This is a genomic window from Limnohabitans sp. TEGF002 (genome assembly GCF_055395845.1).
In genome coordinates this window covers 2,350,458-2,405,046 of sequence record NZ_AP029224.1, presented here as the reverse complement: position 1 = coordinate 2,405,046, position 54,589 = coordinate 2,350,458, and the positions used below count along the sequence as shown (strand labels likewise).

Here is a 54,589-nt window from a genome sequence, read left to right as displayed (position 1 = left end):
ATGGCTCGCTCCACCGGCAAGATGCCGGTGATGACCGGTTTGCCGTTGACCAAGCCTTCGTTCAAAAAGCGCACGGCGGTGGCAAATTCGGCGTGAAAACGGAAGGTGCCGCGCAGGTCCACTTCTTTGGCCACCACTTGTGTCATGGGCAGGCTGATGTCGCCGCCCATGCCCACGGTGATCAGCACGCCACGCGGCACGATGGTGTCCAGGCCCACGCGCAAAGCGGCTTCGCTGCCCGAGGCTTCAAACACGGCATCGAATTGGCCTTTATCCACTTTGTATTTGTCCAGGGCTTCCGGCTGGGTTTTGAGGTTGATGGTTTCGTCTGCGCCCATCTCTTTGGCGCACTTCAGCGGCAAATCGGCGATGTCAGCGGCCACGATGCGCGCTGCACCGGCCCGACGCAAAGCACCAATCAGCAGTGAACCAATGGGGCCGCAACCAGTGACCAAGACCTGTTTGCCCAGCACGCTGCCAGCGCGCTGAATCGCGTGCAAGCCCACCGACAGGGGCTCAGCCAGCGCGGCTTCGGACAGGCTCAGGTGGTCAGCAATCGGATGGGCTTGGTAGCCCTCGATGATGATTTGTTCGGAAAACGCGCCCTGGATGTGGGGGAAGGGCATGGCGCTGCCGTAAAAGCGCATGTTCAAGCAATGGTTGTGTTGCCCCGCTTGGCAAAAGCGGCAGTGGCCGCAAGGGCGTGAAGGCGATATGGCGATGCGCTGGCCTTTGGCGATGCCGCTGGCTTGGCTGCCCAAACCCTCCACCACGCCCGAGACTTCGTGCCCCAGCGCAATGGGTTGCTTGATGCGCACGGTGCCAAAACCACCGTGCTGGTAGTAATGCAGGTCCGAGCCGCAAATGCCGCCATAGGCCACATTCACGCGCAGTTGGTGTTCACCCAAAGTGGGCAGTTCGGTGTTTTCAATGCGCAGGTCTTTGGCCGAGTGGCAGACAACGGATTTCATGGCAGGTCTCTTGGGTTGAATGAAGGAAGAATCTTAGAGTGTCGCGGTCACGCCGCCGTCGACATACAAGATATGGCCGTTCACAAAGCGTGAGGCGTCGCTGGCCAAAAAGACCGCTGCGCCGCCCAGGTCTTGCACATCGCCCCAGCGGCGGCTGGGTGTGCGGCCCACCAGCCAACTGCTGAAGGCCGGGTCGTCCACCAGCTTCTGGTTGAGTTCGGTTTTGAAGTAGCCCGGTCCAATGCCATTGACGTTGATGCCAAACTGGCCCCAGTCAATCGCCATGCCTTTGGTCAGCATCTTCACAGCGCCTTTGGTGGCGGTGTAGGGCGCAATGCCGGGGCGGCCCAGTTCGCTTTGCACCGAGCAGATGTTGATGATCTTGCCGCTTCCCCTTGGGATCATTTTTTTGGCCACCGCTTGGCCCACAAAGTACACGCTGTCCAGGTTGGTCTTCATGATCGTGTGCCAGTCGCTGTCCTGGTACTCGTGCAGCGGGCCACGGATTTGCATGCCCGCGTTGTTGACCAAAATATCGATCGGGCCGTCGGCCTCGATCTGGTCCACTGCCGCACGCACACTCTCGGCCTCGGTCACGTCAAAGACTGAGGTGCTGACCGACAAGCCCTGGGCTTGCAGTGCAAGAGCTGCCGCCTCCACTTTGCTGGCGGTGCGGCCATTCAAAATGACATGGGCGCCCGCTTGCGCCAAGGCCTCGGCCAAAGCCAGGCCAATGCCAGCAGACGAACCGGTGATCAGGGCACGGCGGCCCTTGAGTTGAAAAGTGTCGAGAGCATTCATCGCATCAGCATCCATTTGAGAGGAACCATCACCAAACTCGGGAAGGCGATCAGCGCCCCCATGACGACCACTTGGGAAGTCAGGAAAGGCATGACCCCGCGGATGACATCGTGCATCGGGATGCGACCCACCCCGCACACCACGTTGAGCACCGTGCCCACGGGCGGGGTGAGCAAACCGATGGCGTTGTTGATGATGAACAGCACGCCAAAGTAGACCGGGTCAATGCCAGCTTCGCGCACCAAAGGCATCAGCACCGGCGTCAAGATCAGCACCGTGGGTGCAAAGTCCAGCGCCGTGCCCACGATCATGACCAGCAGCATCAGCATGACCATCAACAATGTTTGGTTGTCGATGAAGGGGCGCAAAATTTCAACGATCTGCGCTGGGATGTTGGCCACGGTGATCAACCACGCCGACACCAGCGCGGCGGCGACGAGGAACATTACCACCGAAGACGTTTTGGCGGCCGCCAAAATGATGCCGTACAAGTCTTTGAACTTGATTTCTCGGTAAATGAACAAGCCCACGAACAGCGAATACACCACGGCCACCACGGCCGCTTCGGTGGGGGTGAAGATGCCCATCTTCATACCACCGATGATGGTGATGGCCAGAAGGTAAGACCAGAACGCGTTGATGGTGACGGTGATGCGTTCTTTGAAAGGCACCTTGGCAGCGACCACCACATTGTCTTTGCGCGCCACGATCCACCAGGTCACGATCAAGGCAAAACCCATCAACAGGCCTGGAAAAATACCCGCCATGAAGAGTTTGGAGATGGACACACCGCCGATCACACCAAACAAGATGAAGCCAATCGAAGGTGGAATGACCGGCGCGATGATGCCGCCCGCCGCGATCAAGCCAGCCGAGCGGTCCATGCGGTAACCGGCATCGCGCATCATGGGCATGAGCACGGCAGCCAAAGCTGCAGTGTCGGCCACGGCCGAGCCCGACAGGCTGGCCATCACGATGGCGGCAAACACCGCAACATAGCCCAGGCCACCCCGGAAGTGGCCCACCCAGACCATGGCTGAGTTGACAATGCGCCGGCTCATGCCGCCCGCGTTCATCAACTCACCGGCCAGCATGAAAAAGGGCACGGCCATCAGCGGAAAGTTGTCGGCCCCGTTGATCAGGTTTTGCGACACGATTTGCGTGTCGAAGTTGTCCAGGTGCAGCATCAAAGCCACACCTGAGACGATGAGGGAAAAGGCCAGCGGCATGCCAAGCGCCATGGCAGCCAGCAGCGACACGATGAAAACAAGCACGGTCATTTGGCGGCCTCCTGCGTGTGCGCGGTCACGACTTCTTCGGAGTCTTGCACCTGGATCAAATCGGATTCATTGAAATTGCCTTTGGCCAGCTGAACCAGCTTGCCCATGATCATCAGGCCCATCGCCACGCTGGTGATGTAGCCCACGCCGTACACCCAACTCATGGGAATTTCGGTCACGGCGGAGCGCGTGGTGGCATTGATGCTGTGCTGTTTGAGCGTGCCGTAAAACATCAGGGCACAGCAGCCGAGCATCAGCACATTGGAGATGGCGAAAGCTGCTTTTTTACCCGTCAGGCTGAGCTTGCGCACCACAGAGTCCAAGCCCAAGTGGCCGTTCTCGCGCATGGTGACAATCGCGCCCAGGAAGGTGATCCAGATGAACAAAAACCGCGACAACTCCTCCGAGCTGATGATGCCGTCATTGAAGCCGTAGCGCAGCACCACGTTGCCAAACACCATGATGACCATGGCCGACAGCATGATGACCAGCGTGAACTCCGCCAGCTTGAAGAAAAGGTCGTTGATTTTTTTCATACGTCATTCACAAAAAAGCCCCCTCCGTAGAGGGGGCGTGATGTCTCTCAAACCATCACTTGGTGTCTTCGATCGCCTTGAGCAAAGCGGTGCCGCTCTTCTCGCCGAAGGTCTTGGCAATTTCAGCCGACACGATCTTTTGGAAGGGGGCCATGTCCACGTTCTCGATCACTTGCATGCCCGACTTCTTGAGCTCTGCAATCACTTTCCCTGCGTTGGATGCGTTCAAGCCACGCTGGTAAGTGGCGGCTTCACGTGCGGCATCCACCACCACTTTTTGGTAGTTGGCTGGCAGGCTGTCAAACTTGGCTTTGTTCATGGCCACCACCAGCGGTGAGTAAACGTGGTTGCTCACTGTGAGGTGCTTTTGCACTTCGTAGAACTTGGACGACCAGGTCACGTTGATGGGGTGCTCTTGCGCGTCAAAGGTGCCGGTTTCCAAAGCGGTGTACAGCTCGGCAATCGGCATGGGCGATGGGTTCATGCCCAGCAGCTTGAACGCTTGGATGTGGTACGGGTTGGGTGTGGAGCGGATCTTCAAGCCCTTCAGGTCTTCGGGCTTGTTGACGGGGCGTTTGTTGTTGGTGAAAGCACGCCAGCCGTTTTCCCAGTAAGCCAGACCTTTGAGGCCGTGCGGGGCCAATTCGTTGAGCACGCCCGTGCCCACGGCGCCATCCAGCACGGTGTAGGCGTGTTGCGCGTTGCGGAACACAAAGGGCAGTTCCATTGCTGCGGTGTTAGGCACGATGCCGTTGAAGTTGGAAGCACCACTGGACACGATGTCGATCGTGCCGCCGCGTGTGCCGTTGATCATGGCCGCGTCATTGCCCAGCTGGTTGGCTGGGAACACGGTGATTTCGACATCGCCGTTGGTGCGTTGCTTGACCAGTTCGGCCAGCTTGAGGGCTGCGGCATGTTGTCCATCGGTGGCGTTGACCGCGTGGCCCATTTTCAGGTTGAACTTGGCGGCGTAAGCGCTGGAGCCGACGGCAGCGACGAGGCAGGCGAGAAGGATGCGGGAAAGTTTCATGGTTTTGTCTCCTGGTTAAAAGAACGGTCGAAAAAAATCAATCGGTGGGCAGCGCGTATTCGTCAGCGCTGAAGACGGTGTGAAACACAGTGCCATCGAACATGGCGATCAAATCTTTGGACACTTCGCGGCTTTCCATGCGCACGGCCGATGCCAGTGCGATCTCGATCGACTCACGACTGGGGTAACGCACCGACAGCACCATGCCGAAGTGCGGGTCGGCCACGTCGCTCTCAACTTGACGCAACACGCGCACTTCTTGGGCGCCCGGAAAACGTGTCCACAAAGGCACCAGCTTTTCGCGGATGTAGCGGTTGAAGGCGTCTTCCATACCGGGTTTGACGTTGCCTTGGAAAAATGCACAGCGGATGAACATGAAGGGCTTTCTAAAAATCAGAGGGCTGGATGCAAGCGGGTGTGCAAGGCGTTGAGCGCTTGCTCGACCATGTCCTGCACGGGTTCGGTGATGGGCAGTCGAATCACGTCGGGCTCATCGGCCTGGGGTTTTTCAAGGGTGCGGAATTGACTGTCCAGCAAGCCGGGTTGCATGTAATGGCCTACGCGTTGGTGCATGCGCTTTTGAATCAAGTCGAAATCGCCATCCAGGAAGACAAAACACACATCACCCGCTTGTTCACGGATGCGGTCGCGGTAAACGCGCTTGAGCGCCGAGCAGGCTACGACGCGGCCTTGCGCATGAGGTTGAGACAAGTAATTGCCGATGCGTTCCAGCCAGGGCCAACGGTCGTCATCCTGCAATGCAATACCTGCACGCATTTTGGCCACGCTCTCAGGCAGGTGCAGGTCATCGCCGTCGACCATGTCGAGACCCAGGCGCTCGCTCAAGGCGGCAGCCATGGTCGACTTGCCACAACCGGACACGCCCATGACGATCAGACGCAATGGCAGGTGATTCATGGCTTCAGACAGCGTCTCACTTCACCAGGCCTGAGCACTCGGGCACAGGCGTGAGCAAGGGCTGGCCGGAAATACCGGCTTGCATATTGGCAAAAGCCAGATCGGCCATGGCTTGACGCGTTTCGGTGGTGGCGCTGGCCATGTGCGGGGTCAGCACCACATTGCGCATGCCCCACAGGGCTTCGGGCACGTTCGGCTCGTTTGCAAATACATCAAGACCTGCGCCTGCGATGGTGCCGTTTTGCAGGGCTGCAATCAGGGCCTGTTCATCGACCACGCTGCCACGCGCCACGTTGATCAAAAAGCCTCGTGGTCCCAGCGCCTTGAGCACCTCGGCGTTGATGAGGTGCTTGGTGCCAGCACCACCAGGCGTGATGGCCACCAAAAAGTCCACATTCGCTGCCAGATCGGCGGCGGTTGGGTAAAACTTGAAACCGGAATCGGGCTTGGCTGTCCGTGCCGTGTAAGCGATCGACATGCCGAAGGCGCTGGCGCGTGTGGCGATGGCTTTGCCAATGCGGCCTAAGCCCACGATGCCTAGCCGCGCACCTGAGACCTTGCGGCCCAATGTCATGGGGCCGTTGGGCCATTGGCCTGCACGCACAAACTGGTCTGCTTGTGGAATGGCGCGGCCCACCGAAAGCACCAGACCCATGGCCAGATCAGCCACATCATCGGTCAGGACATCCGGAGTGTGGGTGACAGGGATGCCGTGTTCCATGACGGCAGGTACATCCACGCCGTCATAGCCCACGCCAAACACCGCGACCACTTTGGCGTTGGGCAGTTGTTCGATCAGGCTGCGCGGCACGCTAGCCTCACCCGTTCCGGCCACACCCAAAATTCGGGGGGCGAGGGCTGCAAAAGCAGCCGGGTCTGTCACATGCGTACGATCGTGCACGGTGTACAGCGATTCCAGAGCTTTTTGGAAGAAGGGGTGGAGTTTGGCCACGGCCAGCACATCGGGTTTAGACACTTCTCAACTCCTGCTCTTCACTCTCGGACAGCGCTGTCCGAGAGAAATAAAAAAAATGAACCTCTGGCAGTGGACCTATGACTTAGCTTGTCATGGAAAATATTCTTTGGACAAGATAGGTCATCAAAAACCTGTGGGATAGCGCTATCCTATAGACCTTGTGGCCCATCACCTCTACGGACAAACCCTTGTCAATCCATCTTGCCCAGAACAAAAAACACCGCGCCTCCGGGCGCGTCACCCTGAGCGATGTGGCCCGCGCTGCCGGTGTCAGCCCCAGCACTGTTTCGCGTGCATTGCGTGGTGAACGTGCCGTGGACCCGGCCCTGATCGAGCGCGTCACGTCCGTGTCGGACATGCTCGGCTACGTGCCCGATCCGGCGGCCAGGGCGCTCGCCTCGCAGCGCAGTGACCATGTGGGCATCCTGATTCCACTGTTGTCCAATGCCCTGTTTGTGGACCTGCTTGATGCCGCACAAACCAGTTTTCGCGCCGCCGGTTACCAAACCCTGATGGGCGTGACGCACTACAACCCCAGCGAAGAAGAGCAATTGCTGCGCGAGCAGTTGCTGCACCGCCCGGCCGGTTTGCTGGTCACCGGGCTGGACCACAACCCGGCCACCCGCCAGCTGATGGCCCGCAGCCAAGTGCCCTGCGTTCACCTGATGGATTTGCCCGCCAGCGACGGCGAAGCCTTGTACTGTGTGGGCTTTCGTCAAACCGATGCAGGCTCCGCCATGACGCGTCACCTTCTGGCCAGTGGTCGCCGCCGCATCGCCTTTGCCGCAGCGCAGCTTGATCCCCGTGTGATGCAACGCTTGTATGGTTGGCGTCACGCCCTGCAAGAGGTTGGTGCCTTCGACCCCACGTTGGAATTTCTCAACCCCGCACCCTCATCGCTGGCTTTGGGGGGGGTGATGTTTGAGCAAATCATGCAGCAGCGCCCAGCCGTGGACGCCATCTTTTTTTGCAACGACGACCTGGCCCAAGGCGCTTTGATGGCGGCGCTTCGCATGGGTGTCTCGGTGCCGCAGCAGGTCGCCATTGCAGGGTTCAACGACCTGACGGGCTCTGACCAGATGTTGCCGCCTCTGACCACCGTGCGAACACCGCGCGCGCGCATTGGCCAGGCGGCCGCCGACATGCTGCTGAGTCTCATGCGTGGTGAGGAGCCCGAGCAGCCTCAACTTGACCTGGGCTTCGAGATCGTGCAGCGGCAAAGCAGCTGAGGCGCTGTTAACCAGGGCTGCCTGGCCCATGCAGCACATGGATCAAGGGCTCGCCCCGGCTCAAACGGCCGATGTTCTCGGCCAGCGTCTCTTGGCGGCGGCGCACCGTGCCCGCTGTCCAGCCCGACATGTGGGGCGTCATCAGCACATTGTCCAGCGCCGCAAAATCGAACTTTGACGGTGCGCATTCGCTTTGTGTGGGGGTGGGGTATTGGTACCAAGTGTCGATCACGGCACCCCCAATCTGACGCGATTTCAGGGCCTCGTAAAGTGCGGTTTCATCGATCACCGCACCCCGGCCCACGTTGAGCAGCACCGCATCGGGCCGCATGGCGGCCAGGGCTGCCGCGTCCACCAGTCCTTGGGTGTTGTCGGTCAACGGCAGGCTGACCACCACCGCGTCGGCGCTGGCCATGAAGGTGTGCAAGTCGTCGAGTGTCCAGCTATGGTCCACCAAGGGGTGTTGGATGGGGCTGCGGTTGGCCACATGCACCCGCATGCCAAAGGCCTTGGCGCGATGGGCTGTGGCCTGCGCGATGTGCCCAAAGCCCAGCAGGCCCAAGGTTTGCGCGCCCATTTCGGTGCGCAGTGCGGCCGGGCGACCCGCCCAAAACGTCCAGCGGCCTTGGCGCAAATCCTGGTCTGCGCGGGCCAGTGGCACATGGCGCATCAGCAAAGCCGCCATCACGTATTCGGCAATCGCATTTTCGTGTCCAAAGCAATTGGCCAGTGTGCAGTGCGCGGGCAGCAAGGCGGTTGAGATGGCGTCGGTGCCCGCAGCCGGGGCGTGAAACAGCCGCGCCTTCAAGGGTTGGGGCATGGCGCGGTTGAGCTGGATGCCGATCACCACGTCCGCGTTTTCATACAGCGCTTGTTCGCCCGGCTGGTCCAGGCCATCAGTCAGGTCGCTGATGCGGTGCTGGGGCCCGATCAATGCTTCAAAACCTGGGCGGAAATTGGCCGCATTTTGGCCATGGAAAACGATGTTCAAAGGGGCAGTGTTCATGGCTTCTTGAAGGATCAAAGTGTGTTGAATCAGGCGTTCGTTGCTGAGCTTGTGGGGTCACGACAGAGGGTTTTTCGTTCAGTCTATGCCATGGGCGTTGGGCTGCCTTGTTGGCTCAACGACAATCGAGCCTTCATTTTGATGAAAGAACACCCCCATGAATCAGCTGAAAAAAGTCATTCTCTTCACCGACACCGATGGCCGTGCACGTTTTCGCGATGAATGGGTGCCCTTGGCCGAAGGCACGCCCCAAAGCCAGTTGTCGCCACTGATGGCGGCCAGCGCGTGCCAGTTGCGCCAAAGCCCGGTGGGCTTTCGCAGCACATTCCACTGCACCGGCAACCCACAGTGGTTGTTTGTGCTGGGTGGGCAAATGGAGATTTTTTTGCAAGACGGCAGCTCGCGCATTTTTGGGCCCGGCGAGTTTTTCTACTCGGCCGACACTTTGCCCGAGGGGGCCACATTCGATGCCACGGTACATGGCCACTGGAGTCGTCAGGTGGGGCCCGACCCACTGGTGACCTTGTTCGTGCGCGACTGAGACTCGCGCAGACAAAAAAAGAGCCCGCATCTGCGGGCTCTTTGTATTTTGGGGTGTTTGTGGATCAGCGACCGAAGCCACGACCACCACCACCGTTTCCACCGCGGTTACCACCGCCGTAGCCGCCACCACCGCCGCCGCCGCCATGGCGGCGACCGCCGCTGGCCAAGCTGTCGATGCTGGTGCGGGTTGGGTCAGGTTGGCCGCTGGTGCGCACGGGTTTGCGGTTGGGCAAGTCCAGACGCGCAAACTGAGTGGTTTTCAGTGGATCAATGTGGCGTGGCAATTCGTCGCCATCGTGACGGCGGCGGTCTTGTCCACCTTGCCCACCTTGTGGGCCGCGACCTGGGCCTCGGCCTTCAGGGCGTGGGCCACGTGGCGCGGGACGGCCTTGGCCGTCACCACGGTTGTCAAAGCGCGGATCGCCGCGTTGCTCTTGTCCTCGACCACCGTCACGACCACCTTCACGGCGACCATCGCCTTGGCCTTCAAAGCGGGGCGCGCCCTGTGGTCCATTTCGGCGTGATGGCGGAGGGCTGTTGCGCGAGGGACGGGGCTGGCCCTGACCTTCGGCGCGGGGTTGGCGTTGACCGCCACCACCACCGACGGCCACTTTGTTGTCGCGGATGCGTTGCATCATGTCTTGGCGTGCGGCCTTGGCGGCTGCGGCCATCACATCACGGCTTGGCGGCTTGCCTGCGCCGCCCCACAAGGTCTGGCGACCCATGGCGATAGGCTCGGCAATTTCGCCTGGCTCGGGGCCAAAACCTTCGAGCAATTGCACTGGAATCTCTTGCTTGGTGAAGCGCTCGATGTCCATCATGAAGCCTTCTTCGTCCAGACAGACCAGGCTCACCGCCTCGCCGCTGGCACCCGCACGGCCGGTGCGGCCAATGCGGTGCACGTAGTCTTCCGACACGTTCGGGATTTCAAAGTTCACGACGTGTGGCAAGTCTTCGATGTCGATGCCGCGTGCCGCAATGTCGGTGGCCACCAAGGCGCGGATCTCGCCACTCTTGAAACCGGCCAAAGCCTGGGTCCGGGCGGTCTGGCTCTTGTTGCCGTGCAGGGCCATGGCTTTCACGCCATTTTTGGTCAGGAAGTCGGCCACGTTGTTGGCACCGAACTTGGTGCGTGTGAACACCAGCACCTGGCTCCAGTCGTGCTTTTGAATGATGTGCAACAGCACGTCTTTTTTCTTGCTGCGGCCCACAGGGTGGATCACTTGTGTGATGCGCTGCACCGTGGTGTTGCTCGGAGTGACCTGGATGCTCTGGGGGTTCTTGAGAAGGTTGCCCGCCAACTCGCGGATCTCGTCGCTGAAGGTGGCCGAGAACAGCAGGCTTTGCTTGTCTTTGGGCACCAGGGCCAGCACTTTTTTCACGTCGTGGATGAAGCCCATGTCCAACATGCGGTCGGCTTCGTCGAGCACCAAAATTTCAACCGTCGACAGGTCCAGGAAACCCTGACCTTGCAGGTCGAGCAAACGACCGGGTGTAGCCACCAGAATGTCCACGCCTTTTTTGACCTTGCTGATCTGCGGGTTCATGCCCACACCACCAAAAATCACGGTGGAGTCGAGCTGCAGGTATTTGCCGTAGTCGCGCACCGACTCTTCGACCTGGGCAGCCAGCTCGCGGGTAGGGGTGAGGACCAAAGCGCGGATGGCTTTGCCGCCAAAGCGGTTTTTGCCCGGCTCACTCAGGCTCAGCTTGTGCAGCATGGGCAAGGTGAATGCGGCGGTTTTGCCGGTGCCGGTTTGTGCACCGGCCAACAAGTCTTGCCCGGCCAAAACGGCGGGAATGGCTTGGGCCTGAATGGGCGTGGGGTTCTCGTAGCCGAGCTCGCGCACAGCTTGCATGATGGCCGGAACCAAATTCAATTCTTCAAAGTTCATTTTTACAGAGCGCCATGTCCGGCGCGGGTATCGGCTCATTCAACTGCTGTTGGCAGTTACCAGTGTTGGCCGATAGGTCTTAGGGTGGGCATGGAAACCGCAGGCGCTTGTTTTGAGCGTTGCCTGGGTCAGGCCCCAGCAGAAGTGCTGATGTTGCGGCAACTGGAGGCTGCAACGGTATGCATTGTCGCACAAAGCAGAAAAAGCCCTGTGGATGTCCCTCACAGCTCAGCCCATGGGTTCAAACCCCAATGGCCTCCTCGGCCATGCGCCACTAGACTGCACCGCATCTACAAACCGCTCACAAGCATGACCATGAAACCATTTTCTGACCGCCGATCCTTTCTTCAAACTGCCGCTGTGGCCGCCACCGCCGTGGCCACCAGTGGCCCGTTGGTCCATGCCTGGGCGCAAACCAAGTGGCCTGCCAAACCCATTCGGATCATTGTGGCTTTCCCACCCGGCGGCTTGACCGACGCCTTGGCCCGCAGCTATGGCGAACACCTGTCTGGCAAGCTGGGTGTGCCCGTGGTCATCGACAACAAGCCCGGTGCAGGCGCCATCATCGGCATCGACGCGGCGGCCAAATCGCCCGCCGATGGCTACACCCTGGTCATGAGCACCTCGGGCACCTTTTGGCAAAACCGCATCTTGTATTCCAAGCTGCCCTACAACCTCGACAAAGACCTGACCCCCGTCACCGTGTTCCCCTCCGGCCCGCTGGTGGTGGGCATCAACGACAAGATCCCGGCCAACAACATGGCCGAATTTGTGGCTTGGGCCAAAAAGAACCCAACTTCCATGGGCACCTATGCCCCGGGCTCTTACCCGCATATGGTGGCCGACCAGACCAACCGCGTGCACGGTACCCAAATCCAGTCGGTGCATTACCGCGGCGAAGCACCCATGTGGCTGGATGTGGCGTCTGGCCAATCGCAAATTGCCGTGGGCAGCTATCTGGCCTTCAATGCGGTCGCCAGCCGTGGCGTGCGCGCCATTGGCGTGACGGGCAGCTACCGCTCGCCCAAACTGCCCAACGTGCCCACCCTCATGGAACAAGGTGACACTGCCAAGCTCGTGACTTTGGAAGGTGGCTTGCCCCTGGTGGCCCCCGCCGGAACGCCCGAGGCGGTGCTGAAGCTGCTGGCCGACGAAGCCGTGGCGTGGTCCAACACCGACAAAGCCGCCAAGCTGCGCGAGACCTTCGCCATCCCCAACAAGCCGAAAAATCTGGCCGGTACCCGCAAAGACTGGGAATCTGAAGTGCCCGTCTGGATCAAACTGGCGGTGGACTTGGGCATCAAGCTCGACTGACACGGAGGCCTTGGCGCTTCTTTGGTCTTGTCGGAGGGGCTTGAAGTCGCGGTTTAATCACGCCTTATGAACAAGATCGATCAGATGAGTTTTTTCGGCTTTGAGGCGGAAGCAGCAGCGACTGCACCCCCCAAGGCGACCAAAACACGCCCAGCCAAAGTGTCATCGCCTGTGGCGACAACGCCTGATGGGGTGCAAGCGGTTGCAGCGCCGCTTGTCGCTATGAACCTTTCAGTCCCCTCCGACGCCGAAGCCATGGCCCAAACCCTGTCGCAGCACCCTGACTTTCGTGTGTTGCGCCGTTTGGTGCCGCACAGCGATTACGGGCCAGTGAACGGGCAGGCGACCCGGCGCGTGATCGTGCTGGACACTGAAACCACCGGGCTCGACAGCAAGAACGAAAAAGTGATCGAGCTGGCCATGCTGTCGGTGTTGGTGGACGTGGCCTCGGGTTTGCCTGTGGGGCCCGTGACCATTTACGAGTCGTTCGAAGACCCGGGTAAGCCGATTCCGGCGCAGATCACCGAGATCACGGGCATTGACGACAGCATGGTGCAGGGCTTGCGCATCGACGACGCCGCCGTGACGGCGCTGGTGCAGCAGACCGATTTGATCGTGGCGCACAACGCCGGGTTTGACCGCCCGTTTGTCGAGGCGCGCTTTCCGGTGTTTGCAGGCAAAGCCTGGGCGTGTTCCTTCATGGGCATTGACTGGAAAAAAGAGGGCAGCGGCTCGGCCAAGCTGGAGTTTTTGGCTTCTGAACGCGGCTGGTTTTACGACGCGCACCGTGCCCAGGTGGACTGCCATGCGCTGTTGCAGGTGCTGGCTTCGCCGCTGGCCGACGGGCAAACGGGTTTGTCGCGCCTCTTGGCGGGGGCAGACCAGACGCGCTACAAGCTGCGCGCCACAGGGGCACCCTTTGAGGCCAAGGACAAGCTCAAGTCACGGGGCTACCGTTGGGACGGCGAAGGCCGGGTTTGGTGGTGCAGTGTGGGGTCTGACGACCTGCTGGACGCCGAATGCACTTGGTTGCGAGACGAGGTGTATGGCTGCCGCAGCGCTCGGGTGATGCTGGAAGCCCTCGACAGCTTGGTTCAGTATTCCAGCCGTTCGGGCTTGCAGACGGAGCGGCAGCTTTAGGAGTCCTGCACGCGGGGCGAATGCTGGTGGTCTGCGAACGGTCCACCGCGACGAGGGCGTCGCTCCCACATAGACAGTCTGGTACTGGGATCGCCCCATCTGTTTAACGCTGCATCACGGCAAGCTGGGATAATGCGCAGTTATTGGTATTTTTTCAGGCGGGTATAAATGGCTCAATACGTATTTTCGATGAACCGGGTTGGCAAGATCGTGCCGCCCAAACGTCACATTCTCAAAGACATTTCGCTGTCTTTCTTCCCTGGCGCCAAGATCGGCGTGCTGGGCACCAACGGCTCGGGCAAGTCCACTTTGCTCAAGATCATGGCGGGCATCGACAAGGAAATCGAAGGCGAAGCCATTCCCATGGCGGGCCTGAAGATCGGGTATCTGCCCCAAGAGCCGGTGATGGACCCAGAGCAGACCGTGCGTGAAGCGGTTGAAAGCGGCATGGGCGAGGTCAAGGCCGCACAAGCCCGCCTGGAAGAGGTGTACGCCGCCTACGCCGAAGAAGACGCCGACTTTGACGCTCTGGCCGCCGAGCAGGCCCAACTCGAAGCCATCATTTCGACCGCGGGTGACGCGTCTGAGCACCAACTCGAAATCGCCGCCGACGCGCTGCGCCTGCCCGCCTGGGACGCCATCATTGGCAAACTGTCGGGTGGTGAAAAGCGCCGTGTGGCGCTGTGCCGCCTGTTGTTGTCGCGCCCCGACATGCTGTTGCTCGACGAGCCGACCAACCACTTGGACGCTGAAAGCGTGGACTGGCTCGAGCTGTTCTTGCAGCGTTTCTCGGGCACTGTGGTGGCCATCACCCACGACCGTTACTTCCTTGACAATGCCGCCGAGTGGATTTTGGAACTCGACCGGGGCTCCGGCATTCCTTACAAAGGCAATTACTCCAGCTGGCTGGAGCAAAAAGACGCCCGTTTGGCCACCGAGCAGCGCACCGAAGACGCCCGCTCCAAAGCCATGAAGAAAGAATTGGAGTGGGCGCGAGCCAACCCCAAAGGCCGCCAAGCCAAGAGCAAGGCGCGTTTGGCCCGCTTCGAAGAGCTGTCCGATCACGAATACCAAAAACGCAACGAAACCCAGGAGATCTTCATCCCTGTGGCCGAGCGTCTGGGTAACGAGGTGTTCGAATTCAAAAACGTCAGCAAGTCCTTTGGCGACCGTTTGCTGATCGATAACCTGAGCTTCAAGGTGCCTGCGGGTGCCATCGTGGGCATCATCGGCCCCAACGGCGCGGGTAAATCGACCCTGTTCAAGCTGATCGCGGGCAAAGAGCAACCTGACAGCGGTGAAGTCACCATCGGCCAAACCGTGCGCATGGCCTTTGTGGACCAGAACCGTGACGACCTGGACAACAACAAAACCGTTTGGGAAGACGTCTCGGGCGGTCTGGACATCATCAACGTGGGCAAGTTCCAGATGGCCAGCCGCGCGTATTGCGGGCGCTTCAACTTCAACGGTGGCGACCAGCAAAAGAAGGTTGGCATGCTGTCGGGTGGTGAGCGCGGCCGTTTGCACCTGGCCAAAACCCTGATCGAAGGCGGCAACGTGTTGCTGTTGGACGAGCCCTCCAACGACTTGGACGTGGAAACCTTGCGCGCTTTGGAAGACGCGCTGCTGGAATTCGCGGGCTCCATCATGGTGATCAGCCACGACCGCTGGTTCCTGGACCGCATTGCGACGCACATCCTGGCCGCCGAAGGCGACAGCCAGTGGGTGTTCTTTGACGGCAACTACCAAGAGTACGAAGCCGACAAGAAACGCCGTCTGGGCGAAGAGGGTGCCAAGCCCAAGCGCGTGCGCTTCAAGGCTTTGAAGTAATCAGCTGCTTTGCACAAAACAACGGGCCCTTCGGGGCCCGTTGTTGTTGGTGTCTGCTGAGAAGCCTTGTGTTTTTTGGGAGGCCGCCCCTGCGGCCGAATGCGCGCCCAGGCAGAACCAAGATTCGCGAGCAGGGGCTCGCTCCCAAGCTATGAGCCTCTTTCCTTTTACGGGATGGTCAGCTTGGCCCGCGCCTTGTCTGCCCACAGTTGCAAACTGGCCATCAGGTCTTTTTGGCTGAACGAGCAGCTTTCTTCGCTGAACAGCGCGCTGGCCTCGATGCGGTCAAGCAGGTTGCCCAGCACTTCCCCAAACTTGTCGGGCAAGGGCAAGCTGGCGGCACTGCTACGCCATTGGCGGATCATGTCGCTTTGTGCCAGTTGGCCTTGGGTGCATGCCGTCAGCGCTTCGGTCATGCGGTCGAGTGTGTCAAGGGCGGTGCTCATGGGCCATGTGTCTCCTGCCAAGTCTGTTCGCCATCGCGTGTGTGTTTTCGAGGTCACAATCATGCCCCATGAAAGCCAAACCTCTCAAACCCATGCGCCTGGAAGACATTCTGTTTTGCCAGGGTTTTGGCATCCGCCGCGTGTGCGCGGGCCTGGTCCAGCAGGGCCATGTGCAAGTCGACGGCCAAACCGTCACCGATGCCGGCGAGTTTTTTGATTTGGAGGGCCTGCAGTTCAGGGTGCAAGGCACCGATTGGCCCTTCAAGGACAAAGCCTACGTGCTCCTCAACAAGCCCACAGGCACCGAGTGCTCGCAAAAACCCTCCACCTGGCCAAGCATCTACACCCTGCTGCCCGCGCCTTTGCGCCAGCGCCCACAAAAAGCGGCGGTGCAGGGCGTGCAGGCGGTGGGGCGACTCGACCAAGACACCACAGGTTTGTTGTTGCTGACCGATGACGGCCAGTTCATCCACAAGATGAGCTCGCCCAAGCACCATGTGCCCAAGGTGTACGAGGTGACCACCAAGCACCCGATCACGCCAGAGATGGTGAACAAGTTGCTCACGGGGGTGGTGCTCGACGACGACCCCAAGCCCGTAAAAGCCGCCGCTTGCGAGGCGGTGGGTGAGTTGCACCTGAAGCTGACACTGACAGAGGGCAAATACCACCAAGTCAAGCGCATGCTGGCGGCGGTGGGCAACCGGGTGGAGGGGCTGCACCGCTCGCAAATTGGCGGTTTGGTTTTGGGGGATTTGGCCCCAGGTCAGTGGCGCTGGTTGACCGACGACGACCTGGCTTTGCTCAAGCCCTAAAGTTGCTGGATGAAGGCCTGAACAGCCCGAGCCACGGCCTCTGGTTGGTCGCGGTGGGGTGAGTGGCCGCAATCGGGCAGTTTGAGCAGCTGTGCATGGGGCACGACGCGAGCCATGTCGTCGATCTGGGCCATGGTGCCGTAGGGGTCGCCTTCGCCTTGGATGGCCAGCAAGGGTGCGCGGATGCCGCCCAGTTCGGGGCGGATATCGAAGTCGTGGAAGCCGGGGCTGAGCCAGACATCATTCCACTGCCAAAACGCGCAGTCCACATTCGCGTGATAGGGGGCAAGGCGCTGGCGCAGGGGTCCGTGTTCATAGGCTTGCCGAGCCGCCAGGATGGCCTGAAGCGAGATGTCTTCGACCATCACATGCGGTGCCATGACCACGCAACCAGCCACCTCAAAACGGCTGGCATGGATCAGGGCGATGGTGCCGCCATCCGAGTGGCCCAGCAAAACAGGGCGCTGGATGTTGAGCGCCTCCAGCAAGGCGGGCAAAACTTCCAAGGCTTCGCGGTGCATGTAGTCGGGCTGCAGACGGCCGTGGCGCACGCCCTCTCTTTCGCCCGAAGGGCCGCGCACATCGACCACCGGATCGGACCGGCCATAGCCTTGGCGCGAATAGACCAAGCCCGCGCAGCCTAGGCGCTGGCACAGGCTTGCTGGCCAGTCGCGCCACATGGAGACGCTGCCCAAGCCTTCGTGCAGAAAAACGAGGGTGTGCGGGGGGCTGATTTTCTCTTCAGGCTGCCAGTGCGCGACTTCCAATGTTAGTTTTTCCAAAGAGATGGTCGTTGTCATGGGTTGGGGCATCTTGGGTCCTGAATCGGCGTTTACACTCGGATGTGATTTTGAAAGTGTTTTGTGATTGATTTGCGTTGGGTGTCTCGAATTTTTGTGAGCGCGGTTGGGGCTCTTTTGTTTGGCGGCATGACCGCTCAGGCCCAATCCCCGGTTTTTGTCCTCAATTCCCTGGATGGCAATGTCAGTGTGATCGATCCTGTCACCTGGAAAGAAAAAAAGCGCATCCCTACGGGCAAAGAGCCCCATCACCTGTACCTCACACCCGATGAAAAGTCGGTCATCGTGGCCAACGCCATGAGTGACTCGCTGACTTTCATCGACCCTCGCACCGCCGAGGTTCAGCGCACTGTAACCGGCATTCTGGACCCGTATCACCTCCGGTTCTCCCCAGACATGAAATGGTTGGTGATCGCCGCCAACCGCCTAGATCACGTGGATATCTACCGCTGGGATGGGCAAAACCCGACCTTGGCCAAGCGCATCTCAACCGGTAAGACGCCCAGCCACCTGTGGATCGACAGCCAGAGCAAGACCGCTTGGGTTTCGATGCAGGACAGCGACGAGATCGTGGCGATTGACTTGGGAAAGCAAACCCTCAAATCTCGCACGCCGGTTGGCCCCATGCCAGCGGATGTTTTCGGCACGCCGGATGACAAATTCTTGCTGGTCGGATTGACCGGTGGAGACGGGGTCGAGGTGTACGACATCGCCAACGGCCAAGCCAAACTCGTCAAAAAAATCACCACCGGTAAGGGGGCGCATGCGTTTCGGGCACTGGGCGACAAACGCCATGTGCTGGTCAGCAACCGCGTGACCAACACCATCAGTCAGATCGACTACACCCAGATGACCGTAGTGGCTGACTTTCCAGGCCCCGCGGGTCCAGACTGCATGGACATCACGGCCGATGGCAAAACCATTCTGGTGGCCTCGCGCTGGGCCAGGAAACTGACGGTGATCGACATCGCCACGCGCAAAGTGGTGCGGCAGGTACGGGTTGGTAAATCACCCCACGGGGTGTGGACACTGGACCATGCGCCACGCTTTTGAGTGGTGCCGTAAGTTCCTGGCCTGCGCCTTTGGGGTGTGCAGTTTTACCGTTGTCGCGGCCACATGTGACAAGCCCGTTTATTTGACCTTTGACACCGGCCATATGGGCGTGGCCCCATTGATCGCTGAAGTCTTGCAGCGACAACAGGTGCCAGTCACTTTTTTTGCGGCGCATGAAAAAACCCGAGAGGGCGATGGCACTTTGGGCCAGCATTGGGCCCCTTGGTGGCGGGCACGGGCCGCAGAGGGCCACGCCTTCGCCTCGCACACTTGGGACCACGCTTATTGGCGCGCCGACCTGCAAGAGGGCAACGCCTGGCAATTCCGAATCCGCCCCAGCGCAGGCGAGCGGGCAGGCCAAACCTTCACCTGGACCGCTGCACAGTATTGCGACAACTTGCGCCAAGCTGCCCAGCGTTTGCAGACCTTGACCGGACAAGCACCCCTGCCCCTGTTCAGGGCGCCGGGCGGTAAAACCTCTGCCCGCTTGATCGACGCCGCTCGGCAATGCGGCTTTGCCCATGTGGGCTGGTCCGATGCTGGTTTTTTGGGCGATGAGCTGTCCAGCACAACCCACCCCAACGCCCAATTGCTTGCAAAGGCGCTGAAAAACATCCGCGCTGGCGACATCCTGATGGCGCATTTGGGCATCTGGTCGCGCCAAGATCCGTGGGCCCCGGCCGTGCTGGAGCCACTGATCATGGGCCTGAAGGCGCGGGGCCTGTGTTTCGCCACTTTGCGTGAGCACCCGGCTTACCGGGACTGGGTGCGACAGCGCCCCTTGACCCTGTCGGTTTTGTCCGATTCACAACAATAAAGCCATGGACTTTTTGATCGACCTGTTTGACCGCTGTCAGCAGACGCTTTTCGAGGCGGTCGTGCAGCCCATCGCCTTTGCTTTGGGACAGGGCCATCTGCTGGACAAGGCTTATGAAGGCACAGGCTGGGTGGTGGTGGGCCTTTTGCAATTGCTCGTGATGGGGGTCGTGATCGGCCCCATGCAGCGGCGCTGGCCTGCGGAGCCGATGCGCGACCGACAGGCAGTGTGGGTCGATGTGGTGTACACCCTGATCCACCGCTTGGGCTTGTTCAAGCTGGGCATGTTTTTCACGCTCGACTACGCTTTTGAGCAAGGCCTGGGTGTGCTGCGGGTCTGGGGCTTGCCCACGTTGCACTTGGATGGTTTGTGGCCTGGGGTGACCGATCTGGCCCTGGTCAGTTTCGTGCTCTATTTGGTCGTCTTTGATTTTGTCCACTACTGGATTCACCGGGCTCAACACCAATCCAACACCTGGTGGGCCTTGCATGCCTTGCACCATTCACAGCGGCAGATGACCATGTGGAGTGACAACCGCAACCATTTGCTGGACGACATGCTCACCAGCCTGATCTTGTCGGCCGTGGCCGTGCTGATTGGGGTGGGGCCGGGGCAGTTTGTGGCGCTGGTGGCGATCAGCCAGCTGAGCGAAAACTTCCAGCATGCCAATGTGCGCATCTGGTTTGGTCGCGTGGGTGAGCGCCTGTGGGTCAGCCCCCGTTTTCACCGCAGGCACCACAGCATTGGCATTGGCCACGAGTCCCAATCGCAGGGCCGCACCGTGCTGGGCGGCTGCAACTTCGGGGTGTTGTTGCCTTGGTGGGACATGTTGTTTGGCACCGCCGACTTTCAGCTGCGTTACGACCCGACAGGTGTGCGCGACCAGGTGGAGCAGGGCCGCGACTACGGCGCAAGCTTTTGGGCCCAACAGCGGCAGGGCTTGGGGCGGCTGCTGGGCCGCAGCTGAGTCTGCGCACCTGGCCTTGGCCTGGCGGTGTTGCCGCATTCAACTGTTAAGCTTTGATCCATGAAACTCTTGATCGATTCCTTTTGGCGCGCGGCGATGTATTGCCTGTACCCCCGGGTGATCGGCTTGTCGTTTTTACCGCTGGTGCTGATCGTGGCCCTGTCCTGGTTGTTGGGTTATCTGTATTGGGACATCGCCGTTTCCTGGGTGCGGGCTTGGCTGGACGCCTCCAGCTGGCTGACTGTCGTTTGGCGCTGGCTCGAAGGCATCGGCTTGCCTGACCTGAAAACGGTGGTCGCGCCTTTGCTCGTGATTTTCTCGGTCACCCCTTTGGTGGTGGTGGCGTCCTTGTTGGCGGTTTCGTTCTTGATGACGCCTTCGCTGACCCGTCTGGTGGCCGATCGGCGCTTCGCAGGCTTGCAGCGCAAGCAAGGTGGCAGCCTGACGCGGAGCCTGTGGTGGACTTTTTTATCCTTGCTGCTGGCGCTGGGCGCCTTGTTGCTGACCTTGCCCATGTGGCTGGTGCCGCCCTTGGCCATGGTGCTGCCCGCACTGATTTGGGGGTGGCTCACCTACCGCGTCATGGCCTTTGATGTGTTGGCCGAGTTCGCCAGCGCCGAAGAGCGCCACAGTCTTATGGCCCGCCACCGCATGAGCTTTTTGAGCATGGGCGTGGTCACGGGTCTCATGGGCGCTGCACCCAGCCTGGTGTGGGCCTCTGGTGCCGTGTTTGCCGCCGCCTTTGTGATTTTGGTGCCCGTGGCCATCTGGATTTACACCCTGGTATTTGCGTTTTCTTCGCTGTGGTTTGCCCACTTTGCGCTGGCGGCTTTGCAGGCACTGCGCCATGAACCGCATCGCGCAACCGTCGATGATGTCCAGCCCTCTGTGCCTGCTTCTCCCCATGCCATGGCCCGGCTGAGCGCAGGCCCTGAAGACAAAGCCGACAGCGTCACCGATGTCGAGCCGCGCTCCAGCCATTGAACCCCATTCCTTTTCCTTCTTGACCACCATGACCCCCACCTTTGGCCTGATCATCATTGGCGACGAAATCATGTCCGGCAAACGCCAGGACAAGCACATGCCCAAAGTCATCGAATTGATGAACGAGCGCGGCCTGAATCTGGGCTGGGCCGAGTACGTGGGCGATTCGCCCGAGCGCATCACCGCCACGTTGAAGCGCGCTTTCGCCTCGGCCGACGTGGTGTTCAGCTGCGGCGGCATTGGGGCCACACCAGACGACCACACCCGCCAATGTGCGGGCAAAGCGCTGGGTGTGCCGCTGGCCTTGCACCCCGAAGCCAAGCGCTTGATTCAAGAGCGCATGCAGGACACCGCCAAAGAGCAGGGCGTGGCTTACGAGCCGGAGCGTCCGGACAACGTCCACCGCCTGAACATGGGCGTGTTCCCCGAAGGGTCGGCCATCATCTGCAACCCGTACAACAAGATTCCCGGCTTCAGCTGCACAGGCCCGGGGGGCGGCACGGTGCACTTTGTGCCTGGCTTCCCAGTCATGGCTTGGCCGATGATCGAATCGGTGCTGGACAGCCACTACAGCGCCCATTTCCGGCGCAACGCGTACATCGAAAAGTCGGTGATCGTTCTCGGTGCGATGGAAGCCACCCTGACCCCCTTGATGGAATCCATCGAAGCCGCGCACCCTGGCGTCAAGGTGTTCAGTTTGCCCAGCGTCGACCATCCGCAGTGGGGCCGACACATTGAGCTGGGCGTCAAAGGCGAACCGTCAGATGCCGAAAAGGCCTACCTGGACCTGCGACAGGGCCTGACCGCCTTTCCATTGGAATACGGCCCCGAATTGGTGCGTTGATTGAATATTCACTTTTATGGTGCAAATTGCACCATAAAAGTGCATTTGACGCCTGCTGAAGTCAGTTCGGACGCGGCGCTCTGGGCTTGAAAGGCGGTTTGTGGCCGTGTTGCAAGGCGCCCAAGCCCGTCGGTCGCTCTTTTTTATCCGGCGCAAATGCCGAATCGGTCACCCACAAGGCACAATCTAGGGTTGTTCGTGAGCGGTTTTTGGCCTCGAGTTGGCACAGAAACTGCAAGACCTGTGAGCAAGCTTTTTAACCCCTTTCCATTCAGGAGAATTTGATGGCCAAGACCGTCGCAGACGTGATGAAGATGGTGAAAGAGAACGAAGTCAAGTTCGTTGACTTCCGTTTCACCGATACCCGTGGCAAATGGCAGCACATCACTGCGCCCGTGTCGCAGTTTGACGAAAGCAAGTTCGAAGACGGTCAAGCGTTTGACGGTTCTTCCATTGCTGGCTGGAAAGGCATTGAAGCTTCGGACATGTTGTTGATCCCCGATGCCAACAGCGCCATCATCGACCCCTTCTTCGAAGAAGTCACACTGGTTCTGATCTGCGACGTGATCGAGCCCACAGACGGCAAGGCCTACGAGCGTGACCCACGTTCGATCGCCAAGCGCGCTGAGACTTACCTCAAGCAATCGGGCCTGGGCGACACCGCCTACTTCGGTCCCGAGCCAGAATTCTTCTTGTTCGACGAAGTGCGTTGGAGCACCGAGCCAAACAACACTTTCTACGCCATCGACGAAGCTGAAGCCCCATGGAACAGCGGCACCAAGATGGACGGCGGCAACAAAGGCCACCGTAACCGCGTCAAGGGTGGCTACTTCCCAGTGCCTCCAGTCGACAGCACACACGACATGCGCAGCGAAATGTCGCTGATCCTCGAATCCGTGGGCATCCCGGTCGAAGTGCACCACCACGAAGTGGCGGGCGCTGGTCAGTGCGAAATCGGCACCAAGTTCTCCACATTGGTTGAGCGCGCTGACTGGACACTGCTGCAAAAGTACGTGATCCACAACGTGGCCAACGCTTACGGCAAAACCGCTACTTTCATGCCCAAGCCTTACGCTGGCGACAACGGTTCCGGCATGCACGTTCACCAGTCCATCTGGAAAGACGGCAAGAACCTGTTTGCAGGCAATGGCTACGCTGGTTTGTCTGAATTCGCTTTGTTCTACATCGGCGGCATCATCAAGCACGCCCGTGCCCTGAACGCGATCACCAACCCCGGCACCAACAGCTACAAGCGTTTGGTTCCTCACTACGAAGCCCCGGTCAAGTTGGCCTACTCGGCCAAGAACCGCTCCGCTTCGATCCGTATCCCCAACGTCGCCAGCGACAAGGGCCGCCGCGTGGAAGCCCGCTTCCCCGATCCATTGTGCAACCCTTACCTGGGCTTCGCAGCCTTGTTGATGGCGGGCTTGGACGGTATCGAAAACAAGATCCACCCCGGCGAAGCAGCAACCAAAGACCTGTACCACCTGCCTCCAGAAGAAGACAAGTTGGTCCCCACCGTTTGCTCCAGCTTGGACCAAGCTTTGGACGCACTGAACGCCGACCGCGCTTTCTTGACCAAGGGTGGCGTGTTCACCGACTCGTGGATCGACGCTTACATCGAATTGAAGATGCAAGAAGTCAACCGCAGCCGCGTCGAAGTGTCGCCTGTCGAATACGACATGTACTACTCGCTGTAAGCGGACATGTACGGCATTGCACCTCCCCGTGCAATCACCATCAAGGACGGCCTCGGCCGTCCTTTTTTTGTGCGTTTTTTGCAGCAGCTTGCGCTGCTGTGCGTTGGCGTCTGGTGTGTGAGCGGACTGGCCCAAGAGGTCATTTACCGCTGCGGGCAGGAATACACCAATGCGCCCAAAGACCTGTCTCGGTGCGAGCGGCTGCCTGAGCAGGCCGTCACGGTCATCACCGGCTTGCGCACCCAGCCTGCGCCAGTGGCGGCGACACCTGCTGACCCGATGCCTGATGAGGCGCGCACCAAAGCGGAGCCCTCACGCACGGTAAGCGACCGCCAGAGCGAGCGGGATGTGCAGGCGCGCACCATTCTGGCCCAAGAGCTTGAGCGTGTGCAAAAACAGCACCAAGGCTTGCTGCTCACCTACAACCAAGGCGCTCCACTCAAGTCGGCGGGTGAACAGTCCTCGCCCCGCCAATACCAAGAACGCGTGGCCACGCTCAAAGCTGCCATTGACCGAGCCGAGCGCGACATCGACAGCCTGCAACGCGAGCTGGCGCGACGCCCTGTGGCCTTGAAAGCCGCCAAGCCATGAGCACACCTGTTTCAAGATTCCAGGCCTTTGATTTGTTGGCCACGCCTGTGGCTGTCATGCAAGGTCAAGGTCGGGTGCGGTTTGTCAATGCGGCACTGGAAGACGCTTTGGGCCTTTCCCGTCGCACGCTGTACGACACGCATTTGCCCGACTATTTTGTGGACCCACAGCCCTTGATCATGGCCTTGGCCGGAGCCCAGTCCAACGAGTTTGCTGCGCTTCGCTACGAAGCCCAACTGCGCCGCCTGCACCACGAGGACTCATTGCCCGTGCATGTGATCGTGGCCCCCTCAGACCAGCCCGATGAGGTCATCGTGGAGCTGCTGCCCGTGGAGCAGCAAACCCGTCAAGAGCGCGAAGACCGTCTGTCGGAGCAAGCCCAAGCCAACAAAGAGCTGATCCGCAATCTGGCGCACGAGATCAAGAACCCGCTGGGCGGCATTCGCGGGTCGGCTCAGCTGCTTGAGATGGAGCTGAACGACAAAGAGCTGACCGAATACACCCAAGTCATCATCCACGAGGCCGATCGGCTGCAGACGCTGGTGGACCGTTTGCTGGCCCCACACCGCAGGCCGCATGTGGTCAGTGATGTGAACATCCACGAAGTGTGCGAGCGCGTGCGGGCCCTGATCCTGGCCGAGTTCCCCAAGGGGCTCAAGGTGGTGCGCGACTACGACATCTCGATCCCCGAGTTCCGTGGCGACCGCGAGCAACTCATCCAGGCGGTGCTCAACATCTCACACAACGCGGCGCAGGCCTTGCAAGAACGCATCCTTCAAGGCGATGCGCAGATCACTTTCAAGAGCCGGATCTTGAGGCAAGTCACGTTTGGCAAGCAGCGGTATCGCTTGGCATTGGAATTGCATGTGATGGACAACGGGCCTGGTGTTCCAGACTCGATCAAGGACCGCATTTTCTTCCCGTTGATTTCGGGGCGCGAAGGCGGTTCGGGCCTGGGGCTGACATTGGCGCAAACCTTTGTGCAACAGCACCACGGCATGATCGAATGTGACAGTGAGCCCGGTCGTACGGACTTCAAGATTTTGATTCCGTTGCCTTAATGCACACAAGAGTGCCCACAGAAAGCGTCAAGTTGATGAAGCCGATCTGGATCGTAGACGATGACCAATCCATCCGCTTTGTGCTCGAAAAAGCACTCTTGCGCGAAGGACTGCCCACCCGCAGCTTCACCAACCCACGCGAGGTTTTGAAGGCGCTGGAGGCCGAGGGCGAGAGTGATGGCCCGCAAGTGCTGGTCAGCGACATCCGCATGCCCGGCGGCTCCGGCCTGGATTTGCTGGCCGCCATCAAGCAGCGCATGCCCGGCTTGCCCGTCATCATCATGACGGCGTTCTCTGACCTAGACAGCGCGGTGTCGGCGTTCTCCAGTGGCGCTTTTGAGTACCTGCCCAAGCCTTTTGACTTGCCCAAAGCAGTGGAGCTGATCCGCCGTGCCGTGGGCGAGAGCCAGCGCGAGGACGTGGCCGAAGAAAAAATGGCCGACGCCCCCGAAATGCTGGGCCAAGCGCCCGCCATGCAAGACGTGTTTCGCGGCATCGGCCGTTTGGCGCAAAGCCATGTCACGGTGCTGATCACGGGCGAGTCGGGTTCGGGCAAAGAGCTGGTGGCGCACGCGCTGCACAAACACTCGCCACGCGCCAACCAGCCCTTTGTGGCCATCAACACTGCAGCCATTCCCAAAGACTTGCTGGAGAGTGAATTGTTTGGCCACGAGCGTGGTGCCTTCACGGGCGCACAAGCCTCACGCCGAGGCCGCTTTGAGCAGGCCGATGGCGGCACGCTGTTTCTGGATGAAATCGGCGACATGCCGTTTGACCTGCAGACCCGCTTGCTGCGCGTGCTGTCTGACGGCAACTTCTACCGCGTGGGCGGGCACAGCGCCGTCAAAGCCAATGTGCGCGTGATCGCAGCCACCCACCAAGACTTGGAGCAGTGCGTCAAGGAAGGCGTGTTCCGCGAAGACCTTTACCACCGCCTGAATGTGATCCGCCTGCGTTTGCCCGCGCTGCGCGAACGCCGCGAAGACGTGCCCGCTTTGGCACGCCACTTTTTGCAGCGCAGCGCTCAACAACTGGGTGTGGAGCCCAAGCGCATTTCCGATGCGGCGCTCGACCGTTTGGGCCAGTTTCAGTTTCCGGGCAATGTGCGCCAACTCGAAAACATTTGCCATTGGCTCACCGTGATGGCCCCTGCGCAGGTGATTGAAGTCAAAGACTTGCCACCCGAGGTGCAGGAGTTCCCGGTGGGTGCAGCCCCAGAGTCAGGTGCCTTTGTGGCCTTGTCATCTGGCATAGCCACGCCCCATGCCAGCCTTGCAGCACCCGATACCTATCAGCGCGGCATTGAACAGGATGGCGTCGGTTTGCAGCATGGCATGGGTTCACCCGAAGCCAACCCCACCAACGCTACCACCATGGGCTGGGAGCTTGGCCTGGAACAAGAAGCCTTGGCCTTGCTCAACGCAGGCCGCACCGATGTGTGGGACGAACTGACCCGCCGCTTTGAGCGTAAACTGATCGAGGCCGCCCTTGCCACCACGCGCGGGCGACGCATCGAAGCTGCGCAAAAACTGGGCATTGGCCGCAACACCATCACCCGAAAAATCCAAGAACTGGGCCTGGACGACGCTTGAACGCGGATCGGTCCCGGACGATTCACATGGCTTGTCATCCCGGACTTGATCCGGGATCCATGCCTTCGGTGAAGATGGATACCCGCCTTCGCGGGTATGACATTCAGGTGGGTCCATCCCCTTGTCTGTCATCCCGGACTTGATCCGGGAACCATGGCTTCGGTGAAGATGGATACCCGCCTTCGCGGGTATGACATTCAGGTGGGGTCATCCCGCTGTCTGTCATCCCGGACTTGATCCGGGATCCACGGCTTCGATGGCGATGGATACCCGTCTTCGCGGGTATGACATTCAGGCAAAAGGGTCTTGCAGCACTACGTCGCTCAGGGGCCTGGCCACACAAGGCAGCACGCAGCCCTCGGCTTTTTCTTCGGCCGTGAGTCCGGGCCATTCCATCTCGTAGTGCACCTGGCCGGAGACCAGTTGGCCGATGCAGGTGCGGCAAGTGCCCGATCGGCAGGAGCTCGGCCACTGCAGGCCGCCTTGCTCCAGCGAGTCGAGCAAGCTCTGTGCTTTCCAGGCGTCGAAGCTGCCGCCATCGGGCGCGATGCGGGCATTAAAAAAAGGGATTTCTTGGGACATGGTGGGCGAGTGTAGTGGCTCTTGCGCACAAGGGCCGAGGGCGTTGCGCGGGTTTGCCTTGAGTGACAGCTCAGGACGCCTGTGTGTGCCAAGATGGCCGCTTATTGAACAGCTTGCCGCCCGTGAATCTCCCACCGAACCCGCCCCCAACATCTGCCCAAGCCAGCTGGATCGGGCCCGGTATCGTCTTTGCCGTGCTGGCCATGGCCAGCCTGAGCTTCAGCGACGCCACCAGCAAATGGGTCATGCTCAGCGTCACGCCGCTGATGGTGCTGTGGTTTCGTTACGCGGTGCAGGCCGTGGGCACCGCACTGGTGCTGGCCCCGCTGCGGGGGCGTGCCATGTGGCGCACGCACAGCCTGCGTTGGCAGTTGCTGCGCGGCTTGCTCATGGTCTCGTGCAGCCTGCTGGCTTTTTATTGTTTGCAACGCATGCCGGTGGCCGAGTTCACCGCCACCGTCATGCTCACACCCTTGGTGCTCACGGCGCTGGCCCGCTTTGTCATGAAAGAGCAGGTCTCGCCGCTGCGCTGGCTCATGGTGGTGGGCGGGCTGATCGGGGCCATGCTGGTCATCCGCCCCGGTGGGCAGGTTGACAGCTCGGTCGGCTGGATGGCGCTCACGGTGGTACTGACTTACGCCGTGTTTCAAGCCGTGACCAGCCACATGACCCGCACCGAAGACCCGGCCGTCATGCAGCTCTACACAGGATGGGTGGGCTGGGCGGTGAGCACGGTGTTGGTGTTCAACGCTTGGGTCACGCCGCAAAGCCTGAACGAATGGGCACTGCTGCTCTTGGTGGGCTCGGCCGCCACGCTGGGCCAATACCTGCTGATCGTGGCGTTTTCCAAAGCCCCGGCCTCGGTGGTCTCGCCTTTTCTCTACACCGGGGTCGGTTTTTCCACGCTGATGGGCTGGTGGTTGTTTGACCACATCCCTGACGCGCTGGCCTTCACGGGCATGGGCTTGGTGGTGCTGTGTGGTGTGGTGGCGGGCCGCATCAAGGGCGCAGCCAAGGACTGATCGCTCAGGGCTGGGGGTGATGAACGGCCAAGTACGGCGATAGGGCAGACCACTCGACCGGGGCCTTGAACGCCAAAGCTTGCTCGGTGAAGGGGTGCACAAAGGCCAGCTCTTGCGCGTGCAGCAGCAAGCGGGGGCTGAGGGCTTTGATGTCCGGCGGTGCGTACAGCGAGTCGCCCAGCATGGGGTGGCCGATGCTTTGCATGTGCACCCGCAGCTGGTGGGTGCGGCCCGTGACGGGTTCGAGCTCAATCAGGCTGGCGCTGTCGCAGGTTTGCAGCGCACGCCAGCGGCTGCGGCTGGCTTTGCCATCGGGGTGAATGATGTGCAGCGGGCGGCGTTCCCAGTCCAGCAGGATCGGGCCGTCGATGGTGCGCCAACCCTCTTCGTCAGTCTCCACAGCCGCTTGGGTTTGCTCTGGCTGGCCAGTGACGACGGCCACGTAGCGTTTTTTGACCTGGCGGGTTTCAAACAACTTGCTCAGGCGGCGTTGGGCCTCAATGCCCCGAGCCATGAGCAGCAGACCCGAGGTGTCCTGGTCCAAGCGGTGCACGATCAGGGCTTCGGGGTAACGGTCTTGCACCCGTTTGGACAGGCAATCTTGCTTTTCCGGGCCGCGTCCAGGCACCGACAACAAGCCGCTGGGTTTTTCCAGCACCAGCAGGTGCTCGTCTTCGTGGATCGGGATCATGCAGGGCGGGCCAGGCGGGCAGGGCGCTTGGCCAAAAAAATCACTTGTCTTTGTCTTTGACTTTGCCGCGGGGCGCCACAAAAGTGGACGGGGCCATGGGGCGGTCTGATGTGAACGTCTTGGGGGGTGACGTGTCTTTCTTTGGCTTCTTGGCCATTTTGTTGCTGCGTTGTTCGCCTTTGGCCATGGTGTTTCCTTGGGTTGCATCCCGACTTGGGAAGGCTTGATGTTAAAGCACAAAGCCGCAGAATCTGCGGCTTTGTGTGGGGTGGCCCGAGGGGCTGAGGGCACAGAAAATCTGCCGCCCCAAGCGCCTCAGGTTTTGGCGCTTGTTATTTGACTTCGGTCACAAACTGAGCGGTGGGGCGGCGCACTTTTTTCAGGTTCGCCAACCAGTCGCCTTCGGCGGCGCGGTAGCCCAGGGGCACGATGACCACGCTGCGCAGGCCGCGAGCGCTCAGGCCCAAGATTTCGTCCACGGCTTTCGGGTCAAAGCCTTCCATGGGTGTAGCGTCCACTTCTTCAAAAGCGGCTGCGATCAGGGATGCGCCCAAGCCGATGTAGGCCTGACGTGCGGCGTGCTCGTAGTTCACTTCTGGGGTGCGCGCAGGGTAGTTCTTGAGCAACATCTGGCGGTAGTTTTCCCAGCCTTCGTTGGTGCCGCCGCGTTGTGCGTTGGTCATGTCAAACATCATGTTGATGCGCTCGGCGGTGTAGTTGTCCCAAGCAGCAAACACCAGCAGGTGCGAGCCGTCGGTGATCTGGGCTTGGCCCCAAGCCTTGGGCTTGATCTGTTCGCGCACGGCGGCGTTGGTCACGACGATGATTTCGAAAGGCTGCAGACCGCTTGAAGTGGGGGCCAAGCGGGCGGCTTCGACGATGCGGTCGACTTTGTCTTGGGGCACGACCTTGGTCGGGTCCATTTTTTTGCAGGCATAGCGCCATTCGAGTTTGTTCAGCAAGTCAGACATGGGGGTTCTCTTGGGGTTGAAAGATGCGCGATTGTGGCCTATTACCGCCCTAAGGGCTGTCGCCTCTGGCAAAGCAGCCGCTCAGGCGGGAACTTCTTGCCAAGTGCCTGTGGGCAAATCGTTCAGGTTGTAATGCCCCACGGCGGTGCGGATCAAGCGCAGCGTCGGCAAGCCCACGGCGGCGGTCATGCGGCGCACTTGGCGGTTGCGGCCTTCTCGGATGCACAGTTCCAACCAAGAAGTCGGAATGTTTTTGCGTTCGCGAATCGGCGGGTTGCGGGGCCACAGGTCGACAGGCGGCGGCACAGCGCGGGCGCGGGCGGGCAGGGTGGGGCCGTCGTTCAGCGTCACGCCCCGAGCCAAGGCGGTCAGGGCTTGGTCGGTCACGATGCCCTCGACCTGCACCAGATAGGTCTTCTCCATCTTGAAACGCGGGTCAGCAATCCGGGCCTGCAGTTGGCCGTCGTCGGTCAGCAGCAGCAAGCCTTCGCTGTCGGCGTCCAGCCGCCCGGCTACGTACACGCCGGGCAGGTCGATGTGGTCGATCAGCCCAGTCCAGCGCCCCTCGGGGGTGAACTGGCTGAGCACGCCATAAGGTTTGTTGAAGCGGATCAGCATGGGCGTGAGGGTAGCAGGTCGGTTAGCATCCCCCGCATGAGTACCCAATACGAATGCCTGAAAAGCGCCGACCTGTATGCCGAGGCCTTTGGCGTCGCACCGCCCGAAAAACTGCCCGGCAAAGAAGTCTGGCCGCGCCAGCAAGGCTTGTTCATCCGCAAAGCCGCAGTGGCCTTCACCGAGCCCGACACACATGCGCCAGCAGATGCCGCCCCCGCCAGCCCGCTGGTGCTGGAATTGGCCCAAGGCCAGTTCGGGTTGGTGCCCACCTGGGTCAAGTCGGCGTCAGACGCCAAACTGCGCTCGACCAAGTTGGCGGTCACCCGTTTTGAGACCATGAGCACCGCCACGCCGACACGCGAGACGTGGCTGAATGCGCAGCGCTGCATCATCCCCATGCAAGCGTTTTTGGAAGACGACTGGCGCAGCGGCAAGGCGGTGCCCACACGCATAGCGCGAGTCGATGGCAAACCCATGGGGGTCGCGGGCTTGTGGGAGCGATGGACGCAAGGCGACGAAGAAATTGTGAGCTACACGCTGCTCACGGTGAACGCCAACAGCCACGCGCTGATGAACCGCTATGGCCAAAACGGCAACGAAAAACGCATGCCCGCTATCCTGAACGAAGGCGCTTGGAACGCCTGGCTGACCGCCCCTCTGGACAAAGCCCGCGAGTTCATGCGGGCCTATCCGGCCAACTTGCTGCTGGCCAACCCGGTGCAAAAAAAGTAAAGCCCGCCTTACAGCGACTGCTGGTAACGCGCCAGCATCTGAGCTTGCGTTTCGGCCTCGATCTCTTCGCCTTTGAAGGCACGAATCTGGTCGCGCATCATCTCGGCCATGCTCGGCAATTGCGCACGGTCGGTGTGGCGCGAGGTATCCCACAAGCCAGATCGCATGAAAGCCTTGGCGCAATGCAAGTACACCGACTCCACCGTCACGCGGATCACCAGCGCTGGCGTGCGCCGCGCATCGGCGCACAGCGCCAAGTCGGCCGGGTCGGTGGACAGGACGGCGCGGCCATTCACCCGCAAAGTCTCGTCAAAGCCCGGCACCATGAACAAAGTGCCCAAGCGGCCCGTAGCGACGATGTTCTCCAGCGTGTCCAGCCGGTTGTTGCCCGGCGCATCGGGCAACAAGAGCGTGTGCGCGTCCAGCACCTTGACGAAGCCCGCATCGCCCCCGCGAGGCGAGGCGTCCATGTGCCCATCCGCATCGCTGCTGGCCAGCACCACAAACGGCGACAGCCCGATGAACTGCACCGCATGTGCGTCGAGCGCCGGGATTTCTTTTTTGACAGAACGCTCTCGGGCGGGGCCATAGAGTTCGCGCAGGGTGGTCAGGGTGCTGATGTGATTGGATGTCATGGGGGGACGGCGGTGAGGCGAAATACCCAAATGGGGTTGGTTCATGCCCAGTTTGGGTATTTGGCAAGGGCTAGCTGTGGATATTCTGGCTCAAAGCAATAAATGGCCGCGGCCCCTATCCGAGCGGCAGAGTTAGAACCCCGACCCCGGCTCACTCAAAAACGCCAGCTCCTCGGGCGTGGACTCGCGGCCCAGGATGGCGTTGCGGTGGGGGTAGCGGCCAAAGCGTTCGATGATGGCTTGGTGGCGCAGTTCAAAGCGCAAGGTGTCCTCCATGCCCGGCTGATCAAACAGGACCACCGCTTGTGCGTGCACCAGGGCGGACTCGCTGTGCATGTAGGGCATGTAGGCAAAGCTGCGCTGCGCCAGGGGCAGGCTGCGGTCCTGCCCGCTGGCCACCAGCTCTTGCGCCAGCGCCAAGGCCAGCGCGTCTTGCGCAAAAGCGCGGGGCGTGTCGCGGTAGACATTGCGTGAGAACTGGTCTAGCACCAAGACCTCGGCCAAGCGCCCCTCGGGCGAGGTGCGCCAGGCAAATAACTCACACCGCGCCGCCGCCTCCAGCGTAGTACCGAAGCGGGTGCTGATGGCTTCGTCCAAGGCGGCGTCTTTGGCGAAGTGGTGCTTGGGGGTGAGTTCGGTGAACCAGAAGTTGAGGATGGATTGAGTTTGCATACTTGGGGCAAATGCTGCCTGCACTACACGTAAGTTGAGACCCAGCACATTGAAATGCCCAATTTTGATATTTGACTGTGAAGGCAAAGGTATCTGGTGCACTAACTCTGTTTAAATTTGAGTGTTGTAGGAATCGAAATTGTCACTTCAAAGTTTGCAAATGGCACACCTCCATAATCCATAGTTGTCCTTGTCTGCGGATTAAATGAGGTGCTGGCACCAATCAAATCAGCTAATCGGTTGACATTAAAAAGACCGTATCCATCTCCGGACACTGGTAGTTTTTTTGCTGCTTCTGATCTAAAGCCCTTGGTGCCCAAATAAGTCTTTTCATGGTTTGCTACTAGTGGGCCGATCGAAGAAAAAAATAACTTACAAACCTCGCCTTGAATACTTGCTGAAATTTCTATAGCCCCCCCCTTTGGAGAGTATTTAATGCAGTTAGAAACGAGAAGATCTAAGAGTTGCTCAAAATACGGAATATAGGTTTCCACTACGATGTTGGGAACGTTTGTTATGTCAAGCTTCAACCCAATGCTTGCTAAGTCTCTGCGACGTTTGTGTTTTACTCGCGTGATCTTTGACTGAGGTGGATTCAAGGACGAAGTGCAACACGGTTCAACGAGGCGTGAAACACCTCGTATGGCGTCTTGAATCCGAGCCGCTTTCTGGGCCGGTGATTCAATCTGTTTTCGATCATAGTCAACTCCTCATCGGTGACAGTTTCCATGCGCCGCTTTTTGGGAATGTATTGGCGCAGCAAACCATTGAAGTTCTCGTTGCTGCCGCGCTGCCAGCTGCAATACGGATCGGCAAAGTAAGTCTGGATGCCAAGGGCCTGATCGATGGCCTGGTGATCGGCAAACTCCTTGCCGTTGTCCACCGTCAAGGTCTTCACCCGTGAGTTCACGGGCTTGAGCTTGGCTTCAATGGCCCGGCCCACCAAATCGGCAGACTTGTTGGGCACTTTGGCCAGCACAGCAAAGCCACTCTTGCGTTCTACCAGTGTCACGATGGCTTGTTTGTGAGCCGCGCCAATGACGGTATCTCCCTCCCAGTGGCCCACTTGCTTGCGATCTTCAATGTGACTTGGTCTCTCGCTGATCGGGCGGCGGTTCGGGATCTGGCCACGCCTGTCACGCCCGCACAGGTGGCGTTTGCGCCGGGGCTTTTGGCTGCGCAGGTGCGTGTGTAAATCACCACCGGCAGCCTTGTTCGCATAGACATGCAAATAGACGCTCTCATGGCTGACCGCCACCTTGCCTGCAATCTGCTCGGGGCTCCATTGAATGCCCAGGTAGAAATCCACATCGGACCAGACCTTGGAATCTACACGGCGGGCATTACGGCTGCGCTGTGCTCGCTCAGACGCCTTGGCGCAGGCTTGTTCGGCGCGGTAGCCACGCTGGCCACGACCACGGCTGAGTTCGCGGCTGATGGTGCTGCGGTTCCTGCCCAGGGATCGGGCAATCTCGCTAATGGTCTGTTTGGCTTTCAAAAGGCTGTGAATTTGGTATCGTTCTTCTCGGCTGAGGTGCTTGTACATCTGGCAACTTGGACTTGGCGGTTTGAGTGGCCATGATGCCTTGACATCCTCAGCCACCCATCACCGGGTTCATCTTTGTTGCACCTCGTACTTGAATCCGCCTGAATATCCAATCTGCCTGGAGCGCAGTTTTTTCGCGCATCCTCTGCATTTTCTAGGGTGCTGATCAATACCCAGCCTGAGAAATCTTGCCAATATTCCGCGACTTCATTTATCCCAATTGATATTCGCTCGACGTCAGCGGAAGAGCTACATTTTTTTAGTGCTTCTGTTTGCTTTTGTAAATTTTGCAAACTATTCTGAAGGTCGCGAGACAGAGTGCGGAAGCGCTCGAGAAATTGATTGGACTCAATCACTTTTGATCCCCAATGAACGGGAGGAATACTTGGGCCAGTTCAATGGCTTTCAATCCCACTAATAGGGTTGCTCTCGTGTCAATTCTGGTGGTTGAATCGACAATTACCTGTTTTAGATGGCTTTCGTTGTATGCAGGACGTGCGCTCAGCATTTGACATAGTAAAACATTCTCAACAAATACTTTTTGAACTGCCGATATCTTGTGTTGAGCGAGGCCTAAATGTGTCAAGCGATGCTGAATGAACTCCCATCGATTTTTGGGTCTTGTAAAGATATCCAATACTTCCCGGAAGTTAAATAAAAAGTCATCGACGCTCCATTCCTTCGCAAAGATCCGATCAAGAGTGTCCTGTTTTTTTAGTCTTGTCAGAATCGCACCGGGGTCAGCAGTGTATGCGACTATTACCTTGAGAGGGTGCTTTTTCCGCAAATCCTCAAGAACACTAATTCCCTCTGATCCTGGAAATATTTGGGCGCCAATTCCGTGGATATCACAAACAATAACATCAAAATTTGTCAATTGAATTAGTTTGTGTTTTTCATTTCTCTGAGATATCTTTGAGGAGTAATCATCAAAAACTTGAACGTAACAACCTTCCGCTTCGAGTGCGTTGGTAAAAGGAAAAGGCTGGTCATCAATGATGGCAACCCGGATTTTTGGACGCTCTGCAATTAATGATAATAAATCTAATTCTATAGTATCATAATGTACCGAATTGGATTTCCATTTGGCTAATATCCTGTAGTAGTGATATCTAAGATCAATGTGCACGTTCTCTCCCTTTTTATTGTTTTAATTTCGACTTCAAGGCATTCACTAACTTCCAGTACCCGATAGTTATTCCCCCCAAGAATCCTTCAGCCCTACAGCCAAGTTAAACACTGGCTTGTCGGCCTTGTGGTCCACGCGGTCGGCCACAAAATATCCGTGGCGTTCAAATTGAAATTTCTGGTCGGGTTGCGCATTCGCCAGTGACGGATCCACGATGCCGTGACCACCTTCTGGCTGTCCGGGTTCAGCGAGTGCAAGAAGTCTTTACCACCCGCATCAGAGTGCACACCACAAAAAAGTCGGTCATACGGGCGCATATCTGCGCTCTGGCGAAGGGGCTTGAGTGCCCAAGGCATGTGAGAAGCAGTCAATTGTTCGGCTCCATTGCGCAGCGCCGTTTAGCGATGTCGTGTGCGCTGAATGTTAACCCGTTTAATGAATTTTTAAATACACTTAAAGGATAAAAATTAATTCCAAAGAAATGACAAAATTATATTTATTGTCGAAAATTTTCAAATTTTGCAATAACTAGACCCGATCAGGTGCTGGGCTGTGATCTGGCCCAGCACCGGCTGTGGCTTCACTTCCCCCAGCTGTCCTTCAACCCCGTCACCCGGTTGAACACCGGCTTCGCTCCCGCCACATGATCCAGGCGATCCGCCACAAAGTACCCAAAGCGCTCAAATTGGAACTTCTGGTCCGGCTGCGCAGCGGCCAGTGATGGCTCCACGTAAGCGGTGACGACCTTCAGGCTCTCCGGGTTGAGCGACTGCAAGAAGTCTTTGCCGCCCGCATCAGGGTGCGCGTCGGCAAACAGGCGGTCGTACAGGCGCACTTCGGCCTTCACCCCGTCGGCCACGGCCACCCAGGTGATGGCGGCTTTGGCTTTGACGCTGTCGGCGCCGGGGGTGCCACTCTTGGTGCCGGGGATGACTTTGGCGTGCACTTCGGTCACGTTGCCTGCCGCGTCGCGTGCGCAGCCGGTGCATTCGATCACGTAGCCGCCTTTCAGGCGCACCACGTTGCCGGGGAAGAGGCGTTTGTAGCCCTTGGGCGGCACTTCTTCAAAGTCTTCGCGCTCGATCCACACTTCTTTGCCGATCTTGAACACGCGGTCAGCGGGGGTCATGGCGCCTTCAGTGCCATCTTTCCCATCCTTGCCCTCGGCGATCGCGCTGTGGGGCAGGGCGGGTTGGGTGCAGTCTTCGGTGTAGGCATCTGAGCCAAAGGCTTCGGCCCAGTTGCTCAGCACCAGCTTGACGGGGTCGAGCACGGCCATGCCGCGGTGGGCTTTGTTTTCCAGGTCTTCGCGCAGGCAGCCCTCAAGGGTGCTGTAGTCGATCCAGCTGTCGCTTTTGGTCACGCCAATGCGGTCGGCAAACAGGCGCAGGCTCTCGGGCGTGTAGCCCCGGCGGCGCAGGCCCACGATGGTCGGCATGCGGGGGTCGTCCCAGCCGCTGACTTTGCCTTCACCCACCAGTTGCGCCAGCTTGCGTTTGCTGGTGATCACATAGGTCAGGTTCAGGCGGGCAAATTCGTATTGCTTCGGGCTTGGCGCAGCCAACAGTTTGCATTCGCACAGGCGCTCCATCAGCCAGTCGTAAAACGGGCGCTGGTCTTCAAACTCCAGCGTGCAGATGCTGTGGGTGATCTGCTCAAGCGCGTCTTCGATGGGGTGGGCAAAGGTGTACATCGGGTAGATGCACCATTTGTCGCCGGTGTGGTGGTGCGTGGCGCGGCGGATGCGGTAGATGGCCGGGTCGCGCAGGTTGATGTTGGGCGAGGCCATGTCGATCTTGGCGCGCAGCACGGCCGCGCCGTCAGCCAATTTGCCGTCGCGCATTTCGCGAAAGCGCGCCAAGTTTTCTGCCACGGTGCGGCTGCGGAAGGGGCTGTCCACGCCGGGCTTGCCAAAGTCGCCCCGGTTGGCGCGCATGTCTTCTGCGCTTTGCTCGTCCACATAGGCGTGACCGGCTTGGATCAGCGCCTCGGCTGCGCGGTACATGAAGTCGAAGTAGTCGCTGGCTTGGTAGGGCGCGGCGCTGCCGGCAGCCTGGCCCATTTGGGCCCAGTCAAAACCGAGCCATTTCACGGCGTCGATGATGCTGTTGACGTATTCGGTGTCTTCTTTTTCGGGGTTGGTGTCGTCAAAGCGCAGGTGGCACACGCCGCCGTACTCTTGGGCCAGCCCAAAGTTGATGCAGATGCTTTTGGCGTGGCCCACATGCAAATAGCCGTTGGGCTCGGGCGGAAAGCGGGTGCGGATCTTGGCCGGGTCACTCTGGCCCGCAGCGTGGTGCGCGGCGTCGCCGGGGCTGCCCGCCCAGCGGCGGCTGGCATACGTGCCCTGCTCGATGTCTTTGTCGATGATTTGGCGCAGGAAGTTGCTGACTTTGTGCTCAGCAGAAGTGGCTTTGTCGGTGGGGGTGGTCATAGCGCTTGATTTTAGGGGCTGGCGAGGGGCTGCCCGTGTGGTCGCCGTTACGAATGGACACCACTGTAAAGCTCTGACGGTGCACCAAACCTCTGGCTGACGCGCTAAAGGGGCAGGGAGCATGCTTTCAAGAAAAGCCAACGTGATCAGAGGTACTTTGTCATGCGTTATCCGTTCAAACCGTCTTTTTCAAGAGCCATCGCGCTGCTCGGTCTGCTGGGCTTGGGTCTGGCGCAGGTGGGTTGCGCCCATCCTGTGGTGGTCGAGCCATCGGTGTCGGTGCACTCGCGCATCGGCCATCTACCGGTTTACACCCAGGTGGGGGTGCATGGCCCGGTGATTTATGCCCCACCGCCGCGTGTGATCTACGTCCCGCCACCACCACCTCGGGTGGTTTATGTGCCCCGTGTGTATGCGCCTGTTTATGGCTGGGGGTATGGGTATGACGGTCGTCAAAGGGGCCATGAACGCAGGCACAACCGGCACGATGACCGAGAGTACGGGCGAGGTGGTTGGGACCAACGGCAAGAGGGTCGCCATGATGGTCGGTACGATGGGCGGCGATGATGACGCCATGCTGGCAGCACTGAGGCCGTCAAGTTTCAAGGGCGCTGACGCAGGACCATCTCGTCGCGTCGGATTTCCACATCGAAGTGTTTCAGAAAATTCTGGCCCAGCAGGGCTTGTTCGGGCTGAAGCCCGTTCAAGCCCACCGTCACGCTGGCATCGTTGAGCACCAGATGCCCCGCCCGCACGGGCACGCTGCGCACCAGTTGGCCAGGGCGCTGGCCGTTGGCCGTGTGCAAGGTGATGCTTTGGCCCGCAGGCAGCCCGGCTTGCGTGGCCAGCGCTTCGCTCACACTCACATGGCTGGCCCCGGTGTCCACCAAAAAGGTGACGGGCTGGCGGTTGACTTCGCCCTCGACATGAAAATGCCCATCGCGCTGGCGCGGAATGACCAGATCACCCGAGCTGAGCGCATAGGGCTTGAGGCTGGCTTGTCGGTTTTGCTCGACGCGCTCAAACACCAAATACAAGACCCCAGCCACAACCAGCCACACGGCGGCGATGGCCAGTGCGCCGATGCGGGCGGTTTTGTGGATCGAGGGGGTGGACATGGATGGGGCGAGGCTGTATCGAAGAGCCTCAAGGGTAACTTGTCCAGGAGCTTCGTACTGTGCTCAGAGAACCTTCTTCAGTCGCCCTTGGCCCTCTTCATCCACCCTTGGGCCACCTTTCTTACCCCGGGCCCTCTTTTGTCACCCCGGGCTCTTTTCTGTCACTCCGGGCTTGACCCGGGGTCCATCTTCTGGGGTTATCGCGCTTGCCCTAACGAAAACATGGATCCCGGATCGAGTCCGGGATGACGGTGGTCTGTGATGAAGGACCTTCTGCACAAAGACGATAATCCCCCCAGATTTTTGAGGAGCGTTTGTGGACCTGATGTTGTTGCTGAAAGCCGCCGTGATGGGCGTGGTCGAGGGTTTGACCGAGTTCTTGCCGATCTCGTCCACCGGGCATTTGATTTTGGCCGGGGCTTTGCTGGGCTTTGACGATGACAAGGCCAAGGTGTTTGACATCGCCATCCAGACAGGCGCGATTTTGGCGGTGATCATTGTCTATTGGCAAAAAATCAGCTCCACCGTGCGTGCCCTGCCGCGCAGCGCCGATGCCCAGCGTTTTGCGCTGAATGTGTTCATCGCTTTTGTGCCTGCCGTGATCTTGGGTCTGGTGTTTGGCAAAGCGATCAAAGCGAACCTGTTCACGCCAGCCGTGGTGGCCACCACGTTCATCATTGGCGGGTTCATCATTTTGTGGGCCGAGCGCAGACAGGCCAGCGCTGTGCGCATCGCCGAGGTGGAAGACATGCGTTGGCAAGACGCGCTCAAGGTGGGCTTGGTGCAGTGCCTGGCCATGATTCCGGGCACCAGCCGCAGTGGCGCGACCATCATCGGCGGCATGTTGCTCGGCATGTCGCGCAAGGCGGCGACAGACTTTTCTTTTTACCTGGCCATTCCCACGCTGATTGGCGCGGGGGCTTACAGCCTGTACAAAGACCGCGCATTGCTCAGCATGGCCGATGCGCCCATGTTTGCGGTGGGTCTGCTTTTCTCGTTCTTGAGCGCTTGGGTGTGCGTGCGCTGGTTGCTCAAGTTCATCTCAACCAACAGCTTTGAGGTGTTTGCTTGGTACCGGATCGTGTTCGGTCTGGTGGTGCTGGGCACGAGCTACTTTGGGTTGGTGACCTGGGCAGCTTGATCGGGTGCACCTAGGCGACATGCTGGGCCTTGGGCCGCGCCCAGAATGGAAGACCCTTATTTGACGCATCCTGCGGATGCGTTTGTTCACAGCCCCCTGCATGTCTGTCGCCCTGTCCGCCTCTTTTCGCCGTCTGGCTTGGTCCAATTTGCTGGCCCAGTCGGCCGAGCAGCTGAGCCTGGCCGCTGTGCCCATCGTGGCGGTGCTCTTGCTTAAGGCCGGGCCCGGTGAAATTGGTTTGCTGGCCTCCATCCAATCGCTGCCGTTTTTGCTGCTGTCCATGCCGCTGGGCCTGCTGGCTGACCGCACTTCGCGCACCCGCTTGATGGCGCTGGCTGAGACGCTGCGGGCCTTGGCTTTGTTGTTGTTGCTGGCGCTGATCGTCACCGGGCATGTGTCGATTGCGGCTTTGGCCATCATTGGTTTCATGGCGGCGGTGGGTACGGTGGCCTTCAGCGTGGCGGCGCCTTCGCTGGTGCCTGCCCTGGTGCCCGTGGAGGGCTTGGCGCAGGCCAATGGGCGCTTGGAGTTGGCGCGCAGCGCGGCGTTTGCGGCAGGCCCAGCCTTGGCCGGAGCCTTGATCGCGTGGACCGGGGCGTCGGCGGCGTTTGTGTTGTCGGGCATGTTGTCGGTGGCGGCGGTGTTGTGCCTGCGTGGGATTGCCGAGCCTGCACGCGCTGCCATGCCTGCGCGCCACCCATTGCTGGAGTTGCAAGACGGGGCCAAGTGGGTGTGGCAGAGCGACTTGCTCAGGCCCATGGTGTTTTGCTCGGTTGCCTGGAACATTTCGTGGTTCATGCTGCAAGCGGCTTATGTGCCCTATGCCATCAATGATCTGGGGCTGGATGCGAGTGGCGTGGGGGTGACGCTGGCGTGTTACGGCGTGGGCATGATCGTGGGGTCTTTGCTGGCTCCGCGCGTGGTGGCGGCTTTGCCCTTTGGGCAGGCGATTTTGGTGGGGCCTTACTTCTCGGTGCTGGCCGCACTCACCATGGCCTTGACGCTGTTTTGGCCCCAGGGTTGGGTGGCCGCTTTGTCTTACTTTTTGTACGGTGCCGGTCCTATCCTGTGGGTCATCACTTCGACCACCTTGCGCCAGACGGTGACGCCGCGCGCCATGATCGGGCGGGTCACCTCCATCATCATCGTGGCGAGCACGGGCGCACGGCCTTTGGGCGCAGCGCTGGGCGGCTTGTTGGGGGTGTATTTTCCGGCCTCGGTCAGCTTGTGGTGTGTCGTCTTGGGCTTTGGTCTGCAGGCCATCATCATCAGCGCGTCCAAGATCAGGACGCTCAAAAGCTTGCCTGAGCCTTTGCCCGATTGATTAAAAAACAGAGGAGACAAGACCATGCAACAAGCCGCGTTTGAAGAGTTGCTCAAGCGGTTTTCGGCCGCCGCCGAGGCGGGCGATGGTGAGGCCTTTGCGCAGTGCTTCACGCCCAACGGCGTGTACCACGACTACATCTACGGCGACCACACGGGCCGCGCCGACATCGCCCACATGATGAACGACTTGTTCCACCGCGATGCCGGGCCGGATTACCGCTGGGAGATGTTTGAGCCCGTGTGCAATGGGCAGGTGGCTTATGCGCGGTCTTTGTCGAGCTTTACCTCGAAGGTGCCCGAGTTTGCGGGGCGGCAGGTGGTGATCGACGGCATCAGCCGCTTTGAGTTGCGTGACGGGCTGATCTGTGACTACAGCGAATCGGTCAATGGCGGCGTGGCCATGGTGCAGCTGGGGGTGGCCGCGCCGCGCCTGGAAAAGGTGCTCAAGCGCTGGAGCCAGCAACTGCTGGACCAGCCCGCCACCCAAGCTTTTTTGGCCCGTGGCAAGCGCACGGTGTGAATTGTTCAATCCTTCTTTGAAAGGCCAGGCCATGACTTACCAAGACATCCTCTACAAGGTCGAGCACCGCATCGCGACCATCACCTTGAACCGGCCCGACAAGCTCAACGCTTGGACCGCCGTGATGGAGCGCGAGGTGCGCCAGGCCATGGACGCCGCTGCGGCAGACGAGGGCGTGCGCGCCATTGTGCTCACGGGTGCGGGGCGGGGTTTTTGCGCCGGGGCCGACATGGATTTGCTCAAGGGCCTGGACCCGAGCGACATCACGGCGACCACTTGGACAAAACCTTTTGATGTGAACCAGCGGCTGGATTACCAAACGCGCTATGGGTATTACCCGGCGATTCCCAAGCCGGTGATCGGCATGCTGAACGGCGCCACCGCAGGCATTGGCCTGGTGCACGCTTTGTATTGCGACATCCGTTTTGCGGCGGACAACGCGGTGTTCACCACCGCGTTTTCAAGGCGCGGCTTGATTGCCGAACACGGCCTGAGCTGGATGCTGCCCCGCATGGTGGGCCACGCCAACGCCATGGATTTGCTGCTGTCGGCCCGCAAGCTGCTTGCCCCCGAGGCGCAGGCCATGGGCTTGGTCAACAAGGTGTTTGCGCCAGACGCATTGGCTGCCGCCACCTATGCTTATGCGCGTGATTTGGTGGACAACGTGTCACCCCGCTCGATGGCGGTGATCAAGCGCCAGCAGTACGACGCGCCGTTCCAGACGCTGGCAGAGAATTCCCGCCAGGCCAACGTCGAGATGGCCCGCAGTTTTGCGAGTGACGACTTCCGCGAAGGGGTTGCGCATTTCATGGAGAAACGCGCACCTCAATTCACGGGCAACTGAGGTTCAGGGGAAGCTGCAGGGGCCGACACGGCCAAGCAGCCGTTTTGGCATGCTCAGAAAAGCATGCTGCCATGGGCTTTAGACGCCCAGATTGCGCAGCGTCGCTTCGATCGCTGCAGCGGTGGCGATGGGTTTTTCCATCGGAAAGAGGTGGGAGCCGTCGAGCATTATCACGCGGCCTTTGACCACCTTGTGCGTCAGCTCTGCACCGGCCTGGCGCATTTCGGCCGAGTGCGTGCCGCCAATGAAAGCGACAGGGCATTTGAGGGGTTTGCGCTTGAGCAGGCTGTCGAGTTTGTGCGGCAGGCTGTTGTAGATGGCGGTTTCGATGTCGCGGTCAAAGCTCAAGACGCGCTGGCCGCCTTCGTTGTGGGTGCCGTGCTCGATGTAGTCGCGCAAAACTTGCGGGTCCCAGCGGGCGAAGGATTTTTTGTTTGCAAAGCTCTCGAGCGCGGCTTGGGCGTCGGGCCAGTGGTGGCGGCGCTTTTGGCTGATGCGTCCTGGCGACACTGATCCGACCAAAGCGGTGCGTTTGGCCAGGCCCAGGGTGGTGGCCCGCCAGCCGCCCAGCACGGGCGAGTCGATCATCACCACGCCTCGCGCCAACTCGGGATGACGGGCCGCGCACATCAGACTCAAGATGCCACCCAGCGAATGGCCCACCAAAAAGGCGGGTTCGCCACTACCTTGTTTTTCAAGAGCAAAGTCGGCCAGTTGCTGCACCAAATGCGGCCAGTTGTTGGTGACCGGGTATTTCGGATCATGACCGTACATCTCGACCGCATCGACCCGAAAACCGCGCTGGCGCAGGTTGTCGAGCATCACTTTGTAGGTGCTGGCCGGGAAGCTGTTGCCGTGCGAAAAAATGATGCGGGCGACCATCAGATCAGCTTCTCTTCGGGCGTGGTGATTTTTTTGAGCAAGGCGTTGCGCTGGGCAGGCACCATGAGCGGGATGTCGGTCGCGCCGCCGTTCCACATGGGGTCTTCAATGCTGTCGAACATCTGGCGCAGCTTGTCGCCCCAGCTGGTGCGCAGCATTTTGAAATACGGGTTGTGCTCGTCGATGCACATGATGCGGTCGGTGTGCAGGCTGCCCACTTGGTAGACCACCATGTCCAGCGGCAGGCCCACCGACAGGTTGGATTTGAGGGTCGAGTCCATGGACACCAGTGCGCATTTGGCCGCTTCGTCCAGCGGGGTGTTGGGGGTGATGACCCGGTCGAGCACGGGTTTGCCGTATTTGGATTCGCCGATCTGGAAGTAGGGCGTCTCATCGGTGGCTTCGATGAAGTTGCCGGGCGAGTAGACCTGGAACAGGCGCATGCCTTCGCCGCCAATCTGACCGCCAAAAATCATGGACACGTTGAACTCCACACCCGAGGCGCGCAGGGCGGCGGCATCTCGCTCGTACACACGGCGCACGGCGGCACCCAGCACGCGGGTGGCATCAAACATGCTTTTGGCGTTCCAGATGGTGAGCGGCTCGTCCTGGCCGGGTTCGACCAGTTTTTCGATTTGCAGCACTTCGCGCACAGACTGCGAAATGCTCAGGTTGCCCGCTGACAACAAGGCCATGAAACGATCGCCCGCTTTTTCATAGACGATCATTTTTCGGAAGGTGCTGATCTGGTCCAGGCCCGCGTTGGTGCGGGAGTCGGACAAGAACACCAAACCGGCGCGGGTTTTGACGGCAACGCAGTAAGTCATGGATTTAACTTTTTGGCAAAAGACGCTGCAAAGCGTACAGGGCATCGAGCGCCTCGCGGGGGCTCAATGCATCGGGGTTGATTTGGGCCAAGGCCACTTCGATCGGGCTGGGTCCTGCCGTTTCGGTTTCGGGTGGCGCGGCAAACAGGTCGACTTGCTGGCGGCTTTCAGTGGCTCCGGCCTCCAAGGCGCTGAGCGCATGGCGGGCGTGGTTGAGCACGGCTGCAGGCATGCCCGCGAGCCGCGCCACTTGCACGCCATAGCTCTTGCTGGCGGGGCCGGGTTGCAGCTCGTGCAAGAACACAATCGACGCGCCGGATTCGGCTGCGCTCACATGCATGTTGACGGCGGCGGTGTGCGTGGCCGGGAACTCGGTCAGCTCAAAGTAGTGCGTGGCAAACAGTGCGAAGGCTTGCGTTTTGTTGTGCAGGTGCGTGGCGATGCCGCTGGCCAAGGCCAAGCCGTCAAAGGTCGAGGTGCCGCGCCCGATCTCGTCCATCAGCACCAGGCTGTGCGGCGTGGCGCTGTGCAAGATTTGCGCGGCTTCGGTCATCTCCAGCATGAAGGTCGATTGGGCATTGGCCAGGTCGTCGGCCGCACCGATCCGGGTGTGGATGGCGTCGATGGGACCGAGTCGGCAGCGGCTGGCGGGCACATGGCTGCCGATGCTGGCCAGCAGCACGATCAGGGCCACTTGGCGCATGTAGGTCGATTTACCGCCCATGTTGGGGCCTGTGATGATCTGCAAACGCTGCTTGGGGCCGAGCACCGTGTCGTTGGCAATGAAGCTGGCTCCCGACAGCTCGGCCAGACGCGCCTCAACCACTGGGTGGCGGCCTTGGCGGATTTCGATGCAAGGCTCTTTGGTGAATTCGGGCGCGCACCAATTGAGCGTCAAAGAGCGCTCCGTCAGTGCGCACAGCACGTCCAGGCTGGCCATGGCTTGCGCCAATTCGGTGAGCGCAGGCACAAAGGGCTGCAACTGGTCGAGCAGGCCTTCGTACAGCCACTTCTCGCGGGCCAAGGCGCGCTCTTGCGCTGACAGAGCCTTGTCTTCAAAGGTTTTGAGCTCGGGCGTGATGAAGCGCTCTGCGTTTTTCAGGGTCTGGCGGCGGCGGTAGTCGTCGGGCACTTTGTCGAGCTGACCCTGCGTGACCTCGATGTAAAAGCCGTGCACCTTGTTGAACTGCACGCGCAGGTTGGCAATGCCGGTGCGCTCTTTCTCGCGGGTTTCCAGGTCGAGCAAAAACGCATCGCAGTTGGTCTGGATGCCGCGCAGCTCGTCCAGCTCGGCATCCAGGCCGTCGGCGATGATGCCGCCGTCGCGCACCAAGGCAGAGGGCTCTTCGAGCAGGGCCATGTGCAGCAGCTCGGCGCAATGTGTGGGAGGGGTCAACCAGCGGGCCATGCCTGCCAGCAAGGTGCCGGGCTCGGGGTTCAGAGTCTGCAGTTGGGTCGACAGCGAGGCCGCACGCGCCAGCGCGTGGCGCAGGGCCACCAACTCGCGTGGGCGCACCTGGCGCAGCGCGGTGCGGGCGGTGATGCGCTCCACGTCGCTTGCGCCTTTGAGTTGTTCGCGCAGGTTGTTCCAGACCCCTGCGCCGCTGTCGCCACGCAACACGGCTTGGGCTTGCAGGCGTTGCTGCGCCACTTGGCGATCGCGTGGTGGGCTGAGCAGCCAGCTTTTGAGCAGGCGGCTGCCCATGCCGGTCATGCAGGTGTCGAGCAGCGCAAACAGCGTGGGTGAATCGGCAGCGCTTTCGCCGCGCAGGGTTTGCGTCAGCTCCAAGTTGCGGCGGGTGCTGGCGGGCAGGTCGATCAGCGCGTCCGAGCGCTGCACCTGCACCCGCTGCACATGCGGCAGGCTGCGGCCCTGGGTGTGTTCGGCGTACGTCAGCAGCGCAGCGGCGGCGGCGTGCGCGTCGGCCAGCGCATCGGCGCTCCAGGCGGCGAGCGACGCGGCTTGCAGTTGTTCCAGCAGCTTGCGCTGGCCTAGGCCCGCGTCAAATTGAAAGTCGGGCCGCAGGGCAAACGACCAGCTACCCCGGCCAACGGTTTTGAGGCCGCGCAGTTTTTGCTCAAAAGTGGGCGTCATGCCCGCGCTGGCCAGCAGTTCGCTGGGCGCGATGCGGTCGATCCAGTCGGCCAATTCATCTTGCCCGCATTCGGCCAGGTGCACCACGCCTTGTGTGACGCTGAGCCACGCCAGGCCGCAGCGGTTTTTGGCGGCTTGGTGCACCGCCAGCAAGATGGCTTCGCTTTTGTCGGACAGCAGCTCGGTGTCGGTCAGCGTGCCGGGGGTGACCACGCGCACCACTTTGCGCTCCACCGGGCCTTTGGACGTAGCCACATCGCCCACTTGCTCACAAATGGCCACCGACTCGCCCAGCTTGATCAAGCGGGCGAGGTAAGTTTCCATCGAATGAAAAGGCACGCCCGCCATGAGCACGGGCTGCCCTGCCGACTGGCCACGGCGCGTCAGGGTGATGTCGAGCAGGCCTGCAGTCTTTTCGGCATCTGCAAAGAACAACTCGTAAAAGTCACCCATGCGGTAGAACACCAGGGTGTCTGGGAATTCCGCCTTGATGCCCAGGTACTGGGCCATCATGGGGGTGTGGGCACTCAGGTCGAGCGCTGACATGGCTTAAAAAGGGGCGTCTTTGGGTTCAACGCCGTCAGCGGCTTCGGGCGCGACCTCGGCGTCCGATGCATCGCTGTCTGAGGCGCGTTCGCGGCTCAGGGCGTCCACGGCCGTGCGCACGTTGGCCTTGTCGCCCGCGCTGGCAAATTTGCTGTACTTGCCCAAGATGTTGACCAGCTGGCCGTAAATGCGGGGCGCACCGGCCAGGCATTCTTTTTGTTCCAAAAAGTCGGACTCGCCTGTGAAGTTGCCGATCAGGCCACCGGCTTCGGTGACCAACAGCGAGCCTGCAGCCACATCCCATGGCGACAGACCGGTTTCAAAGAAGCCGTCGGTGAAACCAGCGGCCACATAAGCCAGGTCCAGGGCGGCAGAGCCGGGGCGGCGCAGGCCAGCGGTGCGTTGCATCACGTCGCCCATCATGCGCAGGTACTGGTTGAAGTTGTCGCCCTTGCGGAAGGGGAAACCTGTGGAAATGATGCACTCCTGCAAGCGGATGCGCTTGCTCACGCGCAGGCGGCGGTCGTTCATGAACGCGCCACGGCCTTTGGTGGCGGTGAACAGGTCGTTGCGGGTGGGGTCGTAAATGACGGCTTGTTCTATCTTGCCGCGCACTTGCAGGGCAATGCTCACGCAATAAACAGGAAAGCCGTGGATGAAGTTGGTCGTGCCGTCCAGGGGGTCGATGATCCAGATGTGGTCAGCGAGGGGGTTGCCGAATTCGCGACCGGACTCTTCGGCCAGGATGCCGTGGTCAGGGTAAGCGGTCAGCAGGGTGTCGATGATGACTTTTTCACTCGCATGGTCGATCTCGGTCACGAAGTCGTTGACTTGTTTTTGCGAGATGCGAACCGCTTCAACGTCGAGCGCGGCGCGGTTGATGATCGCGCCAGCGGCGCGCGCAGCCTTGATGGCCACGTTGAGCATGGGGTGGAGATTGGACGACATAAATTGTGTGAAGAACTGGATTGGCCCACGCACGATCGCGGCGGCTAAGGGTTCATTTTCTCATGAAAACAGGGTGTATTCGTCATTTTGACGTCATGAACCAGATGAGCGTGTCGTCTGAGTGCCATCCGAGCATGGACAATCGGGGCATGCAAACGCGATTCATCCTGATAGAAACTAGCCATGCGGGCAATGTGGGCGCTGCCGCCCGGGCCCTGAAAGTCATGGGTTTTGACGACTTGGTGCTGGTGGCACCGCGCTGGCCCAATGTGCTGCGCAAAGAAGAAACCATCCAACGCGCCAGCGGGGCCAACGATGTGCTGGCCAAGGCCCGCGTGGTCGATACGTTGGACGAGGCTTTGGATGGCGTGACGCATTTGTGCGCCACGGCCATGACGCCGCGCGACTTTGGCCCACCCACCCGTTCGCCGCGTGAACACTTTGCCGAGCTGACGAAGCCCGGTGCACCCGAGCAGTGTGTGGCCTTCTTGTTCGGCTCCGAGCGCTTTGGCATGAAAAACGAAGACGTTTACCGTTGCCATGTGGCGTTGTCGATCCCGACGAATCCGCAATTCGGCTCGCTCAATCTGGGCTCGGCCATTCAGGTCATCGCTTACGACTGGCGGGTGGCTTTGGGCGGTTTTCCGGTGCAGGACGCGGTGCCGCCGGCTGACAGAGCCGATGCGCAGCAGGTGGCGGGCATGCTGACCCATTGGGAGCAGGCGCTGACCGATATGGGCTTTTTGGACCCGGCCGCGCCCAAAAAGCTCATGCCGCGCTTGAACCAGCTGTTCAACCGCGCTGACCTGAGCCCAGAGGAAATCCACATCCTGCGCGGGGTGGCCAAGGCCATGATCCAAAACGCCAGCATCAAGCGATAGACTCAAAGCCTATGTTTTCTCGCCTTCGCTCCGATATCCAATGCATCCTTGACCGGGACCCCGCCGCTCGCACAGCCTGGGAGGTCTTGACCTGCTACCCGGGCCTGCACGCTTTGGTGCTGCACCGCCGCGCGCATTGGTGCTGGAACCACGGCCTCAAGTGGCTGGGGCGCTTCATTTCGCATGTGGCGCGTGGTTTGACGGGCATCGAAATCCACCCCGGTGCCAAGATCGGTGAGCGTGTGTTTTTTGACCACGCCATGGGCGTGGTGGTGGGCGAAACCGCCGAAATTGGCGACGGTTGCACGATTTACCAAGGCGTGACCTTGGGCGGCACATCGCTGTACAAAGGTGCCAAGCGCCACCCGACTCTTGGCAAAGACGTGGTCGTGAGCGCCGGGGCCAAGGTGCTGGGCGGCTTCGAGGTGGGTGACGGGGCCAAGATCGGCAGCAATGCGGTGGTCATCAAGCCGGTGCCTGCGGGCGCCACGGCGGTGGGCATTCCAGCGCGCATCATCCCGTCCAAAGCGGGCGAGAGCGCCGATGTGTCGGGCACCGAGCGCAAGTTCAACGCCTATGGCATCACGCAAGACGATGATCCGGTGAGCCAGGCGCTGCGTGGCCTGATCGACAACGCGGCTGGGCAAGAACATCAGATCGCCATGATCTGGAAAGCGCTGGAGCAGCTGTGTGCGCAGCAGCAAATGCCCATGCCGGGCGATGCGGCCAAGAGCGAAAGCTTCGAGGCCGACAAGCTGAACCAGCTGCTCGACAAGTGACGCCCGCCTGAATGCTTGTATGGGAGGCCGCCCCTGCGGCCGAGCGCTCAGGGTGCGGCTTGCAATGCTGCTGCCGCTGCCATCAGCGCTTTGCGGCGTTCGTGCAGGCTGCGCCAGCGTTGTTGGGCTTCGGGATCTTGCCCCGTGCTGGCCTGGGTGAGGGCCTCGGTTTCGAGCTGCTTGAGTCGGTCGATCATCAGCATGGTGAGCAAGCGGCGCAGCTCTTGGCGGGCTTCTTGTGGGTCGGGTGGGGTGGCGTCTTCGCTCCCGGCCACGGCATTGAGTTTGTCCTGTGCCATCCAGCGGGTGGCGTCGGCGGCAAATGGCTGGCCTTGCATGTGCTCGCGCAAGGTGGACCAGCCCACAGCCCCTTGTTCGTGAAAATGTGATTCGAGCCATGCAAACAGCGGGCCATGCGGCGCGGGCAGGGCGCAGAGCATGGCGTGGTCTTCGCCCGCCAATGACTCCCACAGCGCCATGTTGCCCAGCAGCAGGCGTGCGGCGTGGTCGGCTCGGCTGGCGGGCACGGTGCGCGGGCCGGTGTAGACCGGTGGCTGCTCACGTTTGTATTTGCTGTTGCCAAACTTGCTGCCCGGCGTCCAGTTGGGGTTCTTGTTTTTCCAGTGGCTGTTGCCATTGGACGGCACAAAGGTGTTGGCTCCCGACCAAGCCTGTGGTTCGCCGTAGTTGGGCTCGAAGTTGGGGTAGTGGTCATGCCCTGCAGGGGCAGCCTGACTGAAGGCTGCGTTCGCCGACTGGGCTGCGGGCGCTGCAGCAGGTCGCGCAGCGGGAGCATAGCGCTGGTCACTGGCCGCTTGCTGGCCCCAGAGTTTTTCGAGGCCTGCGGTTTCCAGTTGGATGAGTTGCGCCAGCTCCGACAGCAATTGCTGCTTGAGCGCACCGTCGGGCAGCAGCTGCCACAGCGGGCGTGCTTGACTGGACAGGCGGGCGCGGCCTTCGGCGGTTTGCAGATCGCAGTCGGCGCTGGCCGCTTCGATCAAAAAGCGCGACAGGGGCATGGCTTGCTTGATCTGCTCTGCAAAAGCGTCCTGGCCAAACTCGCGCACATAGCTGTCGGGGTCGTGCTCGGCGGGCAAGAACAAAAATTTGATGCTGCGCACATCGGTGGCGTAGGGCAGGGCCCCGTCGAGCGCCTTGCGGGCAGCGCGGCGGCCCGCGCCGTCGCCGTCAAAGCTGAAGACCACCGAGTCGGTGAAACGGAACAGCTTTTGCACATGGTCGGGCGTGCAGGCCGTGCCCAGCGTGGCCACGGCGTTGGCAAAGCCTAACTGCGCCAGCGCCACCACGTCCATGTAGCCTTCGGTCACCAGCACATAGCCTGCGCTGTGCAGCGCTTCGCGGGCTTCGTACAGGCCATACAGCTCGCGGCCTTTGTGGAAGACCGGGGTTTCGGGCGAGTTGAGGTATTTCGGCGTGCCGCTGCCAATCACCCGTCCGCCAAAGCCGATGCACTCGCCCTTGATGTTGCGGATCGGGAACATGATGCGGTCGCGAAAACGGTCGTAGCGCTTGTCGTCTTCTTCGTTGACGATCACCAGACCAGATTCGGCCAAAAGGGGGTCGTCGTATTTGGGAAAGATGCTGGCCAGCGAGCGCCAGCCTTCGGGGGCGTAGCCCAGGCCAAAGCGCTTGGCAATTTGGCCCGACAGGCCGCGGCCCTTGAGGTAGTCGATGGCGTGCGGGGTGATCTTGAGCTGGTCGCGGTAGGCCTCGCCCGCTTTTTCGAGCACATCGCTCAGGCTGTCTTGCTTGGCTTTGGCAGCGGCGGCTTTGGCGCGGTCTTCGGGCGATTGCTGTTCTTCGGGCACCACCATGCCGGTTTGCTGGGCCAGATCTTTCACCGCTTCGATGAAGGTCATGCCCGCGTGCTCCATCAGGAAGCCGATGGCATTGCCGTTTTTGCCGCAGCCAAAGCAGTGGAAAAACTGCTTGGTGGGGCTGACGCTGAAGCTGGGGGATTTTTCGCCATGGAAGGGGCACAGGCCCATGAAGTTGGCGCCGCCTTTCTTGAGCTGCACGTACTTGCCCACGATGTCGACCACGTCGACGCGGGACAGCAACTCCTGGATGAAAGACTGGGGGATGGCCATCGGGGTATTTTCGCTGATTAGGACCCGCCATCCCGACAGTCCCAGAGACTTGTTTCGGGGCAAACGAGCATGGATTTTTGTACGGGCTCAGGTAAACTGTTCACCATTGGACAGCCAGCCTTCACGGAACACCTATGACAGAAACCAAAGTCAGCATCTTCGATCAAGATTTGCCCCAGACCCCCGCCAACCACGCGCCGATGTCGCCTTTGAGCTTCATCGAGCGCACGGCCGAGGTTTACCCGACACGCCTGGCCATCGTGCACGGCGATTTGCGCCAGGACTGGGCCACCACCTACCGCCGCACCCGCCAACTGGCCAGTGCGCTGGCGCAGGCTGGCATTGGCAAGAACGACACAGTGGCCGTGATGCTGCCCAACACACCGCCCATGGTGGAGGCGCACTTCGGCATCCCCATGGTCGGGGCCGTGCTCAATGCCCTGAACACCCGGCTGGACCCTGAGACGGTGGCTTTCATGCTGGACCACGGCGAGGCGAAGGCGGTGATCGTGGACCCGGAGTTTGCGGGCGTGATGAAAAAAGCGCTGGCGCTGCGCCAGTCCACCCGGCCCTTGCTGGTGATCGATGTGGCGGACCCGCTCTACACCGGCCCGACCGAAAAACTGGGTTCGGTGACCTATGAAGCCTTTGTGGCCAGCGGAGACGGCAACTTTGCCTGGAGCCTGCCCGCCAACGAGTGGGATGCGATTGCGCTGAATTACACCAGCGGCACCACGGGCAACCCCAAGGGTGTGGTCTACCACCACCGGGGCGCGGCGACGAATGCAATCTCGAACATTCTGGAATGGGACATGCCCAAGCACGCGGTCTACATGTGGACGCTGCCCATGTTCCATTGCAATGGCTGGTGCTTTCCGTGGACAGTGGCGGCGCGTGCGGGTGTGAACGTGTGCTTGCGCAAGGTGGATGCCCAGGCCATGTTCGACGCCATGCGCGACCACGGCGTCACGCATTACTGCGGTGCACCCATCGTGCACGGCCTGCTGGTCAACGCCCCGGCGGCCATGAAGGTGGGTGTGCCCGCCGGCATCCAAGCCATGGTGGCGGGCGCTGCGCCCCCGGCCTCGATGATCGAAGGCATGGAGCAAATGGGTTTTGACTTGACCCATGTGTACGGCCTGACCGAGGTGTATGGTCCCGCCACCGTGTGCCCCAAGCACCCAGAATGGGACACGCTCGACATCGGAGATCGGGCCCGACTGAACGCCCGCCAAGGCGTGCGCTACCACCTGCAGCGCGATGTACGGGTGCTCAACCCCGAAACCATGCAGCCCGTGCCGCAAGACGGCGAGACCATGGGCGAGATCATGTTCAAGGGCAACATCACCATGAAGGGTTACTTGAAAAACCCCAAGGCCACACAAGAGGCGTTTGCGGGTGGCTGGTTCCACAGCGGCGACCTAGCGGTGCAGTACCCGGATGGCTATTTCAAGATCAAGGACCGCAGCAAAGACATCATCATCTCGGGCGGCGAGAACATTTCGTCAATCGAGGTGGAAGACGTGCTGTACCGCCACCCCGCGGTGCTGGCAGCCGCCGTGGTGGCCAAGCCCGATGCGCGCTGGGGCGAGACGCCTTGCGCTTTCGTGGAACTGAAAGCCGACGCGCAGGTCACCGCCGAGCAGATCGTGGCGCACTGCAAGCAGCACTTGGCGGGCTTCAAGGTGCCGCGTGCGGTGGTGTTTGGCGAGCTGCCCAAAACCAGCACGGGCAAGATTCAGAAGTTTGAGCTGCGCAAGCAGGCCGGGTCGGCTGAAGCGATTGACGTGTGAGCGTTTGGCGCTGAGCGTTGAGCGTTGAGCGTTGAGGGTGCTGTGTTCAGCGTTCAGCACCGCGTTCAGGCGATGTCGAAGGCGTGTGTGCCAAACTGGCCCGCACGCCGATCGGCAAAGTAGTGCTCCAGAGTTTCCTTCACCGTCCTGAACGCCAGTTCGTCCCAGGGAATTTCTTCTTCGGTGAACAGCCGCGCTTCCATGGTTTCGTGGCCGGGGTCAAACACATCGCTGGTCAGGCGGGCGCGGTAATACAGGTGCACCTGGCCCACACGCGGCACGCTCATCACGGTGAGCAGGTCTTCCATGATGAACTGCGCGCCGGCTTCTTCGGTGGTCTCCCGGGCTGCACCTTCTGAGGTGGATTCGCCCAACTCCATGAAACCTGCTGGCAAAGTCCATTTGCCTTTGCGCGGCTCGATGTTGCGCTTGCACAGCAGCACCTGGTCGCCCCAGTGCGGCACCGTACCCACCACGTTCAGAGGGTTTTCGTAATGCACGGTGTGGCAGGCGGTGCAGATGGCGCGCAGCTTGGTGTCGCCGTCGTCGGGCAAACGGTAAGCCACCGATGCGCCGCACTGGCGGCAGTGTCGAATGGCTTCTCGTGTGA

Annotated in this window: 55 protein-coding genes and 1 pseudogene (2 of these 56 only partly in view); 25 read left to right on the top strand and 31 right to left on the bottom strand. The window is 60.4% G+C overall.

The features are described from left to right. The 8 genes in view from ACZ5SR_RS11945 to ACZ5SR_RS11910 are tightly spaced (at most 55 nt apart) and all read right to left on the bottom strand, a layout consistent with a single transcriptional unit that may run on beyond the window. Positions 1–971 carry the 5' portion of an L-idonate 5-dehydrogenase gene (locus ACZ5SR_RS11945; RefSeq protein ID WP_464448884.1) on the bottom strand. The gene continues 70 nt to the left of window position 1, outside the view, so only the first 971 of its 1,041 coding nucleotides appear in the window; the start codon lies at positions 969–971; the stop codon falls past the left edge of the window. A gap of 33 nt (positions 972–1,004) precedes the next feature. Further along, entirely contained in the window at positions 1,005–1,787 is a 783-nt protein-coding gene (locus tag ACZ5SR_RS11940) for an SDR family oxidoreductase (RefSeq protein WP_464448883.1), read from the bottom strand. Then, positions 1,769–3,052 carry a TRAP transporter large permease subunit gene (locus ACZ5SR_RS11935; RefSeq protein WP_464448882.1) on the bottom strand — a complete coding sequence of 428 codons (1,284 nt, stop codon included), beginning with the start codon at positions 3,050–3,052 and terminating at the stop codon, positions 1,769–1,771. Before ACZ5SR_RS11935 ends, ACZ5SR_RS11940 begins: the two co-directional genes overlap by 19 nt. Beyond that, positions 3,049–3,588, bottom strand: coding sequence for a TRAP transporter small permease (locus ACZ5SR_RS11930; RefSeq protein ID WP_464448881.1), 540 nt, complete (start codon positions 3,586–3,588; stop codon positions 3,049–3,051). The genes ACZ5SR_RS11935 and ACZ5SR_RS11930 overlap by 4 nt, the downstream gene beginning before the upstream one ends. 55 nt (positions 3,589–3,643) lie before the next feature. Next, positions 3,644–4,618 carry a TRAP transporter substrate-binding protein gene (locus ACZ5SR_RS11925; protein ID WP_108324940.1) on the bottom strand — a complete coding sequence of 325 codons (975 nt, stop codon included), beginning with the start codon at positions 4,616–4,618 and terminating at the stop codon, positions 3,644–3,646. A 37-nt stretch (positions 4,619–4,655) separates the two neighbouring features. Continuing rightward, positions 4,656–4,994 (bottom strand): hypothetical protein, encoded by a 339-nt coding sequence (locus ACZ5SR_RS11920; protein ID WP_108286462.1) that lies wholly within the window; start codon positions 4,992–4,994, stop codon positions 4,656–4,658. Between the two features lie 17 nt (positions 4,995–5,011). Next, a complete protein-coding gene (locus tag ACZ5SR_RS11915; RefSeq protein ID WP_464448880.1) occupies positions 5,012–5,536 on the bottom strand; it encodes a gluconokinase in 525 nt (174 codons plus the stop codon). Between the two features lie 16 nt (positions 5,537–5,552). Continuing rightward, a complete protein-coding gene (locus ACZ5SR_RS11910) occupies positions 5,553–6,512 on the bottom strand; it encodes a 2-hydroxyacid dehydrogenase (protein ID WP_464448879.1) in 960 nt (319 codons plus the stop codon). 188 nt (positions 6,513–6,700) lie between these two features. Between ACZ5SR_RS11910 and gntR the strand changes: the two genes are divergently transcribed. Then, positions 6,701–7,741: an HTH-type transcriptional regulator GntR gene (gntR, locus tag ACZ5SR_RS11905; protein ID WP_464448878.1), complete on the top strand. Its 1,041-nt coding sequence runs from the start codon at positions 6,701–6,703 to the stop codon at positions 7,739–7,741. A 7-nt stretch (positions 7,742–7,748) separates the two neighbouring features. Here gntR and ACZ5SR_RS11900 read toward each other — a convergent pair whose 3' ends face one another. Further along, positions 7,749–8,747, bottom strand: coding sequence for a 2-hydroxyacid dehydrogenase (locus tag ACZ5SR_RS11900; protein ID WP_464448877.1), 999 nt, complete (start codon positions 8,745–8,747; stop codon positions 7,749–7,751). A gap of 157 nt (positions 8,748–8,904) precedes the next feature. Here ACZ5SR_RS11900 and ACZ5SR_RS11895 point away from each other — a divergent pair, with 157 nt between their 5' ends. Further along, the gene (locus ACZ5SR_RS11895; protein WP_464448876.1) at positions 8,905–9,288 is read left to right on the top strand and encodes a cupin domain-containing protein; all 384 of its coding nucleotides are present in this window, start codon (positions 8,905–8,907) and stop codon (positions 9,286–9,288) included. Between the two features lie 64 nt (positions 9,289–9,352). Here the strand turns inward: ACZ5SR_RS11895 and ACZ5SR_RS11890 are convergent, their stop codons facing one another. Then, positions 9,353–11,185 (bottom strand): DEAD/DEAH box helicase, encoded by a 1,833-nt coding sequence (locus ACZ5SR_RS11890; RefSeq protein WP_464448875.1) that lies wholly within the window; start codon positions 11,183–11,185, stop codon positions 9,353–9,355. 315 nt (positions 11,186–11,500) lie between these two features. Here ACZ5SR_RS11890 and ACZ5SR_RS11885 point away from each other — a divergent pair, with 315 nt between their 5' ends. The 3 genes from ACZ5SR_RS11885 to ettA all read left to right on the top strand — a co-directional run bounded on the left by ACZ5SR_RS11885 (position 11,501) and on the right by ettA (position 15,469). Continuing rightward, entirely contained in the window at positions 11,501–12,499 is a 999-nt protein-coding gene (locus ACZ5SR_RS11885; protein WP_464448874.1) for a Bug family tripartite tricarboxylate transporter substrate binding protein, read from the top strand. Between the two features lie 222 nt (positions 12,500–12,721). Continuing rightward, positions 12,722–13,639, top strand: a complete 918-nt coding sequence (locus tag ACZ5SR_RS11880) for a 3'-5' exonuclease (RefSeq protein WP_464451120.1) — start codon at positions 12,722–12,724, stop codon at positions 13,637–13,639. Between the two features lie 168 nt (positions 13,640–13,807). Then, on the top strand, positions 13,808–15,469 hold the full coding sequence (ettA, locus tag ACZ5SR_RS11875; RefSeq protein ID WP_464448872.1) for an energy-dependent translational throttle protein EttA: 1,662 nt from the start codon (positions 13,808–13,810) through the stop codon (positions 15,467–15,469). A gap of 167 nt (positions 15,470–15,636) precedes the next feature. Here the strand turns inward: ettA and ACZ5SR_RS11870 are convergent, their stop codons facing one another. After that, a complete protein-coding gene (locus tag ACZ5SR_RS11870) occupies positions 15,637–15,915 on the bottom strand; it encodes a hypothetical protein (protein ID WP_464448871.1) in 279 nt (92 codons plus the stop codon). A gap of 92 nt (positions 15,916–16,007) precedes the next feature. On the opposite strand from ACZ5SR_RS11870, the gene ACZ5SR_RS11865 reads away from it, so the two are divergent. Beyond that, on the top strand, positions 16,008–16,727 hold the full coding sequence (locus ACZ5SR_RS11865; RefSeq protein ID WP_464451047.1) for a pseudouridine synthase: 720 nt from the start codon (positions 16,008–16,010) through the stop codon (positions 16,725–16,727). Here ACZ5SR_RS11865 and ACZ5SR_RS11860 read toward each other — a convergent pair. After that, entirely contained in the window at positions 16,724–17,527 is an 804-nt protein-coding gene (locus ACZ5SR_RS11860; RefSeq protein ID WP_464448870.1) for an alpha/beta fold hydrolase, read from the bottom strand. The genes ACZ5SR_RS11865 and ACZ5SR_RS11860 overlap by 4 nt on opposite strands. A gap of 129 nt (positions 17,528–17,656) precedes the next feature. Between ACZ5SR_RS11860 and ACZ5SR_RS11855 the strand changes: the two genes are divergently transcribed. The 9 genes from ACZ5SR_RS11855 (at position 17,657) to ntrC (ending at position 27,136) form a co-directional block, all read left to right on the top strand. Further along, the gene (locus tag ACZ5SR_RS11855) at positions 17,657–18,580 is read left to right on the top strand and encodes a YVTN family beta-propeller repeat protein (protein ID WP_464451046.1); all 924 of its coding nucleotides are present in this window, start codon (positions 17,657–17,659) and stop codon (positions 18,578–18,580) included. Further along, on the top strand, positions 18,564–19,397 hold the full coding sequence (locus ACZ5SR_RS11850; protein WP_464448869.1) for a polysaccharide deacetylase family protein: 834 nt from the start codon (positions 18,564–18,566) through the stop codon (positions 19,395–19,397). Before ACZ5SR_RS11855 ends, ACZ5SR_RS11850 begins: the two co-directional genes overlap by 17 nt. Positions 19,398–19,401: 4 nt before the next feature. Then, positions 19,402–20,364: a sterol desaturase family protein gene (locus ACZ5SR_RS11845; protein WP_464448868.1), complete on the top strand. Its 963-nt coding sequence runs from the start codon at positions 19,402–19,404 to the stop codon at positions 20,362–20,364. Between the two features lie 60 nt (positions 20,365–20,424). After that, the gene (locus ACZ5SR_RS11840) at positions 20,425–21,348 is read left to right on the top strand and encodes an EI24 domain-containing protein (RefSeq protein WP_464448867.1); all 924 of its coding nucleotides are present in this window, start codon (positions 20,425–20,427) and stop codon (positions 21,346–21,348) included. A 28-nt stretch (positions 21,349–21,376) separates the two neighbouring features. Continuing rightward, a complete protein-coding gene (locus ACZ5SR_RS11835) occupies positions 21,377–22,192 on the top strand; it encodes a competence/damage-inducible protein A (RefSeq protein ID WP_464448866.1) in 816 nt (271 codons plus the stop codon). A 284-nt stretch (positions 22,193–22,476) separates the two neighbouring features. Then, positions 22,477–23,892, top strand: a complete 1,416-nt coding sequence (gene glnA / locus ACZ5SR_RS11830) for a type I glutamate--ammonia ligase (RefSeq protein ID WP_464448865.1) — start codon at positions 22,477–22,479, stop codon at positions 23,890–23,892. A 6-nt stretch (positions 23,893–23,898) separates the two neighbouring features. Further along, the gene (locus ACZ5SR_RS11825; protein WP_464448864.1) at positions 23,899–24,483 is read left to right on the top strand and encodes a hypothetical protein; all 585 of its coding nucleotides are present in this window, start codon (positions 23,899–23,901) and stop codon (positions 24,481–24,483) included. Beyond that, a complete protein-coding gene (glnL, locus tag ACZ5SR_RS11820) occupies positions 24,480–25,544 on the top strand; it encodes a nitrogen regulation protein NR(II) (protein WP_464448863.1) in 1,065 nt (354 codons plus the stop codon). Before ACZ5SR_RS11825 ends, glnL begins: the two co-directional genes overlap by 4 nt. Positions 25,545–25,579: 35 nt before the next feature. After that, positions 25,580–27,136 (top strand): nitrogen regulation protein NR(I), encoded by a 1,557-nt coding sequence (gene ntrC / locus ACZ5SR_RS11815; protein WP_464451045.1) that lies wholly within the window; start codon positions 25,580–25,582, stop codon positions 27,134–27,136. A gap of 291 nt (positions 27,137–27,427) precedes the next feature. On the opposite strand, the gene ACZ5SR_RS11810 is transcribed toward ntrC, so the two are convergent. Continuing rightward, positions 27,428–27,718 carry a 2Fe-2S iron-sulfur cluster-binding protein gene (locus ACZ5SR_RS11810; protein ID WP_464448862.1) on the bottom strand — a complete coding sequence of 97 codons (291 nt, stop codon included), beginning with the start codon at positions 27,716–27,718 and terminating at the stop codon, positions 27,428–27,430. Positions 27,719–27,840: 122 nt separating this feature from the next. Between ACZ5SR_RS11810 and ACZ5SR_RS11805 the strand changes: the two genes are divergently transcribed. Beyond that, complete coding sequence (locus ACZ5SR_RS11805) at positions 27,841–28,740, top strand: DMT family transporter (protein ID WP_464448861.1); 900 nt, start codon at positions 27,841–27,843, stop codon at positions 28,738–28,740. A 4-nt stretch (positions 28,741–28,744) separates the two neighbouring features. Here ACZ5SR_RS11805 and ACZ5SR_RS11800 read toward each other — a convergent pair whose 3' ends face one another. The 4 genes from ACZ5SR_RS11800 to ACZ5SR_RS11785 all read right to left on the bottom strand — a co-directional run bounded on the left by ACZ5SR_RS11800 (position 28,745) and on the right by ACZ5SR_RS11785 (position 31,020). Beyond that, the gene (locus ACZ5SR_RS11800) at positions 28,745–29,431 is read right to left on the bottom strand and encodes an RluA family pseudouridine synthase (RefSeq protein ID WP_464448860.1); all 687 of its coding nucleotides are present in this window, start codon (positions 29,429–29,431) and stop codon (positions 28,745–28,747) included. Positions 29,432–29,471: 40 nt separating this feature from the next. Beyond that, the gene (locus ACZ5SR_RS11795) at positions 29,472–29,618 is read right to left on the bottom strand and encodes a hypothetical protein (RefSeq protein ID WP_194943186.1); all 147 of its coding nucleotides are present in this window, start codon (positions 29,616–29,618) and stop codon (positions 29,472–29,474) included. Between the two features lie 145 nt (positions 29,619–29,763). Then, positions 29,764–30,402: an NAD(P)H-dependent oxidoreductase gene (locus ACZ5SR_RS11790; protein ID WP_464448859.1), complete on the bottom strand. Its 639-nt coding sequence runs from the start codon at positions 30,400–30,402 to the stop codon at positions 29,764–29,766. Between the two features lie 81 nt (positions 30,403–30,483). After that, positions 30,484–31,020, bottom strand: coding sequence for a pseudouridine synthase (locus tag ACZ5SR_RS11785; protein ID WP_464448858.1), 537 nt, complete (start codon positions 31,018–31,020; stop codon positions 30,484–30,486). Between the two features lie 36 nt (positions 31,021–31,056). On the opposite strand from ACZ5SR_RS11785, the gene ACZ5SR_RS11780 reads away from it, so the two are divergent. Further along, positions 31,057–31,752, top strand: a complete 696-nt coding sequence (locus ACZ5SR_RS11780) for an SOS response-associated peptidase family protein (protein WP_464448857.1) — start codon at positions 31,057–31,059, stop codon at positions 31,750–31,752. Between the two features lie 8 nt (positions 31,753–31,760). Here the strand turns inward: ACZ5SR_RS11780 and ACZ5SR_RS11775 are convergent, their stop codons facing one another. The 7 genes and pseudogenes from ACZ5SR_RS11775 to ACZ5SR_RS11745 form a co-directional block, all read right to left on the bottom strand. Next, entirely contained in the window at positions 31,761–32,387 is a 627-nt protein-coding gene (locus ACZ5SR_RS11775; RefSeq protein WP_464448856.1) for a pyridoxamine 5'-phosphate oxidase family protein, read from the bottom strand. A gap of 132 nt (positions 32,388–32,519) precedes the next feature. Further along, positions 32,520–33,059, bottom strand: a complete 540-nt coding sequence (locus tag ACZ5SR_RS11770) for a DUF924 family protein (protein WP_464448855.1) — start codon at positions 33,057–33,059, stop codon at positions 32,520–32,522. A gap of 101 nt (positions 33,060–33,160) precedes the next feature. After that, positions 33,161–33,553 (bottom strand): ATP-binding protein, encoded by a 393-nt coding sequence (locus ACZ5SR_RS11765; RefSeq protein WP_464448854.1) that lies wholly within the window; start codon positions 33,551–33,553, stop codon positions 33,161–33,163. Positions 33,554–33,654: 101 nt separating this feature from the next. After that, positions 33,655–34,605: an IS30 family transposase gene (locus ACZ5SR_RS11760; RefSeq protein WP_464448415.1), complete on the bottom strand. Its 951-nt coding sequence runs from the start codon at positions 34,603–34,605 to the stop codon at positions 33,655–33,657. 352 nt (positions 34,606–34,957) lie between these two features. Continuing rightward, positions 34,958–35,734, bottom strand: a complete 777-nt coding sequence (locus ACZ5SR_RS11755; RefSeq protein ID WP_464448853.1) for a response regulator — start codon at positions 35,732–35,734, stop codon at positions 34,958–34,960. 66 nt (positions 35,735–35,800) lie between these two features. After that, positions 35,801–36,057 (bottom strand): annotated as a pseudogene (locus ACZ5SR_RS11750) (glutamine--tRNA ligase); the annotation flags it as partial. Positions 36,058–36,314: 257 nt separating this feature from the next. Beyond that, positions 36,315–38,168: a glutamine--tRNA ligase/YqeY domain fusion protein gene (locus ACZ5SR_RS11745; protein ID WP_464448852.1), complete on the bottom strand. Its 1,854-nt coding sequence runs from the start codon at positions 38,166–38,168 to the stop codon at positions 36,315–36,317. A 162-nt stretch (positions 38,169–38,330) separates the two neighbouring features. Between ACZ5SR_RS11745 and ACZ5SR_RS11740 the strand changes: the two genes are divergently transcribed. Then, complete coding sequence (locus tag ACZ5SR_RS11740; RefSeq protein WP_464448851.1) at positions 38,331–38,735, top strand: hypothetical protein; 405 nt, start codon at positions 38,331–38,333, stop codon at positions 38,733–38,735. A 35-nt stretch (positions 38,736–38,770) separates the two neighbouring features. Here ACZ5SR_RS11740 and ACZ5SR_RS11735 read toward each other — a convergent pair whose 3' ends face one another. After that, positions 38,771–39,286 (bottom strand): retropepsin-like aspartic protease family protein, encoded by a 516-nt coding sequence (locus ACZ5SR_RS11735; RefSeq protein ID WP_464448850.1) that lies wholly within the window; start codon positions 39,284–39,286, stop codon positions 38,771–38,773. A 316-nt stretch (positions 39,287–39,602) separates the two neighbouring features. Here ACZ5SR_RS11735 and ACZ5SR_RS11730 point away from each other — a divergent pair, with 316 nt between their 5' ends. From ACZ5SR_RS11730 to ACZ5SR_RS11715, 4 genes are all read left to right on the top strand, one after another. Next, positions 39,603–40,427, top strand: a complete 825-nt coding sequence (locus ACZ5SR_RS11730; protein WP_464448849.1) for an undecaprenyl-diphosphate phosphatase — start codon at positions 39,603–39,605, stop codon at positions 40,425–40,427. Between the two features lie 100 nt (positions 40,428–40,527). Continuing rightward, positions 40,528–41,751, top strand: a complete 1,224-nt coding sequence (locus ACZ5SR_RS11725) for an MFS transporter (RefSeq protein WP_464448848.1) — start codon at positions 40,528–40,530, stop codon at positions 41,749–41,751. A 24-nt stretch (positions 41,752–41,775) separates the two neighbouring features. Then, positions 41,776–42,273: a nuclear transport factor 2 family protein gene (locus ACZ5SR_RS11720; RefSeq protein WP_464448847.1), complete on the top strand. Its 498-nt coding sequence runs from the start codon at positions 41,776–41,778 to the stop codon at positions 42,271–42,273. A 31-nt stretch (positions 42,274–42,304) separates the two neighbouring features. Continuing rightward, the gene (locus tag ACZ5SR_RS11715) at positions 42,305–43,117 is read left to right on the top strand and encodes an enoyl-CoA hydratase (protein WP_464448846.1); all 813 of its coding nucleotides are present in this window, start codon (positions 42,305–42,307) and stop codon (positions 43,115–43,117) included. Positions 43,118–43,195: 78 nt separating this feature from the next. Here the strand turns inward: ACZ5SR_RS11715 and ACZ5SR_RS11710 are convergent, their stop codons facing one another. Genes ACZ5SR_RS11710 through ACZ5SR_RS11695 form a run of 4 tightly spaced genes read right to left on the bottom strand, consistent with a single transcriptional unit; the run spans position 43,196 to position 48,415 of the window. Beyond that, positions 43,196–43,999: an alpha/beta fold hydrolase gene (locus ACZ5SR_RS11710; RefSeq protein ID WP_464448845.1), complete on the bottom strand. Its 804-nt coding sequence runs from the start codon at positions 43,997–43,999 to the stop codon at positions 43,196–43,198. After that, on the bottom strand, positions 43,999–44,826 hold the full coding sequence (locus ACZ5SR_RS11705) for a proteasome-type protease (protein ID WP_464448844.1): 828 nt from the start codon (positions 44,824–44,826) through the stop codon (positions 43,999–44,001). The genes ACZ5SR_RS11710 and ACZ5SR_RS11705 overlap by 1 nt, the downstream gene beginning before the upstream one ends. Positions 44,827–44,830: 4 nt before the next feature. Next, positions 44,831–47,467, bottom strand: a complete 2,637-nt coding sequence (gene mutS, locus ACZ5SR_RS11700) for a DNA mismatch repair protein MutS (RefSeq protein WP_464448843.1) — start codon at positions 47,465–47,467, stop codon at positions 44,831–44,833. Between the two features lie 3 nt (positions 47,468–47,470). Beyond that, positions 47,471–48,415 carry an inositol monophosphatase family protein gene (locus tag ACZ5SR_RS11695; RefSeq protein ID WP_464448842.1) on the bottom strand — a complete coding sequence of 315 codons (945 nt, stop codon included), beginning with the start codon at positions 48,413–48,415 and terminating at the stop codon, positions 47,471–47,473. Positions 48,416–48,564: 149 nt separating this feature from the next. Between ACZ5SR_RS11695 and ACZ5SR_RS11690 the strand changes: the two genes are divergently transcribed. Together ACZ5SR_RS11690 and cysE are read left to right on the top strand one after the other, a co-directional pair. Further along, positions 48,565–49,296: an RNA methyltransferase gene (locus tag ACZ5SR_RS11690; protein ID WP_464448841.1), complete on the top strand. Its 732-nt coding sequence runs from the start codon at positions 48,565–48,567 to the stop codon at positions 49,294–49,296. An 11-nt stretch (positions 49,297–49,307) separates the two neighbouring features. After that, positions 49,308–50,075 carry a serine O-acetyltransferase gene (gene cysE, locus ACZ5SR_RS11685; protein WP_464448840.1) on the top strand — a complete coding sequence of 256 codons (768 nt, stop codon included), beginning with the start codon at positions 49,308–49,310 and terminating at the stop codon, positions 50,073–50,075. 47 nt (positions 50,076–50,122) lie between these two features. On the opposite strand, the gene dnaG is transcribed toward cysE, so the two are convergent. Beyond that, complete coding sequence (gene dnaG / locus ACZ5SR_RS11680) at positions 50,123–52,186, bottom strand: DNA primase (RefSeq protein ID WP_464448839.1); 2,064 nt, start codon at positions 52,184–52,186, stop codon at positions 50,123–50,125. Positions 52,187–52,320: 134 nt separating this feature from the next. On the opposite strand from dnaG, the gene ACZ5SR_RS11675 reads away from it, so the two are divergent. Further along, positions 52,321–53,979, top strand: a complete 1,659-nt coding sequence (locus ACZ5SR_RS11675; protein ID WP_464448838.1) for an acyl-CoA synthetase — start codon at positions 52,321–52,323, stop codon at positions 53,977–53,979. Between the two features lie 65 nt (positions 53,980–54,044). Here ACZ5SR_RS11675 and ACZ5SR_RS11670 read toward each other — a convergent pair whose 3' ends face one another. After that, on the bottom strand, positions 54,045–54,589 hold the 3' portion of the coding sequence (locus ACZ5SR_RS11670) for an NUDIX hydrolase (protein WP_464448837.1). 4 nt of this gene lie beyond the right edge of the window; only the last 545 of its 549 coding nucleotides appear in the window; its start codon lies beyond the right edge, outside the window — the gene reads right to left on this strand; it ends in the stop codon at positions 54,045–54,047.

Excerpts from the sequence above, each read along its gene's own strand:
- ACZ5SR_RS11935 (WP_464448882.1), bottom strand. The coding sequence starts at position 3,052 with ATGACCGTGCTTGTTTTCATCGTGTCGCTGCTGGCTGCCATGGCGCTT.
- mutS (WP_464448843.1), bottom strand. The coding sequence starts at position 47,467 with ATGTCAGCGCTCGACCTGAGTGCCCACACCCCCATGATGGCCCAGTAC.
- glnL (WP_464448863.1), top strand. The coding sequence starts at position 24,480 with ATGAGCACACCTGTTTCAAGATTCCAGGCCTTTGATTTGTTGGCCACG.
- ACZ5SR_RS11925 (WP_108324940.1), bottom strand. The coding sequence starts at position 4,618 with ATGAAACTTTCCCGCATCCTTCTCGCCTGCCTCGTCGCTGCCGTCGGC.
- ACZ5SR_RS11785 (WP_464448858.1), bottom strand. The coding sequence starts at position 31,020 with ATGCTGATCCGCTTCAACAAACCTTATGGCGTGCTCAGCCAGTTCACC.
- ACZ5SR_RS11760 (WP_464448415.1), bottom strand. The coding sequence starts at position 34,605 with ATGTACAAGCACCTCAGCCGAGAAGAACGATACCAAATTCACAGCCTT.
- ACZ5SR_RS11810 (WP_464448862.1), bottom strand. The coding sequence starts at position 27,718 with ATGTCCCAAGAAATCCCTTTTTTTAATGCCCGCATCGCGCCCGATGGC.
- ACZ5SR_RS11705 (WP_464448844.1), bottom strand. The coding sequence starts at position 44,826 with ATGACTTACTGCGTTGCCGTCAAAACCCGCGCCGGTTTGGTGTTCTTG.
- ACZ5SR_RS11880 (WP_464451120.1), top strand. The coding sequence starts at position 12,722 with ATGAACCTTTCAGTCCCCTCCGACGCCGAAGCCATGGCCCAAACCCTG.
- ACZ5SR_RS11825 (WP_464448864.1), top strand. The coding sequence starts at position 23,899 with ATGTACGGCATTGCACCTCCCCGTGCAATCACCATCAAGGACGGCCTC.
- ACZ5SR_RS11940 (WP_464448883.1), bottom strand. The coding sequence starts at position 1,787 with ATGGATGCTGATGCGATGAATGCTCTCGACACTTTTCAACTCAAGGGC.
- ACZ5SR_RS11735 (WP_464448850.1), bottom strand. The coding sequence starts at position 39,286 with ATGTCCACCCCCTCGATCCACAAAACCGCCCGCATCGGCGCACTGGCC.
- ACZ5SR_RS11835 (WP_464448866.1), top strand. The coding sequence starts at position 21,377 with ATGACCCCCACCTTTGGCCTGATCATCATTGGCGACGAAATCATGTCC.
- ACZ5SR_RS11770 (WP_464448855.1), bottom strand. The coding sequence starts at position 33,059 with ATGCAAACTCAATCCATCCTCAACTTCTGGTTCACCGAACTCACCCCC.
- cysE (WP_464448840.1), top strand. The coding sequence starts at position 49,308 with ATGTTTTCTCGCCTTCGCTCCGATATCCAATGCATCCTTGACCGGGAC.
- ACZ5SR_RS11890 (WP_464448875.1), bottom strand. The coding sequence starts at position 11,185 with ATGAACTTTGAAGAATTGAATTTGGTTCCGGCCATCATGCAAGCTGTG.
- ACZ5SR_RS11800 (WP_464448860.1), bottom strand. The coding sequence starts at position 29,431 with ATGATCCCGATCCACGAAGACGAGCACCTGCTGGTGCTGGAAAAACCC.
- ACZ5SR_RS11795 (WP_194943186.1), bottom strand. The coding sequence starts at position 29,618 with ATGGCCAAAGGCGAACAACGCAGCAACAAAATGGCCAAGAAGCCAAAG.
- ACZ5SR_RS11690 (WP_464448841.1), top strand. The coding sequence starts at position 48,565 with ATGCAAACGCGATTCATCCTGATAGAAACTAGCCATGCGGGCAATGTG.
- ACZ5SR_RS11930 (WP_464448881.1), bottom strand. The coding sequence starts at position 3,588 with ATGAAAAAAATCAACGACCTTTTCTTCAAGCTGGCGGAGTTCACGCTG.
- dnaG (WP_464448839.1), bottom strand. The coding sequence starts at position 52,186 with ATGGCCATCCCCCAGTCTTTCATCCAGGAGTTGCTGTCCCGCGTCGAC.
- ettA (WP_464448872.1), top strand. The coding sequence starts at position 13,808 with ATGGCTCAATACGTATTTTCGATGAACCGGGTTGGCAAGATCGTGCCG.
- ACZ5SR_RS11745 (WP_464448852.1), bottom strand. The coding sequence starts at position 38,168 with ATGACCACCCCCACCGACAAAGCCACTTCTGCTGAGCACAAAGTCAGC.
- ACZ5SR_RS11710 (WP_464448845.1), bottom strand. The coding sequence starts at position 43,999 with ATGGTCGCCCGCATCATTTTTTCGCACGGCAACAGCTTCCCGGCCAGC.
- ACZ5SR_RS11740 (WP_464448851.1), top strand. The coding sequence starts at position 38,331 with ATGCGTTATCCGTTCAAACCGTCTTTTTCAAGAGCCATCGCGCTGCTC.
- ACZ5SR_RS11715 (WP_464448846.1), top strand. The coding sequence starts at position 42,305 with ATGACTTACCAAGACATCCTCTACAAGGTCGAGCACCGCATCGCGACC.
- glnA (WP_464448865.1), top strand. The coding sequence starts at position 22,477 with ATGGCCAAGACCGTCGCAGACGTGATGAAGATGGTGAAAGAGAACGAA.
- ACZ5SR_RS11780 (WP_464448857.1), top strand. The coding sequence starts at position 31,057 with ATGAGTACCCAATACGAATGCCTGAAAAGCGCCGACCTGTATGCCGAG.
- ACZ5SR_RS11850 (WP_464448869.1), top strand. The coding sequence starts at position 18,564 with ATGCGCCACGCTTTTGAGTGGTGCCGTAAGTTCCTGGCCTGCGCCTTT.
- ACZ5SR_RS11720 (WP_464448847.1), top strand. The coding sequence starts at position 41,776 with ATGCAACAAGCCGCGTTTGAAGAGTTGCTCAAGCGGTTTTCGGCCGCC.
- ntrC (WP_464451045.1), top strand. The coding sequence starts at position 25,580 with ATGAAGCCGATCTGGATCGTAGACGATGACCAATCCATCCGCTTTGTG.
- ACZ5SR_RS11870 (WP_464448871.1), bottom strand. The coding sequence starts at position 15,915 with ATGAGCACCGCCCTTGACACACTCGACCGCATGACCGAAGCGCTGACG.
- ACZ5SR_RS11845 (WP_464448868.1), top strand. The coding sequence starts at position 19,402 with ATGGACTTTTTGATCGACCTGTTTGACCGCTGTCAGCAGACGCTTTTC.
- ACZ5SR_RS11895 (WP_464448876.1), top strand. The coding sequence starts at position 8,905 with ATGAATCAGCTGAAAAAAGTCATTCTCTTCACCGACACCGATGGCCGT.
- ACZ5SR_RS11725 (WP_464448848.1), top strand. The coding sequence starts at position 40,528 with ATGTCTGTCGCCCTGTCCGCCTCTTTTCGCCGTCTGGCTTGGTCCAAT.
- ACZ5SR_RS11915 (WP_464448880.1), bottom strand. The coding sequence starts at position 5,536 with ATGAATCACCTGCCATTGCGTCTGATCGTCATGGGCGTGTCCGGTTGT.
- ACZ5SR_RS11775 (WP_464448856.1), bottom strand. The coding sequence starts at position 32,387 with ATGACATCCAATCACATCAGCACCCTGACCACCCTGCGCGAACTCTAT.
- ACZ5SR_RS11790 (WP_464448859.1), bottom strand. The coding sequence starts at position 30,402 with ATGTCTGACTTGCTGAACAAACTCGAATGGCGCTATGCCTGCAAAAAA.
- ACZ5SR_RS11865 (WP_464451047.1), top strand. The coding sequence starts at position 16,008 with ATGCGCCTGGAAGACATTCTGTTTTGCCAGGGTTTTGGCATCCGCCGC.
- ACZ5SR_RS11860 (WP_464448870.1), bottom strand. The coding sequence starts at position 17,527 with ATGACAACGACCATCTCTTTGGAAAAACTAACATTGGAAGTCGCGCAC.
- ACZ5SR_RS11840 (WP_464448867.1), top strand. The coding sequence starts at position 20,425 with ATGAAACTCTTGATCGATTCCTTTTGGCGCGCGGCGATGTATTGCCTG.
- ACZ5SR_RS11920 (WP_108286462.1), bottom strand. The coding sequence starts at position 4,994 with ATGTTCATCCGCTGTGCATTTTTCCAAGGCAACGTCAAACCCGGTATG.
- ACZ5SR_RS11855 (WP_464451046.1), top strand. The coding sequence starts at position 17,657 with ATGACCGCTCAGGCCCAATCCCCGGTTTTTGTCCTCAATTCCCTGGAT.
- ACZ5SR_RS11900 (WP_464448877.1), bottom strand. The coding sequence starts at position 8,747 with ATGAACACTGCCCCTTTGAACATCGTTTTCCATGGCCAAAATGCGGCC.
- ACZ5SR_RS11885 (WP_464448874.1), top strand. The coding sequence starts at position 11,501 with ATGAAACCATTTTCTGACCGCCGATCCTTTCTTCAAACTGCCGCTGTG.
- ACZ5SR_RS11675 (WP_464448838.1), top strand. The coding sequence starts at position 52,321 with ATGACAGAAACCAAAGTCAGCATCTTCGATCAAGATTTGCCCCAGACC.
- ACZ5SR_RS11695 (WP_464448842.1), bottom strand. The coding sequence starts at position 48,415 with ATGTCGTCCAATCTCCACCCCATGCTCAACGTGGCCATCAAGGCTGCG.